Source organism: Achromobacter sp. 1012554356, from assembly GCF_059760815.1.
Window position 1 is genome coordinate 1 of the sequence record NZ_JCBANC010000054.1, and the last position, 44,087, is coordinate 44,087.

The following is a 44,087-nucleotide window of genomic DNA, read 5'->3' on the forward strand; positions in this document are numbered from 1 at the left end:
CGGCAGCTTCAAAATCCCCTTGCGCGCCAGATATCGTCAAACCGGCGCCAAGGTCACACCGGGTTCCGCCAACTCGGCAGTCACCTTCACGATGAACTATCTGTAACCGCCAAACCGTAGCCGCCAGAAAAAAACGCCAGTCGGCGCTGGGCTGACTGGCGTTTTGCCGGAAGGCGGCGCCTTCCGGATGGGGATTGCGAATTAACGCTTGTCCATCGGGGGCACGTCGCGCGTGACCGAGCCGGTGAACAGCTGACGCGGACGGCCGATCTTGTAGTCGGGATCCGACAGCATTTCGTTCCACTGGGCGATCCAGCCCACCGTGCGGGCCAGCGCGAAGATGGCCGTGAACAGCGAGGTCGGGATGCCGATGGCGCGCTGGACGATACCCGAGTAGAAGTCCACGTTCGGGTACAGCTTGCGCTGGACGAAGTACGGATCCGACAGCGCGATGCGTTCCAGTTCCATGGCCAGCTTGAACAGCGGGTCGTTTTCCAGGCCCAGGGCCGAGAGCACTTCCTTGCAGGTTTCCTGCATCAGCTTGGCGCGCGGATCGTAGTTCTTGTAGACGCGGTGGCCAAAGCCCATCAGGCGCACGCCAGAGTTCTTGTCCTTGACCTTCTCCATGAACTCGCCGACCTTGGCGATGCCGCCGTTGGCTTGCAGTTCTTCGAGCATCTGCAGGCAAGCTTCGTTGGCGCCGCCGTGAGCCGGGCCCCACAGGCAAGCCACGCCAGCCGAGATGGCGGCGAACGGGTTGGTGCCCGACGAACCGCACAAGCGCACGGTCGAGGTGGAGGCGTTTTGCTCGTGATCGGCGTGCAGGATGAAGATGCGGTCCAGCGCGCGCTCGACGACTTCATTGACCTTGTAGTCTTCGCACGGCGTGGCGAACATCATGCGCAGGAAGTTGCCCGTGTAGGACAGGTCGTTCTGCGGGTAGATGAACGGCTGGCCTTGCGAGTACTTGTACGCCATCGCAACCAGCGTCGGCATCTTGGCGATCAGGCGGATGGCCGAGATGTGGCGATGCTGCGGGTTCGTGATGTCGGTGGAGTCGTGATAGAACGCGGACAGCGCGCCGACCAGGCCCGTCAGGACGGCCATCGGGTGGGCGTCGCGGCGGAAACCACGCAGGAAGAAATGCAGCTGCTCATTGACCATCGTGTGATGGGTGACTTGCGAGTCGAAATCGGCCTTTTGTTCCTGGTTCGGCAGTTCGCCGTTCAGGATCAGGTAGCAGATGTCCATGAAGTCGCAGTTCACGGCCAGCTGTTCGATCGGGAAGCCGCGGTACAGCAGTTCGCCCTTGTCGCCGTCGATGTACGTGATGCCCGATTCGCAGGCAGCCGTCGACATGAAGCCGGGGTCAAACGTGAACATGCCCGTCTGGCCATACAGCTTGCGGATGTCGATCACATCCGGACCGACCGTGCCCTTGTAGACAGGGAACTCAATGGGTGCGCTGCCATCCGAGAAGGACAGAGTGGCTTTTTTGTCAGACAGGTTCATGTTTATTCCTCTCAATTAATCAGAGCGCGCGCATCTGGCCAATAATGCCTCGAAGCCTGGGTGTATCCAGTTCGCCTTCGAGTTCCTTACGAGCCAGCAGCAGATCGAGAAGATCGTTGTCTCCCATCTCGAAAAGCTGGGTCAATGCGGCCACGTCATCATCGGTAAGTTCAGCCTCGTGGGCATCCAGATACCGGGTGATGATCAAGTCGTTTTCGAGCAGGCCGCGGCGCGCCCGCCAACGCAGTCGCGCCCGCTCCAGTTCAGTTAGCCTGCTCATTCGTACACCTCAAATACACAAAAACTAGACCGTGCGGCGGACCATCAGTTCCTTGATCTTGCCGATCGCCTTGGTCGGGTTCAGCCCCTTCGGACAGACGTCGACGCAGTTCATGATCGTGTGGCAACGGAACAGACGGTACGGATCTTCCAGGTTGTCCAGACGCTCGCCAGTGGCTTCGTCGCGGCTGTCGGCGATGAAGCGGTAGGCTTGCAGCAGGCCGGCCGGGCCGACGAACTTATCCGGATTCCACCAGAACGACGGGCAGGAAGTGGAACAGCACGCGCACAGGATGCACTCGTACAGACCATCCAGCTCTTCGCGCGCCTCGGGCGACTGCAGACGCTCTTTCTCGGGCGGCGGCGTGTCGTTGATGAGGTACGGGCGGATCGAGTGGTACTGATTGAAGAAGTGCGTCATGTCCACGATCAGATCGCGGATGACCGGCAGGCCCGGCAGCGGACGCAGCACGATCGGTTCCTTCAGTTCGCGAAGGTTCGTGGTGCAGGCCAGGCCGTTCTTGCCGTTGATGTTCATGGCGTCCGAACCGCACACGCCTTCACGGCACGAGCGGCGCAGGGCCAGGCTGTCATCGACGTCGTTCTTGATGCGCACCAGCGCATCAAGCAGCATCTTGTCGGTGGGCTGGAGTTCGACGTCCAGCTTCTGCATGTAGGGACGCTCGTCCTTGTCCGGATCGTAGCGGTAGATTTCGAACTTGACGATTCTCTTGTTGCTCATAGTGGGCTCAATCCGGACTTAGAAGGTACGCGCCTTGGGCGGGAAGGACTCGACCGTCAGCGGCTTCATCTGAACAGGCTTGTAATCCAGGCGGCTGCCTTCGGAGTACCACAGCGTGTGCTTCAGCCAGTTCTCGTCGTCGCGCGTCGGGTGGTCGTCCAGCGCATGCGCGCCGCGGCTTTCGGTACGGGCGGCGGCCGACTTGATCGTGGCGCGGGCCACTTCGGTCATGTTCGCCAGTTCCAGCGCCTCGACACGGGCGGTGTTGAACACCTTGGACTTGTCCTTGAAGTAGATGCTGTCGGCTTGCTTGGCCAGGTCTTCGATCTGGGTCACGCCTTCGTTCAGCAGCTCCAGCGTGCGGAACACGCCGCAGTGGCGCTGCATCGAGAAGCGGATGGCATTGCCGATGTCTTGCGTCTTTTCGCCGGACGTACGCGATTCCAGCTTGTTGATGCGGTCCAGCGAGAACTCGACGGCCTGCTGCGGCAGGTCCTGGTGCGCGCGCTGGCGCTCCGGATGCGAGTTCACGATGTGGTTGCCGGTGGCGCGGCCGAACACGATCAGGTCGAGCAGCGAGTTCGTGCCCAGGCGGTTCGCGCCGTGGACCGACACCGCGGCGCATTCACCGATGGCGTACAGGCCGTTGACGATCTTGTTCTCGCCGTTTTCGCGCGAGAGCACCTGGCCATGGTAGTTGGCCGGAATGCCGCCCATCTGGTAGTGGATGGTCGGAACGACGGGGATCGGTTCCTTGATCGGATCGACGTTGCCGAACTTGATGGCGATTTCGCGGATCGAGGGCAGACGCTTGTTGATGACGTCGGCGCCCAGGTGGTCGAGCTTGAGCACGACGTAGCTGCCGTCCGGACCGCAACCGCGGCCTTCCTTGATTTCCTGGTCCATCGAGCGCGACACGAAGTCACGCGGCGCCAGATCCTTCAGCGTGGGGGCATAACGCTCCATGAAGCGCTCGCCATCCTTGTTCAGCAGGATGCCGCCTTCGCCGCGCACGCCTTCCGTGATCAGCACGCCCGCGCCGGCCACGCCGGTCGGGTGGAACTGCCAGAATTCCATGTCTTGCAGCGGGATGCCGGCACGGGCAGCCATGCCCAGGCCGTCGCCGGTATTGATGAACGCGTTGGTGGAAGCGGCCCAGATGCGGCCCGCGCCGCCGGTGGCCAGCACCGTGGTCTTGGCTTCCAGAATGTAGATTTCGCCCGTTTCCATTTCGAGGGCGGTCACGCCCACGACGTCGCCGGCTTCGTTGCGCAGCAGGTCCAGCGCCATCCATTCGACGAAGAACTGGGTGCGCGCGGCAACGTTGCGCTGGTAGAGGGTGTGCAGCAGGGCGTGGCCGGTACGGTCGGCAGCGGCACAGGCGCGCTGGACCGGCTTTTCGCCGAAGTTGGCGGTGTGGCCGCCGAACGGACGCTGATAGATCGTGCCGTCGGGGTTGCGGTCGAACGGCATGCCGAAGTGCTCGAGCTCGTACACGGCGTTCGGCGCTTCACGGCACATGAATTCGATGGCGTCCTGGTCGCCCAGCCAGTCCGAACCCTTGACGGTGTCGTACATGTGCCAGTACCAGTTGTCTTCGCTCATGTTGCCCAGCGAGGCGCTCACGCCGCCTTGCGCGGCAACGGTGTGCGAACGCGTGGGGAACACTTTGGAGAGCACCGCAACGGACAGGCCCGCTTGGGACAGTTGCAGCGAACAACGCATGCCGGCTCCGCCGGCGCCAACGACCACCACATCAAACTGGCGGCGCGGCAAGGATTTCATGACAGAGACCACGGCTTAAATGCTCCAGAGGATTTGCGCGAAGTAAACGACCGAACCGACCAGCCAGAGGATCGTCAGCACTTGCAGCAGCAGGCGCACGCCCACCGACTTGACGTAGTCCATCCAGATGTCGCGCACGCCGATCCAGGCATGCCAGGCCAGCGCAATGAATGCAAGGGTGGCCAGGATCTGGCCAACCGGAAGAACGCCCACGTAGAAATTGAACAGCGCGGTCCAGTGTTCGTACGTGAAGGCCGGCATCATCAGGATGCCGATGAGCAGCACCAGCGTGTACACGGCCATGATGACGGCGGTGATGCGCTGGATGATGAAATCCATGACGCCATAGTGGGCGCCGACGACCAGGCGCTTGGGTCCGTAGTTTTTAGCGGCGGCCATTTACAGCACTCCGAACAGTTTGAGAGCGAACACCAGGGTCAGCGCGAGGCTGACGCCGAACACCACGCCCGCGCTCTTCTTGGACGACTGCTTGTCGATACCGATGTGCAGATCCAGCAGCAGGTATCGGATGCCTGCACAGAAGTGGTGCAGGTAGCCCCACACGAGAACGAGGAAAACAAGCTTGACGATCGGATTGCCGGCGTACGCGGCCACGGCGGCGAACGTCTGCGGTGCGGCCACGCTGGCCGCGAACAACGGCAGGATGACCAAGGGAAGACAGAGGAACAACAACGCGCCGCTGACGCGGTGCAGAATGGACAGCTTGCCGGCCAGGGGCAGGCGGTAACTGGCAAGTTGCGCAATACCAATATTGCGAAACTGCGGACGTGGCTTGGCAGCGGTGTCGGACATGACGGCCTCGGTGTTTCGGAACTAGGGAATCGTTACGGCTAAATTGCCGCGGCCCTTGCGGGCAAACGCGGTATTTTCGCCCAGAGACGGGTTGGTATCAAATCGTAGGTAAAAAGCTCATCAATTCAGACTATTGCGGTAGTGGTATCGATCGGTCAAGTACAACCCCCGGCGAATTTCCATGGGGCGGTCACCGTACGTGTAGGACACTCGGTCTACCTGCAACAACGGCGTTCCGGCGGCAACATTAAGCAGCGTACAGACTTCGGCCGGCGCGGCGACCGCGCGCAGCTTCTCGTCCGCGCGCACCATGCTGACGCCGAATTCGGATTCAAACAGGCCATAGAGCGGCGCCTTGTTGGCGGTCAGCAGCTCAAGGGTGAGACCTCGGAAAATGGAGCCAGGGAGCCAGATGTCGTCCAGCACGGTCGGTGTCTGCCCCATGGACAGCAGGCGGCGGATCATGACGACGGTCTCGCCGGCGCGCAGGTCGAGCGCGCGGGCGATCTCGGCGGGCGCGCGGGTGCGGCGGCATTCCAGGATGCGGCTCTCCGCGCGGCCGGCCTCGCCCTCTTCGTCGGGGGCCAGGCGCAGAAAGCGGTAGCGCACGCGGGCTTCGTGGTGGGTGGCGACAAAAGTGCCCTTGCCTTGGCGGCGCAGCAGCATGTGCTCGGCCGCCAGCTCATCGACCGCCTTGCGCACCGTGCCCTGGCTCACCTGAAAACGGGCGGCCAGATCGATTTCGCTGGGGATGAGCTCGCCGGGCTTCCATTCGCCGCGCTCGAGGCTTTGGACAAGCAGATCCTTGATCTGGCGGTATAGCGGACTGAAAGCGGCTCCCTCGCCCGTTGGACGGGCGGCGCGATTGCGTAAGGAGGTTTCGGGCCGAGGCTCTGCCATGGATCTTCTTGAAAGTGTCATGTTTATCCGGATGAATGAGAAGGCAGCGCCAAGGGATGCGAACTCATCCGTATGCGCTGCTGCCGCCGGCCTTATGGCTTGATACAGGCGCGCGGCCCAGCAGGCCGCGGCGCATTCGAATAAACGCTCTATTGTGGCATATCGGGAGGCGAGCTGTCCAACGTCTTATGTCTTATATAAGATAGAAGATCAATTGACGCTTACGTTAATTCGATCTAGGATTCAAAGCTGTCCGCGCGACGCGCAGCGCCCTTTGCGGCCGCTTGTTACCGCGCCCAACGATTACACTGATTGGTGAGATTTTTTCTCGCCAAACCATTACGGAGAACGTCCATGTCCAAGCCTGCCTTGCGTGTCGCCGTCACCGGCGCCGCCGGCCAAATCGGTTACGCACTGCTATTCCGCATCGCCTCGGGCGAAATGCTGGGTAAAGATCAACCCGTCATCCTGCAACTGCTGGAAATCCCCGACGAGAAAGCGCAAAAGGCCCTGAAGGGCGTCATCATGGAACTGGATGACTGCGCCTTCCCGCTGCTGCAGGAAGTCACCGCGCACAGCGACCCGCGCACCGCCTTCAAGGACGCCGACGTGGCCCTGCTGGTTGGCGCCCGTCCCCGCGGCCCGGGCATGGAACGCAAGGACCTGCTGTCCGTCAACGCGCAGATCTTCACGGCTCAGGGCAAGGCCCTGAACGACGTCGCCAGCCGCAACGTCAAGGTCCTGGTCGTCGGCAACCCCGCCAACACCAACGCCTACATCGCCATGAAGTCGGCGCCGGACCTGCCCGCCAAGAACTTCACCGCCATGCTGCGCCTGGACCACAACCGCGCCCTGTCGCAACTGGCCGCCAAATCGGGCAAGGCCGTCGCCGACATCGAAAAGCTGGTCGTGTGGGGCAACCACTCGCCCACGATGTACCCCGACTTCCGCTTCGCCACCGTCGGCGGCGAATCGCTGTCCAAGCTGATCAACGACGACGCCTGGAACCGCGACACGTTCATCCCCACCGTGGGCAAGCGCGGCGCCGCCATCATCGAAGCCCGTGGTCTGTCCTCGGCCGCTTCGGCCGCCAACGCCGCCATCGACCACGTCCGTGACTGGGTTCTGGGCAGCAACGGCAAGTGGGTCACGATGGGCATCCCGTCGGACGGCTCCTACGGCATCCCCGAAGGCATCATCTACGGCGTGCCGGTCACGACCGAAAACGGCGAATACAAGCGCATCGAGGGCCTGGAAATCGACGCCTTCTCGCGTGAGCGCCTGGACTTCACGCTGAAAGAGCTCCTCGAAGAGCGCGACGGCGTCAAGGACCTGCTGAAGTAAGCAGCGCGCAGTAAAGGATTGGGCCCGTTCATGCGGGCCCAATCCTTAAGCGGGCCCGCAATGCGCGCGGCCCGGGACGTACGCAGTACCGGGAAATACACCTGTCTCTTTGCCCAGCCGCAAAAGCGTATGCCGCGGGGATTGTCGCGCAGGGGACAGATTTATTTTTCGGACCCGCGATATGGTCGTGGGCTACCAAGAACAGGAGACAACCATGTCCAGACCCGAATCGCCCGGCGCCCTCTTTCGCCGCGCGCTCGCCGAAGAGCATCCGCTGCAGATCATCGGCGCCATCAACGCGAACCACGCCCTCCTGGCCAAGCGCGCCGGCTACCGCGCGATCTACCTATCCGGCGGCGGCGTCGCGGCCGGCTCGCTGGGCCTGCCGGACCTGGGCATCAACACGATGGACGACGTCCTGACCGACGTGCGCCGCATCACCGACGTGTGCGACGTGCCGCTGGTGGTGGACATCGACACCGGCTTCGGACCGTCGGCATTCAACATCGCCCGCACCGTCAAGAGCCTGATCAAGTTCGGCGCCGCTGCCTGCCACATTGAGGACCAGGTCGGCGCCAAGCGCTGCGGCCATCGGCCCGGCAAGGAAATCGTCACCACCGAGGAAATGGCCGACCGCGTGAAGGCCGCCGCCGACGCGCGCACCGACAGCGACTTCTACCTGATCGCCCGCACCGACGCGATCGCCTCGCACGGCGTGGACGCCGCCATCGAGCGCGCGCTGGCCTGCGTCGAAGCCGGGGCCGACGCCATCTTCGCCGAAGCCGCCTACGACCTGCCCACTTACGACCGCTTCGTAAAGGCCGTCAAGGTGCCGGTGCTGGCCAACATCACCGAGTTCGGCAAGACGCCGCTCTTCTCGGTCGAAGAACTGAAGAGCGTCGGCGTGGGGATGGTGCTCTATCCGCTGTCGGCCTTCCGCGCCATGAACAAGGCCGCCGAGGCCGTCTACACCGCGATTCGCCGCGACGGCCACCAGAAGAACGTCGTCGATCTGATGCAGACGCGCGAAGAACTGTACGACCGCATCGGCTATCACGAATTCGAATCCAGGCTGGACGCGCTCTTCCAGAAGGGCAAGGCGTAGTCCGGCCCCCTCAGGCGCGCGCCGCGGCAGACCCGCGGCGCCGTCCGCCACCCATTGCATCTTCCATCGCGTAAGGAAAGGAGTAGAGACATGAGCACGGCTCCCAAGAAGCAAGAAGCCAAATCGGACGCCAAGCCGGAAGAAAAAGCCGGTTTCAAGCCCAAGAAGTCGGTTGCGCTGTCCGGCGTGGTCGCGGGCAATACCGCACTGTGCACCGTCGGCCGCAGCGGCAACGACCTGCACTATCGCGGCTATGACATCCTGGACATCGCCCATACCAGCGAGTTCGAGGAAATCGCCCACTTGCTCGTCCATGGCAAGCTGCCCAACAAGGCTGAGCTGAAGGCCTACAAGGAAAAGCTGCGCAGCCTGCGCGGCCTGCCCGCGCAGTTGCAGGTCGCCCTGGAAGCCCTGCCCGCCGCCAGCCACCCGATGGACGTGATGCGCACGGCCGTGTCGGTGCTGGGCTGCGTGCTGCCCGAAAAAGACGACCACAACACCCCGGGCGCGCGCGATATCGCCGACCGCCTGATGGCCAACCTGGGTTCGGCCCTGCTCTACTGGTACCACTTCAGCCACAACGGCCGCGTCATCGACGTGCAGACGGACGACGACAGCATCGGCGGCCACTTCCTGCACCTGCTGCATGGCGAGAAGCCCAGCGACGAATGGGTCAAGGCGATGCACATCTCGCTGAACCTGTACGCCGAGCACGAATTCAACGCCTCGACGTTCACGGCCCGCGTCATCGCCGGCACGGGTTCGGATGTGTTCTCGGCCATCTCGGGCGCCATCGGCGCCTTGCGCGGCCCCAAGCACGGCGGCGCCAACGAAGTCGCATTCGAAGTGCAGAAGCGCTACGAAACCCCGGAAGAAGCCGAGGCCGACATCCGCCGCCGCGTGGAAGCCAAGGAAGTCATCATCGGTTTTGGCCATCCGGTCTACACGGTCTCCGACCCGCGCAACAAGGTCATCAAGGACGTCGCCAAGAAGCTGTCCAAGAAGGCCGGCACGACCAAGATGTTCGACATCGCCGAACGCCTGGAAACCGTCATGTGGGACGTCAAGAAGATGTTCCCCAACCTGGACTGGTTCTCGGCCGTCAGCTATCACATGATGGGCGTGCCCACTGCCATGTTCACCCCGCTGTTCGTCATCGCGCGCACCGCGGGCTGGTCGGCCCACATCATCGAACAGCGCATTGACAACAAGATCATCCGCCCCACCGCCAATTACGTGGGCCCGGAAGACCAGAAGTTCGTGCCCATCGACAAGCGCAAGTAAAGACAAGCGCAGGTTAAACGCGATCGAGGGCGCGGCATGGCCACCTGTATTCACTTTTCCGAAGAGGTACTGCTATGTCTGCCCCGATCTCGAACGTACGTCCCGAGCCCGACCAGGTCCTGGCCGATATCGCGGACTACGTGCTCAACTATGAAGTCCGCAGCGATCTGGCATACGAGACCGCACGCAACTGCCTGATCGACACGCTGGGCTGCGGCCTGGAAGCGCTGGAATATCCGGCTTGCCGCAAACTGCTGGGTCCGGTCGTGCCGGGCACCGTGGTGCCCCAAGGCGCCAAGGTGCCCGGCACGCAATTCCAGCTTGACCCGGTCCAGGCCGCGTTCAACATCGGCGCCATGATCCGCTGGCTGGACTTCAACGACACCTGGCTAGCGGCCGAATGGGGCCACCCGTCCGACAACCTGGGCGGCATCCTTGCCACGGCCGACTGGCTGTCGCGCACGGCAGTCGCATCGGGCAAGCCGCCGCTATCCATGCGCGACGTGCTGACCGGCATGATCAAGGCGCACGAAATCCAGGGCTGCATCGCGCTGGAAAACTCCTTCAACAAGGTGGGCTTGGACCACGTGGTGCTGGTCAAGGTGGCGTCCACGGCCGTGGTCGCGCAGATGCTGGGCCTGACCCGCGACGAAGTCATCAACGCGGTGTCGCTCGCCTGGGTCGACGGCCAGAGCCTGCGCACCTATCGCCACGCCCCCAACACCGGCAGCCGCAAGAGCTGGGCCGCCGGCGACGCGACCAGCCGCGCGGTGCGCCTGGCGCTGATCGCACGCACCGGCGAAATGGGTTATCCGTCGGTGCTGAGCGCCAAGACCTGGGGCTTTTACGACGTGCTTTTCAAGGGCCAGCCGTTCAAGTTCCAGCGACCGTACGGCAGCTACGTGATGGAAAACGTGCTGTTCAAGATCTCGTTTCCGGCCGAATTCCATGCGCAGACCGCCGTGGAATGCGCCATGCAGATCCATGATCTGCTCAAGTCGCAGGGCAAAAGCGCGGACGACATCAAACAGATCCGGATCCGCACGCACGAAGCGTGCATCCGCATCATCGACAAGAAGGGACCGCTGAACAATCCCGCCGACCGCGACCACTGCATCCAATACATGGTGGCCGTGCCGGTGCTGTTCGGACGCCTGACCGCGGGCGACTACGAAGACGAGATCGCGCAGGATCCGCGCATTGACGCGCTGCGCGCCAAGATCGTCTGCGTCGAGGATCCCGCGTTCACCAGCGACTATCACAACCCCGCCAAGCGCTCGATCGCCAACGCGCTGACCGTGCAATTCAACGACGGCACGGCGCTGGATGAAATCGTCTGCGAATACCCCATCGGCCACAAGCGCCGCCGCGCCGACGGCATTCCGCTGCTAGAGATCAAGTTCCGCACCAACCTGGCGCGCGTGTTTCCGCCGCGTCAGCAGCAGCGCATTTTGGCGGCGTCGCTGGATCAGGAGACGCTGGAAGCGATGCCGGTCCACGAATACATGGATCTGTATGTGATCTGAGGAGTGTCTCATCAGGTGTCTGACACCCAAGGCACATCGGTCCGGTCTGACGTCCGTCTCCCACGGGTGTCAGACACCTGGTGGCACACCTCGCCGCCCAGTGGTGTCTGACACCCCCCGTGGCACCGCGCGTCGCCCAAGGCTGTCAGATACCGGCGCGCATACAATGCGGCTTTCCTCCATCGGATCGCGCCATGGCCATGCTCTGGGTCAAGACCTTTCATATCGTCTTCATCGCTTCCTGGTTTGCCGGATTGTTCTATCTGCCGCGCATTTTCGTGAATCTCGCGCAAACCTCGGACACCGCCGTCCAGGAAACGCTGCTCGGCATGGCGCGCCGCCTTTACCGCTTCACCACCATCCTGGCGGTCGTCGCCATCATTTTTGGCATGTGGCTGTACGTGGGTTACCGCATTGGCGTGGGTCCCGGCAACGGCTGGATGCACGCCAAGCTCTTTTTCGTGCTGCTCGTCATCGGCTACCATCACGCCTGTGGCCTCATGCTGCGCAAATTCGAACAGGGCAAGAACACCCGTTCGCACAAGTTCTATCGCTGGTTCAACGAAGTTCCCGTCTTGCTGCTCTTGGTGGTGGTGGCGCTGGTCGTCGTCAAACCCTTCTGATACCCCTACCTTTGCACATTCGCCAGGATTCGTATGTCCTCTGATGAACAGGACCGCCCGCGCAAGACGCTGACGATCAAAAAAACGGCCCGCGACGCTCAAGCCGAGGGCGCGGCCAAACGCACCCGCACCGGCGCCCGCGCGCGCCTGGTCGCGCAGATCGAGCGCGCCCGCGACAACACCGAACGCCAGAAGGACCCCGAGGGCTACCAGCGGCGCCAGGAAGAAGAGGCCCGCAGCGCCCGCAGGCCGTCCGGCGCAGGCCGCGATGCGCCCGCCCGCGGCACGTCGCCGCGTTCGGGACAATCGCGGCCTGGTCAGTCACGACCCGGGCAGGCCGAGCGCGGCCAGTACGATCGCGGCCAATCCGACCGTCCCTCGGCGCGCCGTGGCGCTTCCGACCGCACCCGCGCGGACGACAGCCGCCGCGACGACGCGCCCGGCCCGCGCGCCGGACGCACGCCGCAGCGCGCGCCGCGTTTGCGTGACGACCAGTACATTGCCCCGGCGACGCCGGCCGGCCGCTTCTACGATCCGTTCGAAGACGACGGCCCCGCCCCCGAATTCGCGCAAGAACCCGACCACACGGCAGAATCCGACGACGCGCAGAAATCCGATTTCGCGCACGAAGCCGATGTCGATCACGATTGGGATGCCCCGCGCGAGCGCGCCGCCCCCCGTGCCGACGTCCGCAGCCGCCGTCCCCGCGAGCCGCGTCAAGCTGAAATCTTCACCGTCTTCGCCCCCTGCCCCCAAGGCCTGGAAGAAGCGCTGACCGCCGAAATGCAGGCGCTCGGCTACGAAGACGCCAAGGCCGGCCGGGCAGGCTGCTCGTTCACGTCGGACTGGTCGGGCATCCAGCGCGCCAACCTGTACTCGCGGCTGGCGACCCGCATCCTCGTGCAAGTGGCCCATGCCGAGATCTCGCACGAAGACGACATCCTGGATTTGGCCCGCGATACCCCCTGGGAACGGTGGTTCGGCGCCGAACAGACGCTGCGCGTGGACACCTCCGCCATCAAGAGCCCGGTGCAGAGCCTGCAGTACTGCAACCTGCGCGCCAAGGACGGTATCTGCGACCGCCTGCGCGAGCTTGAAGGCGAGCGCCCCAGCATCGACACGGTGCGCCCCGATGCGCGCGTGCACCTTTTCCTGACGGGCCACACGGCCACGCTTTATCTGGACACGTCGGGCGAATCCCTGTTCAAGCGCGGCTGGCGCCTGGACAAGGGCGAAGCGCCGCTGCGCGAAAACCTGGCAGCCGGCATGCTGGCGCTGGCGGGCTGGGATCCGGCCGCGCCGCTCCTGGATCCCTTCTGCGGATCCGGCACCATCTTGATCGAGGCGGCCTGGATCGCGCTGGGTGTACCCCCGGGCATCTCGCGCCCGTTCGGGTTCGAACGCCTGCGCGACCACGATGCGTACCGCTGGCGCGACCTGAAGGACGACGCCCGGGCCCGCATCCTGCCGCAGCTCGACGCGCCGCTGGTCGGCTACGACCTCAATCCCCTGGCCATTGAATACGCCCGTAACAACGCCGAGCGCGCCTGGCTGACCGCCGACTCGATCCGCTTTGAAGTAGGCGATGCGCGGGAAGTGACGGCGCCCGCCGACCATGGCTGGATCGTCACCAACCCGCCCTACGGCGAGCGCATGGGCGCGGAACAGGACGCCGACCTGTGGCGCGACTGGGCGACCTGCCTGAAGCACAATTTCGCGGGATGGGAGCTGCACGTCATCACCAGCGACCTGACGCTGCCCAACCAGATGCGTTTGAAGCCCAAGCGGCGCGTCCCGCTGCACAACGGCGCGCTCGACTGCCGCCTGTTCGGCTTCGAGCTGGTGGCCGCCGGCTACCGCGACGCCTGAGCGCGTCCTGCCCTCCTGCGGCACGCGCCGCGGAGGGCTACCTGCCTGATTCGGGCAGCATCCCCACGTTGTAAAAGCGCCGCAACATGCGGCGCCTATCTTTGCTTATGGTGCCCCGCCGCGCGGTTTTGGGGCATCATCAGCACCACGGTGTTGCCAAGTTGCACCAGCTTGAATCGGCCTCTTGCATAGTTTCAGGGTAAACCCCTATAATCCGGGTTATCCCTAGTAGCAAACAACTGTGCAAGCCCGTGGAGGCTATTGTGATCAACCCGAACAACACCATTCGCCTGACCGACGAACTCGAGCGTCAACTGATGCTCCAGGCTATCGAAGAACAATTCCGCCCGCATCCGATGCGGGCGTTGGCTGCAGGCCTGCGCAAGCTGGCCCACGGCATCAAGGCCCTGGCCGGCAAGACGAGCGCCAAGAACGCGCACTCCGCTGCCTAAGCTGGGCCCAGGCTTCGGCCTAACGATTTTCCCCTTGGGGGCTGCATAGCCCCTTTTATAGACCCGCCCTTACCGGCGGGTTTTTTTTGCGCATCAGTCGCACCGAAGCTGCAGTGGCCAGAATGGCCGCTCGGCCGCCCGAAGGCGGGGCAGCCCCCGCGGGGGGGCAGCAAGCATGCACCGCGTCGTGTGCGGCGTGGGGGCAACGTTTTATGGATAATAGCGGTCCATGAATGACGCCCACCTCGACGAAACGCCCAATCGGCTGCGCCGGTTTGCCTGCATGATGTACGAAGCCGTGCTGCTGTTCGGCGTCGTTTTTCTGGCGGGTTACCTACTTGATACCCTCACCCAGAGCCGCAATGCGCTGGAATTGCGGGCCGCCCGGCAGGCGTGGCTGTTCGTGGCAATCGGCGCTTATTTCGTACTGTGCTGGCGCCGCCGCGGCCAGACGCTGCCCATGAAGACCTGGAACATCCGGCTGGTGGATCGCCACGGCAATACGCCGTCGACCGGCCTGCTGGTCCTGCGCTACATCCTGGCGTGGCCGCTGGTGCTTGCGGGCGCCGCCGTGGTCTGGGGCGCGGCGCTGGCCACCGGCTGGCCGTCCGTGGACATGTTCATCGTTGCGGCGCCCTTCACCATCTTCATCTGGTCCTGGCTGGATCCCGACGGGCAGTTCCTGCACGACCGCATTCTGGGCACCCGCCTGCGCAACGCGCCGCAAGCCAAAGGCAAGAAAGCGCGCTGAGCCGTATCGGCGTGCGCCGGCACGCCACCTGACATCGCCGGTTGATGCGGGCCAAGGCGCCCGGCATTTTGGGCGCGCGTTCAGAGAGATGACAGCCGCACGCCCAGACAATGAGGCCCCATTTAACTACCGGCTTCATCATCACCATGCGCGCATTCATTTCCCGCCTGTCGCTGGCCCTCGCCAGCGCGCTGTTGTTCCTGCACGCAGGCGCGTCGGCCCAGAACGCATCGGCCCAGCAGGAGATCGAAGCGGCCTCCAAGGCCGCGTTCGCCGCCGCCCGGCAAGGTCCGACCGACGTGACACTGGGCGACCAGGCAACCCTGAAGCTGCCGCAGAGTATGTTTTTCGTGCCGCGCCCGCAGGCCGAGCGGTTGATGCAGGCCTACGGCAACGGCAAGGATCCCTCGCTCCTGGGCGTCGTGATGCCCAAGAGCGACGACGAAGACTGGGTCGTCACCGTCAATTTCGACAAGGCCGGCTACATCAAGGACGACGACGCCCGCAACTGGAACGTCAGCGAGTTGCTGGACAGCCTGCGCGAAGGCACCGAGGCATCCAACGAGGAACGCAAGAAACGCGGCTTTCCCGAGCTGACGGTGGGCGGCTGGGTGGAGGCGCCCAAGTACGACAGCAACACGCAGCGCCTCGTCTGGTCGGTGGCCGCCAAGCACAAGGACGCCGCCGCCGAGGAAGACGCCACCGTCAACTACAACACCTACGCGCTAGGTCGCGACGGCTACATCACGCTGGATCTGATCACCGAGAAGAACAAGGTGCCCATGGACAAGGCCGCCGTGCTGGCGCTGCTGGACAACCTGCACTACGTCGAAGGCAAGCGCTATGCGGATTTCGACGCTTCGAGCGACAAGGTTGCCGAATATGGCCTGGCAGCCCTGGTGGCGGGCGTCGCCGCCAAGAAGCTCGGTCTGTTCGCGGTAATCGCGGCTTTCCTGGCCAAATTCGCCAAGGTCGGCATCCTGGCCGCTGCGGCGCTGGGCGGCGGGCTGTGGAAGCGCCTGAAGGGCAAGAAGGCCACCGGGCAGTCCTGATCCGCTGAACCGGCGGTGCGTGCGCCTCCCTGGCCGCGCGCCCCGTCACAACCGCGTCATGGATTCGTCACGCGCGCGTCATCGCTAGGTGGTCTCATTCTCAAGCATGACCACAGCCCACAGGGAAGCGACCGTGAACGAAATCCAACCGACGCACTGGCGCGCCCTGTGGATTTCCGATATTCACCTGGGCACTGCCGGGTGCAAAGCGGAATTCCTGCTCGATTTTCTGGATCACAACGATTCGGACACCCTGTACCTGGTCGGCGACATCGTCGATGGCTGGCAGCTGCGCAAGCACTGGCACTGGCCCCGGGCGCACAACGACGTGATCCAGCGCATCCTGCGCAAGGCCCGCAACGGCACCCGGGTGGTCTTCATCCCGGGCAACCACGACGAATTTGCCCGCGAGTTTGCCGGTTTCGCCTTTGGCGACATCGAGGTCCTGGACGAGGACGTGCATGTCACGGCCAAGGGGCTGCGCCTGCTGGTGCTGCACGGGGACCAGTTCGACGGTGTCATCCAGCACAGCCGCTGGCTGGCGCACCTGGGCGATGGGCTCTATCAGTTCGCGCTGTGGGTCAACCACCATTTCAATCGCCTGCGCCACCGGCTGGGCATGCATTACTGGTCGCTGTCGCAGTACCTGAAGCACAAGGTCAAGAACGCGGTGTCGTTCATCACCGACTTCGAGGAGGCGCTGGCCGGCGAAGCCCGGCGGCGCGGACTGGACGGCGTGGTCTGCGGCCACATCCACAAGCCCGAGCTGCGAGACGTGGGCGGCATCCTGTACTGCAACGACGGCGACTGGGTCGAAAGCCTCTCGGCGCTGGCGGAGACGCACGACGGCCAGCTCCAGCTTCTGGACTGGGCGGTGCTGCAGGCCGAACGCCAACGCGACCCGGCCAACCGCCCGCCGCGATCCCTGACGTTGCCCGCCCTGCCCTCCGCGCTGCGCCGACAGGGCAAGCACCCGTGATAACCCGTATGCGTCCCCGTTACGCAACGGGGATATTGCAGTTCACGCCCCTCTAGGTCATGCTTGCACCTGAGTAACGGGCGATATGACCCGTTCACGCCGCAACATGCTTACAACATAGGGCCATGAACGACCAATATCAGGCGCTCTACCAATCATTCCGCTGGCTGGTGCCCACCCAGTTCAACATCGCGGAAGCGTGCTGCCACCGCTGGGCATCCAGCAGTCCGGATGCGCGGCGCATTGCCATCTACTACGAAGATGAATCCGGCAACCGCGAGGTCTGGACCTTCGCCCGGCTGGCGGAAGCCGCCAATCAACTGGCCAACGGCCTGGTGAAAATGGGCGTGGGCAAGGGCGACCGGGTCGGTGTGGTTTTGGGGCAACGCCCGGAAACCGTGGTTGCCCACATGGCCATCTACAGTGTGGGCGCGGTGGTTCTGCCCCTGTCGGCGCTCTTCGGGCCCGAGGCGCTGCAAAGCCGTCTGTGCGACGCCGAAGCCCGCGTCGCCATCGTCGACCACGCCTCCAGCGCCAATCTGCTGGCTGTCACCGAACACTGTCCTGCCCTTCAGCAGGTCATCGGCATCGGCTTCGCGGACGAGCGCGTGCTGCCGTGGCGCAGCCTGCTGGCCCGCCAACCCAATGATTTCAAGGCCGTGCAGACCCGCTCGTCGGATCCGGCCATTCTGCTTTATACGTCCGGAACCACCGGCGCTCCCAAGGGCGCGCTGCTGCCCCATAGCGTGCTGATCGGCAACCTGCCGGGCTTCGTGGCTTCGCAGGACTGGTTTCCCAAGCCCGCCGACGTGTTCTGGTCGCCCGCCGACTGGGCCTGGACCGGCGGCATGATGGACGCCCTGCTGCCCACGCTGTACTTCGGCCACCCCATCGTCGGCACGCGCGGGCGCTTCTCCGTGGAACGCGCCTTCGAGCTGCTGGAACGCTATCAGGTCACCAATACGTTCCTGTTCCCCACCGCGCTGAAGATGATGATGAAGGCGGTGCCGGAACCCCGCCAGCGCTACCAGCTTGCCCTGCGTTCCATCATGAGCGCGGGCGAAAGCGTGGGCGAGACCGTGTTCGACTGGTGCCAGACGGCGCTGGGCGTCACGCCCAACGAAATGTTCGGCCAGACCGAAATGAATTATGTGGTGGGCAACAGCAACAAGCGCTGGCCCGCCAAGCCCGGCTCCATGGGCCGCCCGTATCCCGGCCACAACGTGGCGGTACTGGACGACGACGGCGCGCCTGTCGCGCCGGGCGCCACGGGCGAGATCGCGGTCAACCGGCTGGACATCCACGGCTTTCCCGACCCCGTGATGTTCCTGGGCTACTGGCGCAACGAGGCCGCCACGCTGGCCAAGTTCAAGGGCGACTGGTGCCTGACCGGCGACCTTGCCACGGTCGATGAGGACGGTTACCTCTGGTACGCCGGCCGCGCCGATGACGTGTTCAAGTCGGCCGGCTACCGGATCGGCCCCGGAGAAATTGAAAGCTGCCTTGTCGGCCACCCGGCCGTGGCCAATGCCGCGGTGGTGCCCAAGCCGGACGCCGAGCGCGGCGCGGTGGTCAAGGCCTTCGTGGTGCTGACGCCGGAATTTGCCCACCGGGACCGTAGCGACATCACCGAAAACCTGCAGGAACACGTGCGCGAGCGCCTGGCGCCGTACGAATACCCGAAGGAAATCGAATACGTGGACGAACTGCCCATGACCACCACGGGCAAGATCCAGCGGCGCATCCTGCGGTTGCGCGAAGAAGAACGCGCGCAGGCCAGCGCGCCCCAGACCGACGTTGGCGCGCCCGTTGCCGCCCCAGCGCCGACAACGGAGACTTAGCATGGCCATCTACCAACTGGGCGACCTGATTCCCCGCATCGACCCGCAGGCCTACGTGGCCGACAGCGCCGACATCATCGGCAACGTCACGCTGGAAGCCGGCGTCAGCATCTGGTCGCACGTGTCGATCCGCGGTGACAACGACCTCATCCTGATCCGCGAAGGCACCAATATCCAGGAATCCAGCGTCCTGCACGTGGACTCGGACTGTCCCATGACCATCGGCCCGAACGTCACCGTCGGCCACCAGGCCATGCTGCACGGCTGTACCATCCACGAAGGCGCCCTGGTGGGCATGCAGGCCATCGTCCTGAACAACGCCGTCATCGGCCGCAACTGCCTGATCGGCGCCGGAGCCATCATCCCCGAAGATCGGGTCATTCCTGACAATTCGCTGGTCATCGGCATCGGCAAGATCGTGCGGGAGCTCTCCGCCGAGGAAATTGCCAACATGCACAAGAACACCGCCCATTACGTGGCGCGCGGCCAACAGTACAAGACGGCCTTGAAGCGTCTGGGCTGACGGCGCGGGCAACGGCGGCCCGCAGCGCCCCGGCAGCCGCCGCAACCCCTCTGACAGCAGGGGGAATACCCCCTTGCGATCGGCTAACATTCCGCTATGACCGATCAGCTCAAAAAATACCTTACCGAAGACCGCAGCGTCCGCGTCCAAGCGGTGCGCCTGTCTGACACCTGGAAGGCCGTGCAGGCCAACCACGACTACCCGCCCGCCATCACCAACCTGCTCGGTGAACTGGTGGCGGCATCCACCCTGCTCGCCGCCAACATCAAGTTCGATGGCTCGCTGGTGCTCCAGATCCAGGGCGACGGCCCCATCGCCCTGCTGGTGGTGGACTGCCGCTCGGATCTCAGCCTGCGCGCCACCGTCAAGATGCGCGAAGGCCACGAGGTGCCCACCACCGGCGACATGCAAAGCCTGTTGAATCCCGGCGGCAATGGACGCTTCATTGTCGTGCTGGACCCGCAGCGCAAGCTGCCCGGCCAGCAGGCCTACCAAGGCATCGTGCCGCTTGAAGGCAATACCGTCGCCGAGGCCCTGCAACACTACATGAAGGCCTCCGAGCAACTCGATACGCGCCTGTGGCTGTCCGCCAACGCCGACCACGCTGCGGGCATGCTGGTCCAGCGCCTGCCGCACCACGGCGGCGGAGAAACGGACCGCGCCCTGACCGAGCAGGTCGCTGCCGAGACCTGGGACCGCATCAACGCCCTGGCCGGCACGCTCAAACGCGACGAAATCCTGGCCACCGACATCGACACGCTGATTCACCGCCTGTTCTGGGAAGAAACGCTTATCGCCTTCGACCCGCAGCCCGTGAGCTGGCACTGTCCGTGCACGCGCGAGCGCGTGGCCAACATGCTGCGCTCGCTGGGCGAAGCCGAAGTCGACAGCATCCTGGAAGAGCGCGGGCAGGTCGACGTGGCCTGCGATTTCTGCGGCAAGCCCTACAAGTTCGACACGGTCGACTGTGCGGCGCTGTTCTCGGCGAGCCAGACGTCGTCCGGAGAAGAACCTCCCACCGTGCATTGATGCGTCCCGGCGGCAAGCCCGCCGGAACGGTTTTGTCACACCGGATTGCCCTCATCGACAGGCGGTCATGGTCGCGCCACACTGCGCAGCCATGACCGCCTTTATTTTTCCTTGCGCCTTCCTGGCCGCCCGCAGGCAGCACGGGGCCGCCGCCCTCGAGTTCGCCGTGGCCGGCGCCATCGTGCTGCTGCTGGGTCTGCTGTGCGTCGACGCCGCGCGGTGGCACGGCGCGCGCCAGATGGCGCATCTGGCGTTGATGGAAGCGGCTCGCGCCGGCGCCACGGGCCACGGCGACCCGGCCCGCCTGCGCGCGGCCTTCCTGCAAGCGCTGCTGCCGCTACATGCGAACGCCAACGGCCCGGCCGGCGCCATTGAACGGCGGGATGGCGCGATGGCAGAACTGAAGAGGTTGACGGGGGCCGCACCCTGGCGCATTGAAGTGCTACGGCCGGATGCCCAGTCGTTCCGCGAGCACGCACGCCCAGGCCTGCTGGTGGCTGCCGCGCCTGGCCTGCGGGCCATCGACAACAGCTACCAGGATCTGCAACATGCCCGCCGCCCGTCACGCCCGGGCGGCCAGGACATATTCCTGGCCAATACGCTCAAGCTAAGGCTGACGTATCTGCACAAACCGCTGCTGCCGCCGTTGCGGGCGCTGCTGATCATGCTGAGTCAGCAGGATGGCACCTACACCGGCCACGCGCTGACCAAGGGCCTGCTGCCCATCGTGGTCGAACTGGAACACGAAATGCACACGCATCCGGTCGACTGGGCTCGCAAGCGGCCATATCCGGAAGGCGTGGTGTATGGGGAATGCCGGCAGTTGCGCTGCGGCCCCGGTTAGGCCAGGACGCTACCAGGTCAAAAAAAACCGCCAGGCATCACTGCCGGGCGGTGGAATTGGAATTGTTGGCGCCGGACGTGGCGGCAGGTCTGGCAGGCGTCGCCGCCGCAGGCCGTGGTGTGGCCGCTGTCGAAGCAGGCCGGGTCGTGGGCGCTGCCGACGCGGGCCGGGCAGCCGGCGCGTTCGCGCGCGCGGGGGTGCCGGCTACGGCTGGCTTGGGCGGCGCTTCGGCGGAAAGCGAGGCGCCGGCGGGAGGCTGGGTATTCTGGGGCAGGATGTGCACGAACACTTCGCCATCCCGCATCATGCCCAGCTCCCCGCGCGCCCGCTCCTCGATGGCGCCGGATCCGCCTTCCAGATCCCGCACTTCGGCCTCAAGGGCGGCATTGCGCGCGCGCAGGCCTTCATTGGTCTCGCGCTGCTCAGCCACCTGGCGTTGCAGATCCCAGACCTTGAACCAGCCGCCCTTACCCAGCCACAGCGGGTATTGGATCAGGCCTAGCAGCACGAACAGCACCAGGAACAACAGGCGCATACGCGGGAACCTCAACTGTCGTGGCGTGGATGCGACCCTGGCAAGACGCCGGGGCCGCGCTTCTTATCAACGCAGGTTGTAGAAAGCTTCCAGGCCGGGGTACGACGCCACTTCAGCCAGCTCTTCTTCGATGCGCAGGAGCTGGTTGTACTTGGCCATGCGATCCGAGCGCGACAGCGAGCCGGTCTTGATCTGCATCGCGTTGGTCGCCACGGCGATGTCGGCGATGGTCGAGTCTTCGGTTTCGCCCGAACGGTGCGACACGACGGCGGTGTAACCGGCGCGCTTGGCCATTTCGATGGCGGCAAACGTTTCGGTCAGCGTGCCGATCTGGTTGATCTTGATGAGGATCGAGTTGGCGACGCCCTTCTGGATGCCTTCACGCAGGATCTTGGTGTTGGTGACGAACAGGTCGTCGCCCACCAGCTGAACCTTCTTGCCGAGCTGGTCGGTCAGGAGCTTCCAGCCTTCCCAGTCGTTTTCGGCCATGCCGTCTTCGATGGAGATGATCGGGTACTTGTCGCACCACGTGGCCAGGAGGTTAGTGAACTCTTGCGAGGACAGCGAGATGCCTCCTTCGCCGGCCAGCGTGTACTTGCCGTCGCGGTAGAACTCGGAGCTGGCGCAGTCCAGGCCCAAGGCGATCTGCGTGCCCGGCTCGTAGCCGGCTTCGGTGATGGCCTTCAGGATGAGCTGGATGGCGGCTTCGTGGCTGGGAACGTTGGGCGCGAAACCGCCCTCGTCGCCCACGGCGGTGGACATGCCCTGGCCGTGGATCAGCTTCTTGAGCATATGGAAGACTTCGGCGCCCCAACGCAGGGCTTCGCGGAAGCTGCCTGCGCCCACCGGCAGGATCATCAGTTCCTGCAGGTCGAGGGTGTTGTTGGCGTGCGCGCCGCCGTTGATGACGTTCATCATCGGGACGGGCATGCTCATGGGGCCGCTGCCGCCGAAATAGCGGTACAGGGACAGGCCCGATTCGTCGGCGGCGGCGCGGGCCACGGCCATGCTGGCTGCCAGGATGGCGTTGGCGCCCAGGCGTTCCTTGGACTCGGTGCCGTCCAGTTCGATCAGGGTGCGATCGACGAACGTCTGTTCCTGGGCGTCCAGGCCCATCAGGGCTTCGGAGATTTCGGTATTGAGGTTTTCAACGGCGCGCAGCACGCCCTTGCCCAGATAACGGCCCTTGTCGCCGTCGCGAAGCTCGATGGCTTCGCGGGCGCCGGTGGATGCGCCCGACGGCACGGCCGCACGGCCCATGGCGCCGGATTCCAGCAGCACATCGCATTCCACGGTGGGGTTGCCGCGCGAATCCAGAATCTCGCGGCCGATGATGTCGACGATTGCACTCATGACTTTACATTCCCTGAACGATAAACATATTCATGACGGCCGCGCCTTCGCGGGCATTGCGGGCACGGCGGTACTGCCAGGAGTCGTAGAACGCCTGCGCCGCAGCCATGGACGGAAATTCCATGACCACGGTGCGGCCGGGTTCACGCCCCTCAAGGTGCTTGGATTCGCCGCCGCGCACCAGGATCTTGGCATCGTACGCGCGCATGGCGAGCGTGGACAGACGCTTGTAGTCCTCGTACTGCGCGGGCTTGGTCACTTTGACGTCGGCGATGAGATAAGCACTCATGGGGTTCCTTCAGAGCAGTTGCGTTGATGGGGGGCTGACGCCGGATACGGCGCCGCCGCCAGTGTCGCGCAAGGCGCACGGGCGACGCATATCCGATGCTAATCGGTTGTATCCGAAAGAAGCGCCGCCGTATAGGGCGGCGCTGGGGAATCGGCCCGCGGCCCCGAGGATCCGCTTACGGAACTCAGGACCGCGGACACGCATCAGGCCTCCTGGCCGCGGCGAGCCTTCTGCTCGATGGCGGCGCGGATGTAGCTGGAGAACAGCGGATGGCCGTCGCGCGGGGTGGACGTGAACTCCGGGTGGAACTGAACGCCGACGAACCACGGGTGGTTGGGCAGTTCCATCATTTCGGGCAGGTTCTCGGTCGGCGTGCGGGCGCTGATCACCATGCCGGATTCTTCCAGGCGCGGCACGTAAACGTTGTTGACCTCGTAGCGATGGCGGTGACGTTCGTTCACTTCGTCGCCGTAGATGGTCTGCGCGCGGGTGCCGGCCTTGATCGGCACGCGTTGCGCGCCCTTGCGCATGGTGCCGCCCAGGTCGGACGAGTTGTCGCGCTTTTCGACCTTGCCTTCGCGGTCCATCCATTCGGTGATGAGTGCAACCACCGGGTGCGGTGCGGACGGGTCGAATTCCGTGCTGTTGGCGCCGCCCAGACCGGCGACGTGACGGGCGAATTCGATGACCGCCAGCTGCATGCCCAGGCAGATGCCCAGGTACGGCACGCCGTTTTCACGGGCGTAGCGGATGGCGGCGATCTTGCCCTCGGTGCCGCGCTTGCCGAAGCCGCCCGGAACCAGGATGGCGTCCAGGTGCTTCAACTGGTCGGTGCCGCGGGTTTCGATGTCTTCCGAGTCGATGTACTCGATGTTGATCTTCGAGCGCGTGTGGATGCCGGCGTGAACCAGGGCTTCCGTCAGCGACTTGTACGACTCGGTCAGGTCGACGTACTTGCCGACCATGCCGATGGTGAGCTGGTGCTCGGGATGTTCCAGCGCCTCGACCAGGTTGTCCCACATGGACAGATCGGCCGGCGGCGGGGTCAGGCCCAGGGCTTCGCAGACGATGTTGTCCACGCCTTGCTTGTGCAGCATGGCGGGAATCTTGTAGATGGAGTCGGCGTCCCAGACGGAAATGACCGCGTCCAGGGGCACGTTCGAGAACATCGAGATCTTGGCGCGCTCGTCGTCCGGAATGCGGCGGTCGGCGCGGCACAGCAGTGCGTTCGGGTAGATGCCGATTTCGCGCAGCTTCTGCACCGAGTGCTGCGTGGGCTTGGTCTTCAGTTCGCCGGCGGAGGCGATGAAGGGCACGAGCGTCAGGTGCACGAAGGCCGCGTTGTTGCGGCCCATGCGCAGGCTCATCTGGCGGGCGGCCTCGAGGAACGGCAGCGACTCGATGTCGCCGACCGTGCCGCCGATTTCGACGATGGCAACGTCGGTGTTGCCATTCCAGCCGGCTTCGGCGCCACGGGCGATGAAGTCCTGGATTTCATTCGTGATGTGGGGAATCACCTGGACAGTCTTGCCCAGATAGTCGCCACGGCGCTCCTTGCGCAGCACGGATTCGTAAATCTGTCCGGTGGTGAAGTTGTTCACCTTGTGCATGCGAGCTGAAATGAAGCGCTCGTAGTGGCCCAGGTCCAGGTCGGTTTCGGCGCCGTCTTCAGTGACGAACACTTCACCGTGCTGGAAGGGGCTCATCGTGCCCGGATCGACGTTGATGTAGGGGTCGAGCTTCAGCATGGTGACCTGCAAACCACGCGACTCGAGGATGGCAGCAAGCGACGCAGCGGCGATGCCCTTGCCCAGGGAAGACACCACACCGCCGGTGACAAATACGTATTTGGTCATCGTAATGAGCACCCGGGACGAGCGGGCGCGTGCGGGAAATTTGGATTATAGCCGGGCGGCGCGACTTGTTTGGGTTTTCCCCTAGCACCGTGCGGGTAACAATTGGCTGCACTCGGCAAGGACCTTGCATGAGCCCTGCGGGGCGGCCGTGCTATGGTCGCTCCCTATTTTTGAACCGCTGCCCTCACGGCTGCGCCCTCCGTCCTTTGCCCTCGCGCCGATGACCGACTCTTCCCGTCCCGCCTATTCCCTCGCCTGGCGCATCGCTGTCGCCGCCGTTCTGCTGCGGCTGGCCTATACCGTGCTGGTGCAGGCCTACACGTTGATGACGCCGTTGCCTTACGGCGATCAGATCCGCGCAAGCTACATGCAGCCGCCGGTGCTGGCCCCGCTGCTGGCCACCCTGGCGTCGACCCTGCTGGTCGTGGGCCTGACCGCCTGGTGCACGACGCGCCACTGGCTCGCCCGGCACGATGCCGCGACCGTGAATCAGCCCGGCAGGATGCTGGCTACGTTCCTGGCCCTGCAGGCGCTCTACACGCTGTGCCTGTCCAGCGGCGTAGGCATTGCGCAGAACGTGCTCATGATTGGCACGCTCAAGGGCGGCTCCTGGCTTGAGGAAGCGTTCGGCCTGGGCATCGTGGGCCGGTCAATCGCCATCAACGTGATGATCCGCGCCGTCACGATCGTGCTGGAGGTCATCGGCATCTGGCTGGCGCTGCGCATTGCCGCATGGACGGCAGGGCCCGCCGGCCCCGGCGCCGGCGCCGGCGTCACGCTGACGCGGCGGCATGTGGCATGGATCTGCGGCCTGACCGTCCTGATCTGGCAGACCAGCGTCTCCATCATGCTCGGCGGCTTTTTGCAGATGCAGACGCTGGAAGCGGGATGGGCCGAGTACGCGCTGGGCTATTGGGTGTTGCCCATCGTGCTGCTGGCGCTGGTCACGCTCGTGTGCCTGAAGGTGCTGCCCCGCCCGTTTGAACGTCCCGGCATCGGCCGCGCCGTCGCGCTGGGCAGCCTTGCGTTCTGGTTCGCCCAGGTGTTGGGCCTCTGCTTGGGGTTCGTCGTCCTCAAGTCCATGACCTGGGACCAGTTGGCATGGGCCGCCCAATCGCCGGCGGCCGCCGCCTTGGTGCTGCTGGCCTACGGCGCGTTGCTGTCGCTGGGTTGCCTCGTGGCCGCGCGCATGCTCCACCGCAATCAAGGCGAGTCCGCACAATAGCCCCCAGCGGCGCGCCATGAAAAAAAGGCCACGGCGTCATGCGCCGTGGCCTTTTGCATTGCGCCGGCGCCGCCGGCAATGCCGCTATGTCAGATCGCCGCGCAACGCAGCGTCAGCCACGCCAGCGCCTCGCCCTCAACCAGCGGCGACAGTCGCTCGAACACCGTCTTGTGATAGTCGTTCAACCAGTCGATCTCGTCCTCGCGCATCAGCGAGGGCTCGATGCAGCGCGTGTCGATCGGGCACATCGTCAGCGTCTCGAAGCAGAGGAATTCACCCAGTTCCGAGGTCAGCCAGCTGCGGTTGGCGACCAGGTTCTCAATACGCACACCCCAGCGGCCCGGGCGGTAGATGCCCGGCTCGTTCGACGTGATCATGCCCGGTTCCATGGCCGTGTGCGGGCCCGGCATCGCGCGGTACGAGATGACCTGCGGGCCTTCGTGCACGTTCAGGAAATAGCCCACGCCGTGACCCGTACCGTGGCCGTATTCCGCGCCGCCTTCCCAGATGGGTGCGCGCGCGATGGCGTCCAGCATGGGCGACGGCGTGCCGCGCGGGAACGACGCGCGCGACAGCGCGATCATGCCCTTGAGCACCAGCGTGAAATCGACCTTCTGGTCCGCGCTGGGCGTGCCCACCGCAACCACGCGCGTGATGTCGGTGGTGCCGCCCCGGTACTGGCCGCCCGAGTCGATGAGCAGCAGGCCGTCGCCTTCGATCGTGGCGTGCGATTCGGGCGTGGCGCGGTAATGCGGCATGGCGCCATTGGCATTGAAGCCGGCAATGGTGGCGAAGCTGGGGCAGACGTAGGCGGGACGGCGCGCGCGGGCGGCCGTGATCTGCTCGTCGATGGTCAGCTCGGTGATGGTTTCCTTGCCCAGCGCGCCTTCGAACCAGGCGAAGAATTCGCACAGCGCGGCGCCGTCCTGCGCCATCGCCTGGCGTACGTTGGCAAGCTCCGCGTCGGTCTTGCGCGACTTGAGCAGCGTGGACGGGTTGATGGCTTCCACGCGCGGCACGGCGGGGTCCATGACATGGAACACGCCGCAGGTGACGCGGGCCGGATCGATCAGCAGCTTCTGGTCCTGTTCCAGCGAGGCCAGCGCGTCCGCCGCCTGGGCATAGTCCGCCACTTCGACGCCGTCGGCGGCCAGGATGGCGCGCAGGGCGTCATCGATCTTTCCGCCGGCAACGAAGAGCGTGGCGTGGTCCAGACCCAGCAGCGCGTGCGCGACGAAGACCGGGTTGTAATCCACGTCCGCGCCACGCAGGTTGAACAGCCAGGCGATGTCGTCGAGCGTCGAAATGAAATGCACATCGGCGCCGTGCTTGCGCATGGCGTCGCGCACCTGGGCCAGTTTGTCGGCACGGGTCACGCAGGCTTCGGGCGCCACGTGTTCGTAGATTCTGGCGTCCGGCAGGCCCGCGCGATCGGTCCAGACCGCGTCCAGCAGGTCTTCGCGGATTTCCAGCACGGCGCCGGACGTGGCCGCGGCGGCGGACAAGGCGCGGAAGGCGCCCAGGCCCAGCACCTGTCCATCGACCCCGATGACGTCGCCCGCGCCGGTATTGGCGGCCAGCCAGTCGACGTGCCCCGGCGTCGTGGCCAGCGCGATCTTCATCAACTGCACGCCGGTGCCGGCAAGCTGCGCTTCGGCCTGCACCCAGTAACGGCTATCCACCCACAGGCCGGCGAAGTCCGCCGTCACCACCAGCGTGCCCACCGAGCCCGTAAAGCCCGACAGCCAGCGCCGCCCCTGCCAGCGGGACGGCAGGTATTCGGACAGGTGCGGGTCCGAGGAAGGAACGACATAGGCGGTCAGACCGCGGCGGCTCATGGCCTGCCGCAATTGGGCAATACGGGCGTCGGTGCTAGACATGAGAGATGGGATCCTTAGCGCAACATGAAAGACATGGCGCCCAGGCTGTTCAGCGTACGGATGGCGGACTGCATGCTATCCGTGGTGAATCGCAAGGTGACGCCGTCCACGCGTTCGAGCGTGGGCCACATGCAGAACAGGTCGGCCAGCGCCGCGCTCTGCGTCTGCAACCGGCATTCTATAGGCGCGGGAATGACGAAAGGAACGGCTTTCTTGTCGCCGCCCCGTTTGTAATTGCGCACGGCGGTTTCGGCGGCCGCGGCAATCGCGCGGCGCGACGCGGCGGGCGACAGGGTGACGCCACTGCCCTGCCCGTGCGCGACCTTGGTCTGCACCCACTCGGCGCCGGGGAAGGTGTCGCGGGTTTCCTCGATGAACACGTCGTCGCCGGTGCCCAGGATAACGGGCACGCCCAATTCACCGGCCAGCGCGCCGTACAGGCCCGCTTCGCCCAGTTCCATGCCGTTGATGACGACGCGCGCGAACGCGAAGCTGTTGATCGTGTGGGCCAGAATGCCGCGCCCTTGCGAGCGCGAGTGGTAGCCGATCATGAAGACGGCGTCGCACGCCTCTTCCAGCCCGCCCATCATGCCCAGGTAACGCGGCTTGCCCAGCACCAGGCGGGCGCGCTCGTCCAGGCCGTCGGGCAGCAGGTTGCGAAAGCCCCCGTGCGAATCGTTGACCAGAATTTCTTCAGCGCCGCCCGCGATGGCGCCCTGCACGGCCGCGTTGGCCTCGGCCGTCATCCAGGCGCGGGCGCGCTCGTATTCGCCGTTGCCGGCGCGGACCTGCTCGGGGTGAAAGACGCCGGCGACGCCTTCGATATCGGTGGAAATCAGGATCTTCATGAGTGGGCCTTCAGGATATTCAGAATTCGGTATCGGACAGCCACTGGCGCCAGTCGGGCGCGGCGTGGCGGATGGAATCGCGGTGATGGCCGTCGCGTCCGGTCACGCCCTCGGCGTGCCACAGCGCGGCGATGATGGCCTGTTCGCAGGCTTCGGCGGCGGCCTCGAACAGCGGATCGATGCGGGCCTCGTGCAGCATCGCGATCGCGGGCATGGCCGATTCGGCCAGTTGCGGAATCGTGTATGCCGTGGAAAACGCCAGCGCAATGTCGCCGCTGCCGTGGCCAAACACCGAGCCGGTGCGCGCCAGCCCCGCGCCGGCGCGCAGCGACAGACGGCGCAACTGGCGCGAATCCAGCGGCGCATCGGTGGCCACCAGCAGGATGATCGAGCCCTTCTCGGGCGCGATCACGGCGTTCTCGCCTTGCTGCGCCAGCCCTTGGTCGAGCTGGCTCGCCAGGCGGCGGCCGAACGGCCTGCCCGCCACCGTCAGGTTGGGCAGGCGGCCGAAATTCGACAGCACCAGCGCCCCCACGGTGTACTGCGGTCCGTCCTTGATCTGCACGACGCGCGAGGCCGAGCCGATGCCGCCCTTGAACGAGAAACTGGACATGCCCCGGCCGGCGCCCACGGCGCCCTGCGCGAACTGCTTGCCCGCGGCGGCCAGCGCCTCGCCGTAATGCGATTCCTGAACCGCCATCGCCTGGATGTCGTTCAGGTAGCCGTCGTTGCACTCGAAGACCAGCGGGTTCACGGTGGCCATGCCGCGGCCGATGCCGGGGTTGGCCGCGACCGCCGCGCGTATCTGCGCATTGGCCACGGTGCCCACCCCGAACGTGTTGGTCAGTCCGATCGGCGTCTCCAGCACGCCCAGTTCCTGCACCTGAACCAGGCCCGTGCTCTTGCCGAAGCCGTTCAGCACGGTGGCAGCGGCCGGCGTCTTGTCCAGAAAGAGATCGCCGCCGTGCGGGCGCACGACCGTCACGCCGGTCTGCAGCGGACCCTCGGCCAGCGTGCAATGGCCGACGGTGACGTCGCCCACGTCGCAGATCGAGTCCAGCGGCCCCGGCGGCAGCACGCCGATACGGGGAATGTCCAGCGCTTGTTTGTCCATGTTCGTCTACGTGTCGCCACGCTCCAGAATGCAAAACGCCGCCACCCTGGGTCCGGGACACGCGCTGGCAAGCGCGTGGCGGACGGAGGCGGCGGCGGAAAAATCGCCCTCCACGCCGGCCCTCCCAAGAAGGCCCGGCGGCAGGTTTACTTGCGGTCGATCTTGGGATCGAGCGCGTCGCGCAGGCCGTCGCCCAGCAGGTTGAACGCCAGCACCGTCAGGAAGATCGCCAGCGCCGGGAAGATCGCGACGTGCGGTGCGATAACCATGTCGGCGCGCGCTTCGTTCAGCATCGCGCCCCACTCCGGCGTGGGAGGCGATGCGCCCATGCCCAGGAACGACAGGCTGGCCGCGGTGATGATCGAGGTGCCGATCCGCATCGTGCCGTACACCACGATCGGCGAGATCGTGCCGGGCAGGATGTGGCGCATGATGATCGTCCAGTCGGACGCCCCCACGCTCTTGACGGCTTCGACGTAGGTCATCTGCTTGATCGACAGCGTGTTGCCGCGCACCAGGCGGGCAAACGCGGGCACGCTGAACACGGCGACGGCCACGATCACGTTGACCATGCTGGATCCCAGGATGGCAACCACGCCGATGGCCAGCAGCATGCCGGGGAAGGCCAGCAGCACGTCGGAGATGCGCATCGTGATGCGTTCCCACCAGCCTTCGTAGTAGCCGGCCATCAGGCCCATGAACGTGCCGACGATGGCGCCCATGGCGACCGACAGGAAGCCGGCGGCCAGCGAGATGCGCGCGCCCATGATGATGCGGCTGAAGATGTCGCGGCCCAGCGAATCCACGCCCAGCCAGTGCGTCAGCGACGGGCTGGCATTCAGCGCGTCGTAGTCGAAGAAGTTCTCCGGGTCGTACGGCACGATCCACGGCGCGAAGACCGCAACGATGACCAGCAGCAGGACGAAGAGGCCCGCGCCGACGGCAAGCTTCTGCTTCTTGAACTTGCGCCAGAACTCGGTGGCGGGCGTGCGCACGTCGTTCTTGGGGACGGCGGCGATGGTCGCGGCGGGTGTCGTATTGCTCATGGCCGCCTCACTTGTAACGGATGCTGGGATTGATGACGCCATACAGCACGTCGACAATCAGGTTGATCAGGATGAATTCCAGCGAGAACAGCAGCACGAGACCCTGGATCACCGGATAGTCGCGCTGGGTCACGGCGTCCACCAGCAGGCGGCCGAGGCCGGGCCAGTTGAACACGGTCTCGACCACGATCGAGCCGCCCAGGAGGAACCCGAACTGCAGGCCCATCATGGTCACGACGGGAATCAGCGCGTTGCGAAGCGCGTGCTTGATGATCACGCGGCGCTCGGACAAGCCCTTGGCGCGGGCGGTGCGCACGAAGTCTTCCTGCACGACTTCCACAAACGAGGCCCGCGTGAAACGCGCCATCACGGCGGCCACGGCGGCGCCCAGCGTGATGGAAGGAAGAATGTAGTGTTGCCAGGTCGACGCGCCCACGGTGGGGAGCCAGCCCAGGTTCACCGAGAAAATCTGCATCAGCATCATGCCCAGCGCAAACGCGGGGAACGAGATGCCGGACACCGCCAGCGTCATGCCAAGACGGTCGGGCCAGCGATTGCGCCATACGGCCGACACGATGCCGATGATCATGCCGAAGCCGACTGACCACACCATGCTCGCAAGGGTGAGCCACAGGGTGGGCATGAAGCGCTCGGCGATTTCGGTCGAGACGGGGCGCTTGGTGCGCAGCGAGGTCCCGAGGTCGCCCTGCAGCATGTGGCTGAAGTAGCGCACGAACTGCTGCGGCAGGGGCAGATCCAGCCCAAGTTCCTTGCGCACGAGCTCGACGGTTTGCTGGTCGGCCTCGGGGCCAGCGGCCAGCCGCGCCGGGTCGCCCGGAAGCATGTGCACAAACAGGAACACGACCACCGCTACCAGCAGCAGCGTGGGGATCATGCCCAAAAGACGTTTGACGATGTAGGTCAGCATTGAAATTCCTGCAACATCGGCGGGGACACCGCGTCCCCGCCGTATGTGGCCTTACAAGGGCCCGAAGGCCCCGAGAGTTACTGCTTGGTTTACTGCTTCAGGTCGATGTCGCCGAACCAGAACGAGGTGTCCGGTTCCACGTACACGCCCGACAGGTTCTTCGACTTGACGTACAGGTTGTTCTGGGTCACCAAGAAGGCCCACGGGGCGTCCTTCCAGATGGTTTCCTGAACGTTCTTGTAGATCTCGGTCTTCTTCTCGCGGTCCGTCGTGGCCAGCGCTTGCTGGACGCCTTCGTCAACCGTCTTGTTCGAGTAGTACGACACGTTGTTCAGCACCGGCGGGAACGCGGCGGTGGTCAGCAGCGGACGCAGGCCCCAGTCGGCTTCACCGGTCGAGGACGACCAGCCGGCGTAGTACATGCGGACCTTGGCGTCTTCAGGCTTTTGCACCTGTTGGACGCGCTGCACGCGCTGGCCGGATTCCAGAACTTCGACGGAAACCTTGATGCCGACCTGGGCGAGCTGCTGCTGCAGGAACTGAACGACCTTCACCGAGGTGCCGTCGTTATAGGCGGACCACAGCGTGCTTTCGAAGCCGTTGGGGTAGCCGGCTTCGGCCAGCAGGGCCTTGGCCTTCTTGATGTCGTAGGGCCATGCGCCGATCTTGTGCGCATAGTCCACGCCTTGCGGCACGACGCCGTCGATGACGGTGGCGTAGCCCGAGAACGCGACCTTGGCCAGGGCGTCCTTGTTGATGGCGTAGTTGATGGCTTCACGCACCTTGACGTTGTCGAACGGCTTTTGCTGCGTGTTCATCGACAGGTAGCGGGCCATGATCGAGTTCTTGTGATCGACCACGTCCAGCTTTTCGTTCTTCTTCAGCACGGCGGCCTGCTCGAACGGCACCGGGAAGGCGAAGTGCGCTTCACCCGTCTGCACCACGGCGGCGCGGGTGTTGTTGTCGGTGACGGTGCGGAAGGTCAGCGTGTCGACCTTCGGGTAGCCCTTCTTCCAGTAACCGTCGAACTTCTTGACCTTCAGGTATTCAGCCGGCTTCCATTCGACGAATTCGAACGGGCCCGTGCCGACCGGGTGAAAGCCGATTTCCTTGCCGTACTTGGCCAGGGCAGCGGGCGAGATCATCATGGCGGCCGGGTGGGCCAGCGCGTTGATGAAGGCCGAGAACGGCTTCTTCAGCGTGATCTTGACGGTCATCGGATCGACCACTTCGGTCTTCTCGATGACGCTGAACTGGATGTAGCGCGACAGGCGGTTGTCCGGGTTGGCCGGACGATCGAAGTTGATCTTGACCGCTTCGGCGTTGAAGTCGGTGCCGTCGTGGAACTTCACGCCGGGACGCAGCTTGAACGTGTAGACCAGGCCGTCTTCGCTGACCGTGTAGTCGGTCGCCAGGACCTTCTGCACCTTCAGGTCCTTGTCGAACTCGAACAGGCCTTCGTAGTAGGCCTTGCCAGCCGCCTGGTTCAGCGTGCTGTTGGTGTTGTAGGGATCAAGCGTTTCCAGCGCGATGGAAACGGCGAACGTCACGTCCTTGGCGGCATGGGCCATCGGCGCGGCGAGCACGCCGAAGGCCAGCGCGGCAGCGGCCATCAGCTTGGTGGGGCGCAGAACTTTCATCATTGCAACTCCTGGTTCCAAAAAAAGGTCAACTACTGAGTCAATACGCGCCGCCGACGGGATGGCGGGCTACAAAATGATCCGTACCGACCTGCACCAGCGGCTGCACCACCGGTTCGTCGTTCAGTTTGCGGATCGGGCTGGGGATTTCATCGGACAGCAAGGTGCGCTTCAGGTGACGGCGCGCCGGATCGGCGATCGGCACGGCCGACATCAGCTTCTTGGTGTAGGGATGCTGGGGATTCTCGAAGATCGCGCGGCGCGGACCGATCTCGACGATCTGGCCCAGGTACATCACCGCCACGCGGTGGCTGACGCGTTCGACCACGGCCATGTCGTGCGAGATGAACAGGAACGAAATGCCCATGTCGCGCTGCAGGTCGATCAGCAGGTTCACGATCTGCGCCTGGATCGACACGTCCAGGGCCGACACGGATTCGTCCGCGATCACGACCTTCGGGTTCAGGGCCAGGGCGCGCGCAATGCAGATGCGCTGGCGCTGGCCGCCCGAGAATTCGTGCGGGTAGCGCTGCGCCATTTCCGGCGGCAGGCCCACGCGCTCGAGCAGTTCGGCAACGCGGCGCTCGGCATCCTTGCCCTTGGCCACGCCGTGCACGAGCAGCGGCTCCATGATCGAGAAGCCCACGGTCACGCGCGGATCCAGCGATGCAAACGGGTCCTGGAACACGAACTGAATGTCGCGGCGCAGGGATTGCAGTTCGGTGTTCTTCAGACGCACGATGTCGCGGCCGCCAAAGCGGATCTCGCCGCCCTGGCTTTCGACCAGGCGCAGCAGCGAGCGGCCGGTCGTGGACTTGCCGCAGCCGGATTCGCCGACCAGCGACAGGGTCTCGCCGGGGAACAGGTCGAAGCTGACCTTTTCCACGGCGTGCACACGGCGCTGCACGCGGCTCAGGATGCCGCCGCGCAGGTCAAAACGCGTCACCAGGTTGCGCACGCTCAGGATGGGTTCGCGCTTGGCGTTGGGCACTTCCTGCGTGCTGACGGCGCCGGGTTCGGCCACGGGCTGGGCCTGGCCTTCGACCTGCAGCAGCGGGAAGCGCGCGGGCAGGTCCGTGCCCTGCATGGCGCCCAGCTTCGGCACCGCCGACAGCAGCGCCTTCGTGTAGCTGTGCCGGGGCGCGGCGAACACCTGGTCCGACGGGCCTTCCTCGACCTTGTCGCCGCGGAACATGACCAGCACGCGGTCGGCCACTTCGGCCACCACGCCCATGTCGTGGGTGATGAACACCACGCCCATGTGCATCTCTTCCTGAAGCTGGCGGATGAGTTGCAGGATCTGCGCCTGGATGGTCACGTCCAGTGCGGTGGTCGGCTCGTCGGCGATCAGCAGCGCCGGCTTGCAGGCCAGCGCCATGGCGATCATGACGCGCTGGCGCATGCCGCCCGACAGTTGATGCGGGTAGCGGTCCAGCACCGATTTGGCTTCGGGAATGCGGACCTGTTCCAGCATGCGCAGCGCTTCGGCGCGCGCCGAGGCGCTGTCCATGCCCTGGTGCTCGCGGATCGATTCGGCGATCTGATCGCCGGCCGTGAACACCGGGTTCAAGGAGGTCATCGGCTCCTGGAAAATCATTGCCATGTCGGCGCCGCGCACGTCGCGCATGACGCGCTGGCTGGAATTGGCCAGGTCGATCACGGAACCGTTGCGGCGGCGCAGGGCCATGCGACCCTGGGCGATGCGCCCGCCGCCATGTTCCACCAGACGCATCAGCGCCAGCGACGTCACCGATTTGCCCGAACCCGATTCACCCACGATGGCCAGGGTCTCGCCCCGGTCCACATGGAACGACAGGTTGCGCACGGCTTCGACCGTCCGCTCGGAACCCACGAAGCGCACCGTCAGGTCGTCGACCTGGACCACGCGGTTATCCGGCAGCGCCAGGCTGTTTGCGCGATCAACCATCTCTTCTCATTCCCAAAATAAATACTGATCCAAACCGCCGCCGCTCATCGGTAGATGGCGGTTACCGGCTTCTCGCCAACGCGGGCGTAACCCCGGTACATGCCTTCCGTGTTGAACGGCAAGGCCACATTGCCCTGGGCGTCGACGGCCACCAGGCCGCCCTTGCCGCCGATGGTGGGCAGTTTTTCCATCACGACGCGGTCCGCCGCTGCTTCCAGCGAGGCGCCGCAGTATTCCATCTGGGCCGCCACGTCGTACGCGGCAACCATGCGGATGAACATTTCGCCCGTGCCCGTGGTGGACACGGCGCAGGTCTTGTTGCTGGCATAGGTGCCGGCGCCGATCAGGGGCGCATCGCCCACGCGGCCGACCTGCTTGTTGGTGATGCCGCCAGTGGAGGTGGCGGCGGCCAGATTGCCCTGCGCATCGACAGCCACGGCGCCCACAGTGCCGAACTTCGTGTCGGCGTCCAGCGGGTCGGCGGGCGCGGGCTGGCCGCGCGCGACCATGGCCTGGCCGTCGTGATCCAGCACGGCGGCGTCCGGCGTCTCGCGCTGCACGCGCAGCAGTTGCTCGCGGCGGGCTTCGGTCGAAAAGTACGACGGGTCGACAAGCTCCAGCCCTTCCTGGGTGGCGAACGCTTCCGCGCCCTCGCCCACGAAGAACACGTGCTTGCTGTTTTCCATGACCTTGCGCGCGGCAAAGATCGGGTTGCGCACGCGGTTCACGTTGGCGATGGCGCCCGAACGCAGCGTGGCGCCGTCCATGATGGCGGCGTCCAGCTCATGGGTGCCGGCGCTGGTGAACACGGCGCCGTGGCCGGCGTTGAACAGCGGGCAATCCTCGAGCAGGCGCACGGCCTCGGTGACGGCGTCCAGGGCGCTGCCGCCCTTGGCCAGCACGGCTTGGCCGGCGGTCAGGATGGACTCCAGGGCCGCCAGGTATTCCTGTTCTTTCTCGGGAGACATGGCCGCGCGGGACATCGCGCCGGCGCCGCCGTGAATGGCAATCACGGGCTGAATCATCGTTTACCTACTCCATGTATGAGCCACGGCATGACGGACTGGGTCACCCCAGCGGCGGCCGCGACGGAATTTTTGGCGCGATAGGCCACCGCCGCGGACAGGGCTTCGATGAGCCCGAGCGCGGCGGTTTCAGAATTGGGAATGAGCTGGCGCGCCGAGAACGCATACAGCACGACGGATGCCGTGGGCGCCAGCGGCGACGTGGGCTTGTCCGTCAGCACCAGCACCGGCACGCCGGCCTGCTTGGCCGCGCCGGCCAGCGTCACGGTGTCGGCGAGATAACGCGGAAAGCCGATGGCGATCACCAGGTCTTTGCTGGTCATGCGCGACATCTGCCGCGCCGCGTGCGATACGCCCCCGGGACCGGCCAGCGATTCGACCGAATGCAGATGCATGCACAGGCCGCGCTGCAGGAGGCCCGCGAGGAACCCGCTGGCGCCGAAACCGATGATGAAGACGCGTTCGGCGGCCAGGATCGTGTCGACCGCCTTTTCACAGGCGTCCGAATCCAGGGCCTGCAGGTTGCGCTGCGCGTTGCGGATGTCTTCTTCGAGCGTCGCGGCGAAGATCTGGACGGCGCTGGCGGAATGCGCCAGTTCAGTGCGCAGCTTTTCGACGGGTTCCAGCGCGGCTTCGAAACCCCGGGCCAGTTCGGCGCGGAACTGCGGGTAGCCCGGCAGATCCAGGGCGCGCGCAAAGCGGTTGGCCGTGGCGACCGACACGCCCACCGCCGCGGCGAACTCGTCGATGGTCATGGTGGCGGCGCGGAACTGGTGCGCCAGCACGTACTCGGCCATCTTGTGCTGGGTCCGGCTCAGCGCGGGCTGGGCCCGGGCGATCCGATCAGCGATCGTAATGGCGGACTTGGTCATCGAACAGCGTGGTGGAATTCAGACGGCGGGTTTATGTAAATCTGTTTACACACAAATTTTAGTTAAGAAAATAGATTTTCATACTAAGGGTATACCCGTGAATAGATGTAACAGTCCGGATCTAAAATCGGGGCCGGGTTGCGTTACCCTTGGTGCCCTTACAGAATTGCCCACCTTGTCCCGCTATCTGGAATGACCCGCATGACGCCCGCCTGGACCTGCAAGCCCCACGCCGACCTGACCCCTGCCGAGCTTTACGCCATCCTGCGGCTGCGCTCCGAGGTATTCGTGGTGGAACAGCACTGCGTGTTTCTGGACATGGACGGCAAGGACCTGCAGGGGCAGACGCATCACCTGATGGCGAGGCACGAGGGCGAGCTGGTGGCCTATTGCCGCCTGCTGGAGCCGGCCCTGAACGACGGCCGCGCCATCATCGGCCGGGTGATCACCGCCCCCGCCGCCCGCGGCACCGGGCTGGGCCATGAACTGATGCGTCGCGCCAAGGAAGAAGTGCAGCGGTTGTGGCCGGATCAGCCGGTCTATCTGGGCGCGCAGGCGCGGCTCAAGGGCTATTACGGCGGCCACGGCTTTGTGCCGGTCACTGAGGAATACGTGGAGGATGGCATCCCGCATGTGGGGATGCTGCTGAGTGAATCGGCCTGAACCGCCGAAACACATTCGGCGGTCACCGCGTCAGCCGCCGGGCTCAAGAAACCGCGCAAAGAAGCCTTGGCGGATCTCCGTACGATCGATTTTTCCGCCCGCGGCGACGTAAACATCGATTCGGCTAAACGGCTTCGAGATCTCCAGGGCGTCGCCCTTTTCGCGAGGGAACGAGATCAACATCCACATATCCGATGCCGGAAACATCGCGGTCGGTGACGAAACAGACTGCCCCGGCGTAAGAAGAAATCGGGTCGTGTCGTGATTGTCGTTGAAGAAGACAAGAAGCTCAGCCTGTGCATCCTGCGCATAGTGCAATGCGACCACCGGCCGGCAGAAGTACAGGAACAGCACCCAGATTATTGGCGCCGCACATAGAAGGATTGCGGCCCATCTGACCGCACGGCGCGACGTCAATTTCTCGGTTCTCTTCTGCATGTGTGCGGTTCTTTCGCGACGTCCTTTCCATACCCCCAGGGCAAAGGCACCGCGCTGACGCGTTGGAGAAGGATGCGTGCGGTCAGTTCGTGAGGCTTGGTCGCCCGGTATAGATCGATTCCCAGCTTGATGGAAATGTGATCCGTCACGTCGTCCGCGCTCGCCGGCCATGGGCCGTTCTGCGGATGATTTTGTTGGGGTTTCCGCTTCCAGACATCAAGCGCGGCCTACCTGCCCTCGATCGTGTACTGGGGGAATCCCTGCGTCACGGTCCCCCCGTGCGATGTCTTGTCACCGATTCGAACAACGGCGCGTCCTGCCATGCTGCGGCTCCTGACATTTTTCGGGTGCGCTTGAGTCTACGTATCGCAGACCGCCACTCAATAAGAAAAGTCGGAAACCACAGTCGTGAACTGGCCAGCCTTTGACAGCGCGAGGCGATTGGCGGACAGTCCCCTCGCCACGCAAAAAGACCCCCGAAGGCCGGATCTCGTCCAACCTTCGGGGGTCAGTTCATGCGGGGTGAAGCGGAGTGCGGCCTACTGCACCGCAGACACGTCCAGCTTCGCCGCCGTCTTGGACTTGATTTCGTCCACCGTCACGCCAGGCGCCGTTTCCAGCAGCTTCAGGCCGTTTTCGGTGACTTCCATCACGCCCAGGTCGGTGATGATGAGGTCCACCACGCCCACGCCGGTCAGCGGCAGGTTGCATTCGGGCAGCAGCTTGATGTCTTCCGAGCCGTCCTTCTTCTTGGCCACGTGTTCCATCAGCACGACCACGCGGCCAACGCCGGCCACCAGGTCCATTGCGCCGCCCATGCCCTTGACCATCTTGCCCGGGATCATCCAGTTGGCCAGGTCGCCCTTTTCGGAGACCTGCATCGCGCCCAGGATCGCCAGGTTGATCTTGCCGCCGCGGATCATCGCAAACGAGTCGGCCGACGAGAAGATCGACGAGCCCGGCAGCGTCGTGACCGTCTGCTTGCCGGCGTTGATGAGGTCGGCGTCGACCTGATCGTCGGTGGGGAACGGGCCGATGCCCAGCAGGCCGTTTTCGGATTGCAGCCACACTTCCACGCCCGCGGGGACGTGGTTGGCGACCAGCGTGGGCAGGCCGATGCCCAGGTTCACATAAAAGCCGTCTTGCAGCTCGCGCGCGGCGCGTGCCGCCATTTCATCGCGGGACCATGCCATGTCGTCTTCTCCTTAGGCCGGGCGAGTGGTGCGTTGTTCGATGCGCTTTTCGGGCGTGGCGTTCACCACGATCCGTTGCACATAGATGCCGGGCAGGTGGATCTGATCCGGGTCCAGGCTGCCGGTGTCGACGATCTGTTCGACTTCGACGACCGTGAACTTGCCCGCCATGGCGACGTTCGGATTGAAGTTGCGCGCGGTCTTGCGGAACACCAGGTTGCCGCTGCGGTCGGCGATGTGCGCCTTGACCAGCGACACGTCCGGCACCAGCGAACGTTCCATCACGTACTGATGCCCGTCGAACTCACGGATTTCCTTGCCATCGGCCACGATGGTGCCGACGCCGGTGCGGGTGAAGAATGCCGGAATGCCGGCGCCGCCGGCGCGCAGCTTTTCGGCCAGCGTGCCTTGCGGCGTGAATTCAAGCTCGAGCTCGCCAGACAGGTACTGGCGTTCGAATTCCTTGTTCTCGCCGACGTAGGACGCGATCATCTTGCGCACCTGACGCGTGTTGAGCAGTTGGCCCAGGCCAAATCCGTCGACGCCCGCGTTGTTGCTGATGCAGGTGAGATCCTTGACGCCCGAATCGCGCAGCGCGGCGATCAGCGCCTCGGGGATACCGCACAGGCCGAAACCGCCCACGGCGATCATCTGACCGTCCTTGACGATGCCTGCCAGCGCCTCCTGGGCGCTTGCATAAACCTTGTCCATCGCTCCAACTCCTAGTTAAGGTCTAAACAAAGTGAGCCCGTCCCGCCGCTACCCCGTTTGCCGTCAGGCTTACGCGGGTCCCGGAAAAAACGGGAATGCGGGACAGGCCCTGTCTTTCCTTGGGGCGCGGCTGTTGGCGGCAGCTACGCGGGCATCGCGGCGAGGCCCGATTTCCGTGAAGCGGCGGCGCCGAGGGTGGCGCGCCCTCATTGCTTTTCTGATTTTGCGCTAGATTTTACCGGCATGACTGGCCAAAGCACGCGCTATTTTGGCCGGAGCGCGACCCGCGGCCGCGCGCGCTCACTGGGCCGGCCTGAACTGCGTGGCCATCTGCGCCAGGACTTCGGGCGGCCACGGCGCGGACGTATTGGCCACGTAATCCATCCATACCAGCACGTTTCGGCCGCGCGCGTAGGGGCCGGCGTCGTCGCCAACCTTATCGAGCAACAGCTCAAATTCGGCGCTGGAGCGGCCGATGCGCGTCACCTTGTGGGTCACGCGGACAGTGGCCGGATACGTCAGCGGACGCAGGAAATCGCACGACGCGTGCGCCAGGATCGCGCCATCGTCGGCCGGCAGCTTGAAGCCCGCGTTATACAGAATCTGCATGCGGGCCTCTTCCATGAGGCGGAAATACAGCGTGTTGTTCAGATGGTTCAAGGCGTCTGAATCGCCCCAGCGCAAAGGCAATTCGAGCTGATGGGTGTCGCCCACCGAAAGCAGCCGCGCAGACAGGTTGTCCGGGTTCACCAATAACTCCTGAAGGCTAAAAGAAATGCGAAGGGGTACAGGACCCTCGCCTGCAATACAATCGCCGATAATACTTCCAGCCATATATGGAATACATACGGGGAGCTTTGCAATGTCTGAACGCGAGTCGATGGAATATGACGTGGTCGTGGTTGGCGGTGGTCCCGCCGGCCTGGCCACAGCAATCCGTCTGAAGCAGCTGGCCGCTGAGAAGAATCAGGAGATCGGCGTCTGCGTCCTTGAGAAAGGCGCGGAACTTGGCGCGCACATCCTGTCCGGCGCCGTCATGGATCCGCTGGCGCTGACCGAACTCATCCCCGACTGGAAAGAGAAAGGCGCGCCGCTGAACGTGCCCGTCACGCAGGACAAGTTCCTGTTCCTGTCCGAGACCGGCGCGCGCGCCACGCCAAACTGGCTGCTGCCGCCGTGCTTCCACAACGAAGGCAACTACATCGTCCGTCTGGGCGACGTCGTCAAATGGATGGGCGAGCAGGCCGAAGCGCTGGGCGTGGACATCTTCCCCGGTTTTGCGGCCGTTGAAGTGCTGTACGACGAAAACGGCGCCGTCCGCGGTGTGGCCACCGGCGACATGGGCGTGGCCCGCGACGGCAGCCACACCGACCACTACCAGCCCGGCATGGAACTGCATGCCCGCTACACGGTCTTCAGCGAAGGCTCGCGCGGCCAGCTTGGCCGCCAGCTCATCGAACGCTTCAAGCTGGATGACGGCCGCAATCCGCAGTCCTACGGCATCGGCATCAAGGAAATGTGGGAAGTCGATCCGGCCCAATCCAAGCCCGGCCTTGTGGTCCACACCGCCGGCTGGCCGCTGGACGCCGACACCTACGGCGGCTCCTTCCTCTATCACCTGGACAACAACCTGGTGGCCGTGGGCATGATCGTCGGCCTGGACTACGCCAATCCGTGGCTGTCCCCCTTCGACGAATTCCAGCGCTACAAGACGCACCCGGCCATCCGCGGTACGTTCGAGGGCGGCAAGCGCATCGCCTACGGCGCCCGCGCCATCACGGCCGGCGGCCTGCTGGCCCTGCCCAAGCTCACGTTCCCGGGCGGCGTGCTGGCTGGCTGCGAAGCCGGCTTCCTGAACGCTTCGCGCATCAAGGGCAGCCATGCCGCCATCAAGTCGGGCAAGCTGGCCGCCGAAGCGGCATTCGACGCCATCGTTGCCGACCGCCGCCAGGACGAGCTGACCGCCTACCCCAAGGCCTTCGAAGCGTCCTGGCTGCACGAGGAACTGAACAAGGCGCGCAATTTCAAGCAGTGGTTCAAGAAAGGCCGCACGGTCGCCACGCTGATGACCGGCATCGAGCAACTGTTGCTCAAGGGCAAGATGCCCTGGACGCTGCGCCACAACAAGCCCGACCACGCCTGTCTGCAACCCGCGTCGCAATGCGCGCGTATCGACTACCCCAAGCCCGACGGCAAGCTCACGTTCGACAAGCTCAGTTCGGTGTTCATCTCCAACACCAACCACGACGAGAACGAGCCGGTCCACCTGACACTCAAGGATCCGTCCGTGCCGGTAAAGGTGAACCTGGCCAAGTACGGCGGCCCTGAATCGCGCTACTGCCCGGCCGGCGTGTACGAGTTCGTCAAGGACGACCACGGCGACGACCGCTTGCAGATCAATGCGCAGAACTGTGTGCACTGCAAGACCTGCGACATCAAGGACCCCACGCAGAACATCGTCTGGGTGGCGCCGCAAGGCGGCGAAGGGCCGGTCTACAGCGGCATGTGACACGACGGGCGCGCCGCGCCTGCCTACCAGGCGCCCCACGGGGCGCCTTTTTTCCGACTGCCTGGAGCGACACCATGAGCGAACGCGTACTTCTGATCGGCTGCGGCGACTTGGGCCTGCGCGCGGCGCAGCGCTTTCTGGCGCGCGGCGACGAGGTCCATGCGCTGCGCCGCCACCCGCCTGCCGGCGATGCCAGCGGCATCCAATGGCTGCAAGGCGACATCACGCGCCCGGACACGCTGGGCGGCCTGCCGCAAGGCGTGACGCGGCTCATCCACCTGCCCTCGCCCGGTGCACGTGATCCGCAGGCGTACCGCGGCGTGTTTGTCGATGGTCTGGCCAACGTGTTGAAGGCGCTGGACACGTCCAGCCTGAAGCGCATCGTGTTCGTGTCCTCCAGCGCCGTGTATGGCGAGCATCACGGCGGCTGGGTGGACGAAGATACGCCGCCCGCGCCGCAGGGCTTTAACGGGCAGGTGCTGCTCGAGGCCGAGGCCGCGCTGGCCGCCCAGCCGGTTTCCGCGACGGCGCTGCGGCTGGCGGGCCTGTACGGTCCGGGCCGCATGCAGCTCATCGAACGGTTGCGCAGCGGCGCGGCCGGCGCCCCCGCCCAGCCCGAGCATTGGGCCAACCGCATCCATATCGACGACGCGGCCTCTGCGGTGGTGCATCTGGCGCTGCTTCCCCAGGTCGCGCCGGTGTATATCGGCTGCGACGACACGCCGCTCCCGCTGCATGTCTTGTATGGCGAATTGGCCGCGATGATCGGCGCGCCGGCGCCG

The 44,087-nt window shown here is 64.8% G+C and carries 42 protein-coding genes; 18 read left to right on the forward strand and 24 right to left on the reverse strand.

Annotated features, from left to right (window positions below):
- Nucleotides 1–201: 201 nt before the first annotated feature.
- From AC6LJW_RS22910 to AC6LJW_RS22940, 7 genes are all read right to left on the reverse strand, one after another.
- The gene (locus AC6LJW_RS22910; protein ID WP_025141293.1) at nt 202–1,512 is read right to left on the reverse strand and encodes a citrate synthase; all 1,311 of its coding nucleotides are present in this window, start codon (nt 1,510–1,512) and stop codon (nt 202–204) included.
- 19 nt (nt 1,513–1,531) lie between these two features.
- The gene (locus AC6LJW_RS22915) at nt 1,532–1,792 is read right to left on the reverse strand and encodes a succinate dehydrogenase assembly factor 2 (protein ID WP_056567847.1); all 261 of its coding nucleotides are present in this window, start codon (nt 1,790–1,792) and stop codon (nt 1,532–1,534) included.
- 24 nt (nt 1,793–1,816) lie between these two features.
- The gene (locus tag AC6LJW_RS22920; protein ID WP_056567852.1) at nt 1,817–2,533 is read right to left on the reverse strand and encodes a succinate dehydrogenase iron-sulfur subunit; all 717 of its coding nucleotides are present in this window, start codon (nt 2,531–2,533) and stop codon (nt 1,817–1,819) included.
- Between the two features lie 18 nt (nt 2,534–2,551).
- Entirely contained in the window at nt 2,552–4,330 is a 1,779-nt protein-coding gene (sdhA, locus tag AC6LJW_RS22925; RefSeq protein WP_056567855.1) for a succinate dehydrogenase flavoprotein subunit, read from the reverse strand.
- Between the two features lie 3 nt (nt 4,331–4,333).
- The gene (gene sdhD, locus AC6LJW_RS22930) at nt 4,334–4,717 is read right to left on the reverse strand and encodes a succinate dehydrogenase, hydrophobic membrane anchor protein (protein WP_056567857.1); all 384 of its coding nucleotides are present in this window, start codon (nt 4,715–4,717) and stop codon (nt 4,334–4,336) included.
- Nucleotides 4,718–5,131, reverse strand: coding sequence for a succinate dehydrogenase, cytochrome b556 subunit (gene sdhC, locus AC6LJW_RS22935; protein WP_056567860.1), 414 nt, complete (start codon nt 5,129–5,131; stop codon nt 4,718–4,720). It lies immediately after the preceding gene.
- A 120-nt stretch (nt 5,132–5,251) separates the two neighbouring features.
- Nucleotides 5,252–6,031, reverse strand: a complete 780-nt coding sequence (locus tag AC6LJW_RS22940) for a GntR family transcriptional regulator (protein WP_056322083.1) — start codon at nt 6,029–6,031, stop codon at nt 5,252–5,254.
- Nucleotides 6,032–6,385: 354 nt separating this feature from the next.
- Here AC6LJW_RS22940 and AC6LJW_RS22945 point away from each other — a divergent pair, with 354 nt between their 5' ends.
- The 14 genes from AC6LJW_RS22945 (at nt 6,386) to AC6LJW_RS23010 (ending at nt 21,253) form a co-directional block, all read left to right on the forward strand.
- Nucleotides 6,386–7,375: a malate dehydrogenase gene (locus tag AC6LJW_RS22945; RefSeq protein WP_008161849.1), complete on the forward strand. Its 990-nt coding sequence runs from the start codon at nt 6,386–6,388 to the stop codon at nt 7,373–7,375.
- 214 nt (nt 7,376–7,589) lie between these two features.
- A complete protein-coding gene (prpB, locus tag AC6LJW_RS22950; protein ID WP_056567866.1) occupies nt 7,590–8,480 on the forward strand; it encodes a methylisocitrate lyase in 891 nt (296 codons plus the stop codon).
- 90 nt (nt 8,481–8,570) lie between these two features.
- Nucleotides 8,571–9,764 (forward strand): bifunctional 2-methylcitrate synthase/citrate synthase, encoded by a 1,194-nt coding sequence (gene prpC / locus AC6LJW_RS22955; protein WP_056567870.1) that lies wholly within the window; start codon nt 8,571–8,573, stop codon nt 9,762–9,764.
- Between the two features lie 74 nt (nt 9,765–9,838).
- Nucleotides 9,839–11,290, forward strand: coding sequence for a bifunctional 2-methylcitrate dehydratase/aconitate hydratase (locus AC6LJW_RS22960; protein ID WP_498088338.1), 1,452 nt, complete (start codon nt 9,839–9,841; stop codon nt 11,288–11,290).
- A gap of 194 nt (nt 11,291–11,484) precedes the next feature.
- A complete protein-coding gene (locus tag AC6LJW_RS22965) occupies nt 11,485–11,913 on the forward strand; it encodes a CopD family protein (RefSeq protein WP_175122899.1) in 429 nt (142 codons plus the stop codon).
- Nucleotides 11,914–12,393: 480 nt separating this feature from the next.
- Nucleotides 12,394–13,782 (forward strand): THUMP domain-containing class I SAM-dependent RNA methyltransferase, encoded by a 1,389-nt coding sequence (locus AC6LJW_RS22970; RefSeq protein WP_498088345.1) that lies wholly within the window; start codon nt 12,394–12,396, stop codon nt 13,780–13,782.
- A gap of 263 nt (nt 13,783–14,045) precedes the next feature.
- A complete protein-coding gene (locus AC6LJW_RS22975; RefSeq protein ID WP_008161862.1) occupies nt 14,046–14,234 on the forward strand; it encodes a hypothetical protein in 189 nt (62 codons plus the stop codon).
- Between the two features lie 229 nt (nt 14,235–14,463).
- Nucleotides 14,464–14,985: an RDD family protein gene (locus AC6LJW_RS22980; RefSeq protein ID WP_056567879.1), complete on the forward strand. Its 522-nt coding sequence runs from the start codon at nt 14,464–14,466 to the stop codon at nt 14,983–14,985.
- Nucleotides 14,986–15,131: 146 nt separating this feature from the next.
- Complete coding sequence (locus AC6LJW_RS22985) at nt 15,132–16,037, forward strand: DUF2167 domain-containing protein (protein ID WP_056567882.1); 906 nt, start codon at nt 15,132–15,134, stop codon at nt 16,035–16,037.
- A 106-nt stretch (nt 16,038–16,143) separates the two neighbouring features.
- Nucleotides 16,144–17,016, forward strand: a complete 873-nt coding sequence (locus AC6LJW_RS22990; protein ID WP_156395228.1) for a UDP-2,3-diacylglucosamine diphosphatase — start codon at nt 16,144–16,146, stop codon at nt 17,014–17,016.
- Nucleotides 17,017–17,141: 125 nt separating this feature from the next.
- A complete protein-coding gene (locus tag AC6LJW_RS22995; RefSeq protein WP_056567889.1) occupies nt 17,142–18,857 on the forward strand; it encodes an acetate--CoA ligase in 1,716 nt (571 codons plus the stop codon).
- Between the two features lies 1 nt (nt 18,858).
- A complete protein-coding gene (locus AC6LJW_RS23000; protein WP_056567892.1) occupies nt 18,859–19,380 on the forward strand; it encodes a gamma carbonic anhydrase family protein in 522 nt (173 codons plus the stop codon).
- Between the two features lie 96 nt (nt 19,381–19,476).
- Nucleotides 19,477–20,409 (forward strand): Hsp33 family molecular chaperone HslO, encoded by a 933-nt coding sequence (gene hslO / locus AC6LJW_RS23005; RefSeq protein ID WP_056567895.1) that lies wholly within the window; start codon nt 19,477–19,479, stop codon nt 20,407–20,409.
- Nucleotides 20,410–20,500: 91 nt separating this feature from the next.
- Nucleotides 20,501–21,253, forward strand: a complete 753-nt coding sequence (locus tag AC6LJW_RS23010) for a TadE/TadG family type IV pilus assembly protein (protein WP_427985829.1) — start codon at nt 20,501–20,503, stop codon at nt 21,251–21,253.
- Between the two features lie 37 nt (nt 21,254–21,290).
- On the opposite strand, the gene ftsB is transcribed toward AC6LJW_RS23010, so the two are convergent.
- From ftsB to pyrG, 4 genes are all read right to left on the reverse strand, one after another.
- Nucleotides 21,291–21,788, reverse strand: a complete 498-nt coding sequence (ftsB, locus tag AC6LJW_RS23015) for a cell division protein FtsB (protein WP_427985826.1) — start codon at nt 21,786–21,788, stop codon at nt 21,291–21,293.
- Nucleotides 21,789–21,854: 66 nt separating this feature from the next.
- Nucleotides 21,855–23,141, reverse strand: coding sequence for a phosphopyruvate hydratase (gene eno, locus AC6LJW_RS23020; protein ID WP_054429546.1), 1,287 nt, complete (start codon nt 23,139–23,141; stop codon nt 21,855–21,857).
- 4 nt (nt 23,142–23,145) lie between these two features.
- Nucleotides 23,146–23,430 (reverse strand): DUF1330 domain-containing protein, encoded by a 285-nt coding sequence (locus tag AC6LJW_RS23025; protein ID WP_056322046.1) that lies wholly within the window; start codon nt 23,428–23,430, stop codon nt 23,146–23,148.
- Nucleotides 23,431–23,633: 203 nt separating this feature from the next.
- Nucleotides 23,634–25,286, reverse strand: a complete 1,653-nt coding sequence (pyrG, locus tag AC6LJW_RS23030) for a CTP synthase (protein ID WP_056567903.1) — start codon at nt 25,284–25,286, stop codon at nt 23,634–23,636.
- A gap of 220 nt (nt 25,287–25,506) precedes the next feature.
- Here pyrG and AC6LJW_RS23035 point away from each other — a divergent pair, with 220 nt between their 5' ends.
- Entirely contained in the window at nt 25,507–26,511 is a 1,005-nt protein-coding gene (locus tag AC6LJW_RS23035) for a hypothetical protein (protein WP_498088339.1), read from the forward strand.
- 89 nt (nt 26,512–26,600) lie between these two features.
- Here the strand turns inward: AC6LJW_RS23035 and AC6LJW_RS23040 are convergent, their stop codons facing one another.
- The 9 genes from AC6LJW_RS23040 to AC6LJW_RS23080 form a co-directional block, all read right to left on the reverse strand.
- Entirely contained in the window at nt 26,601–28,391 is a 1,791-nt protein-coding gene (locus AC6LJW_RS23040; protein ID WP_498088340.1) for an aminopeptidase P family protein, read from the reverse strand.
- A gap of 14 nt (nt 28,392–28,405) precedes the next feature.
- A complete protein-coding gene (locus AC6LJW_RS23045; RefSeq protein WP_427985819.1) occupies nt 28,406–29,239 on the reverse strand; it encodes a M55 family metallopeptidase in 834 nt (277 codons plus the stop codon).
- A gap of 19 nt (nt 29,240–29,258) precedes the next feature.
- Entirely contained in the window at nt 29,259–30,353 is a 1,095-nt protein-coding gene (locus AC6LJW_RS23050; RefSeq protein WP_056567913.1) for a DmpA family aminopeptidase, read from the reverse strand.
- Nucleotides 30,354–30,499: 146 nt separating this feature from the next.
- Nucleotides 30,500–31,399, reverse strand: a complete 900-nt coding sequence (gsiD, locus tag AC6LJW_RS23055) for a glutathione ABC transporter permease GsiD (RefSeq protein ID WP_056567915.1) — start codon at nt 31,397–31,399, stop codon at nt 30,500–30,502.
- A 7-nt stretch (nt 31,400–31,406) separates the two neighbouring features.
- Complete coding sequence (gene gsiC, locus AC6LJW_RS23060) at nt 31,407–32,327, reverse strand: glutathione ABC transporter permease GsiC (protein WP_056567918.1); 921 nt, start codon at nt 32,325–32,327, stop codon at nt 31,407–31,409.
- Nucleotides 32,328–32,416: 89 nt separating this feature from the next.
- On the reverse strand, nt 32,417–33,970 hold the full coding sequence (gene gsiB, locus AC6LJW_RS23065) for a glutathione ABC transporter substrate-binding protein GsiB (protein ID WP_056567921.1): 1,554 nt from the start codon (nt 33,968–33,970) through the stop codon (nt 32,417–32,419).
- 37 nt (nt 33,971–34,007) lie between these two features.
- Nucleotides 34,008–35,894 (reverse strand): dipeptide ABC transporter ATP-binding protein, encoded by a 1,887-nt coding sequence (locus tag AC6LJW_RS23070; protein WP_056567924.1) that lies wholly within the window; start codon nt 35,892–35,894, stop codon nt 34,008–34,010.
- 44 nt (nt 35,895–35,938) lie between these two features.
- Nucleotides 35,939–36,919, reverse strand: coding sequence for an isoaspartyl peptidase/L-asparaginase family protein (locus tag AC6LJW_RS23075; protein ID WP_498088341.1), 981 nt, complete (start codon nt 36,917–36,919; stop codon nt 35,939–35,941).
- Nucleotides 36,916–37,791, reverse strand: a complete 876-nt coding sequence (locus AC6LJW_RS23080; RefSeq protein ID WP_056567930.1) for a MurR/RpiR family transcriptional regulator — start codon at nt 37,789–37,791, stop codon at nt 36,916–36,918. The genes AC6LJW_RS23075 and AC6LJW_RS23080 overlap by 4 nt, the downstream gene beginning before the upstream one ends.
- 201 nt (nt 37,792–37,992) lie before the next feature.
- On the opposite strand from AC6LJW_RS23080, the gene AC6LJW_RS23085 reads away from it, so the two are divergent.
- The gene (locus AC6LJW_RS23085; protein WP_498088342.1) at nt 37,993–38,454 is read left to right on the forward strand and encodes a GNAT family N-acetyltransferase; all 462 of its coding nucleotides are present in this window, start codon (nt 37,993–37,995) and stop codon (nt 38,452–38,454) included.
- A gap of 30 nt (nt 38,455–38,484) precedes the next feature.
- On the opposite strand, the gene AC6LJW_RS23090 is transcribed toward AC6LJW_RS23085, so the two are convergent.
- The 4 genes from AC6LJW_RS23090 to AC6LJW_RS23105 form a co-directional block, all read right to left on the reverse strand.
- The gene (locus AC6LJW_RS23090) at nt 38,485–38,892 is read right to left on the reverse strand and encodes a hypothetical protein (protein ID WP_056567936.1); all 408 of its coding nucleotides are present in this window, start codon (nt 38,890–38,892) and stop codon (nt 38,485–38,487) included.
- 539 nt (nt 38,893–39,431) lie between these two features.
- Complete coding sequence (locus AC6LJW_RS23095; protein WP_056567942.1) at nt 39,432–40,085, reverse strand: CoA transferase subunit B; 654 nt, start codon at nt 40,083–40,085, stop codon at nt 39,432–39,434.
- A gap of 12 nt (nt 40,086–40,097) precedes the next feature.
- Nucleotides 40,098–40,796, reverse strand: a complete 699-nt coding sequence (locus AC6LJW_RS23100; protein WP_056567945.1) for a CoA transferase subunit A — start codon at nt 40,794–40,796, stop codon at nt 40,098–40,100.
- Between the two features lie 300 nt (nt 40,797–41,096).
- A complete protein-coding gene (locus AC6LJW_RS23105; RefSeq protein ID WP_498088343.1) occupies nt 41,097–41,546 on the reverse strand; it encodes an acyl-CoA thioesterase in 450 nt (149 codons plus the stop codon).
- A 112-nt stretch (nt 41,547–41,658) separates the two neighbouring features.
- On the opposite strand from AC6LJW_RS23105, the gene AC6LJW_RS23110 reads away from it, so the two are divergent.
- Both AC6LJW_RS23110 and AC6LJW_RS23115 read left to right on the forward strand, forming a co-directional pair.
- Entirely contained in the window at nt 41,659–43,305 is a 1,647-nt protein-coding gene (locus tag AC6LJW_RS23110) for an electron transfer flavoprotein-ubiquinone oxidoreductase (protein ID WP_056567951.1), read from the forward strand.
- A 74-nt stretch (nt 43,306–43,379) separates the two neighbouring features.
- Nucleotides 43,380–44,087, forward strand: a 708-nt coding sequence (locus tag AC6LJW_RS23115; protein ID WP_498088344.1) for an NAD-dependent epimerase/dehydratase family protein, incomplete at its 3' end; no start/stop codon positions are given.

Bases quoted from the DNA above. Each gene is read 5' to 3' on its own strand.
- AC6LJW_RS22910 (WP_025141293.1), bottom strand. From the start codon at position 1,512: ATGAACCTGTCTGACAAAAAAGCCACTCTGTCCTTCTCGGATGGCAGC.
- AC6LJW_RS22915 (WP_056567847.1), bottom strand. From the start codon at position 1,792: ATGAGCAGGCTAACTGAACTGGAGCGGGCGCGACTGCGTTGGCGGGCG.
- AC6LJW_RS22920 (WP_056567852.1), bottom strand. From the start codon at position 2,533: ATGAGCAACAAGAGAATCGTCAAGTTCGAAATCTACCGCTACGATCCG.
- sdhD (WP_056567857.1), bottom strand. From the start codon at position 4,717: ATGGCCGCCGCTAAAAACTACGGACCCAAGCGCCTGGTCGTCGGCGCC.
- sdhC (WP_056567860.1), bottom strand. From the start codon at position 5,131: ATGTCCGACACCGCTGCCAAGCCACGTCCGCAGTTTCGCAATATTGGT.
- AC6LJW_RS22940 (WP_056322083.1), bottom strand. From the start codon at position 6,031: ATGGCAGAGCCTCGGCCCGAAACCTCCTTACGCAATCGCGCCGCCCGT.
- AC6LJW_RS22945 (WP_008161849.1), top strand. From the start codon at position 6,386: ATGTCCAAGCCTGCCTTGCGTGTCGCCGTCACCGGCGCCGCCGGCCAA.
- prpB (WP_056567866.1), top strand. From the start codon at position 7,590: ATGTCCAGACCCGAATCGCCCGGCGCCCTCTTTCGCCGCGCGCTCGCC.
- prpC (WP_056567870.1), top strand. From the start codon at position 8,571: ATGAGCACGGCTCCCAAGAAGCAAGAAGCCAAATCGGACGCCAAGCCG.
- AC6LJW_RS22960 (WP_498088338.1), top strand. From the start codon at position 9,839: ATGTCTGCCCCGATCTCGAACGTACGTCCCGAGCCCGACCAGGTCCTG.
- AC6LJW_RS22965 (WP_175122899.1), top strand. From the start codon at position 11,485: ATGGCCATGCTCTGGGTCAAGACCTTTCATATCGTCTTCATCGCTTCC.
- AC6LJW_RS22980 (WP_056567879.1), top strand. From the start codon at position 14,464: ATGAATGACGCCCACCTCGACGAAACGCCCAATCGGCTGCGCCGGTTT.
- AC6LJW_RS22985 (WP_056567882.1), top strand. From the start codon at position 15,132: ATGCGCGCATTCATTTCCCGCCTGTCGCTGGCCCTCGCCAGCGCGCTG.
- AC6LJW_RS22990 (WP_156395228.1), top strand. From the start codon at position 16,144: ATGACCACAGCCCACAGGGAAGCGACCGTGAACGAAATCCAACCGACG.
- AC6LJW_RS22995 (WP_056567889.1), top strand. From the start codon at position 17,142: ATGAACGACCAATATCAGGCGCTCTACCAATCATTCCGCTGGCTGGTG.
- AC6LJW_RS23000 (WP_056567892.1), top strand. From the start codon at position 18,859: ATGGCCATCTACCAACTGGGCGACCTGATTCCCCGCATCGACCCGCAG.
- hslO (WP_056567895.1), top strand. From the start codon at position 19,477: ATGACCGATCAGCTCAAAAAATACCTTACCGAAGACCGCAGCGTCCGC.
- AC6LJW_RS23010 (WP_427985829.1), top strand. From the start codon at position 20,501: ATGACCGCCTTTATTTTTCCTTGCGCCTTCCTGGCCGCCCGCAGGCAG.
- ftsB (WP_427985826.1), bottom strand. From the start codon at position 21,788: ATGCGCCTGTTGTTCCTGGTGCTGTTCGTGCTGCTAGGCCTGATCCAA.
- eno (WP_054429546.1), bottom strand. From the start codon at position 23,141: ATGAGTGCAATCGTCGACATCATCGGCCGCGAGATTCTGGATTCGCGC.
- AC6LJW_RS23025 (WP_056322046.1), bottom strand. From the start codon at position 23,430: ATGAGTGCTTATCTCATCGCCGACGTCAAAGTGACCAAGCCCGCGCAG.
- pyrG (WP_056567903.1), bottom strand. From the start codon at position 25,286: ATGACCAAATACGTATTTGTCACCGGCGGTGTGGTGTCTTCCCTGGGC.
- AC6LJW_RS23035 (WP_498088339.1), top strand. From the start codon at position 25,507: ATGACCGACTCTTCCCGTCCCGCCTATTCCCTCGCCTGGCGCATCGCT.
- AC6LJW_RS23040 (WP_498088340.1), bottom strand. From the start codon at position 28,391: ATGTCTAGCACCGACGCCCGTATTGCCCAATTGCGGCAGGCCATGAGC.
- AC6LJW_RS23045 (WP_427985819.1), bottom strand. From the start codon at position 29,239: ATGAAGATCCTGATTTCCACCGATATCGAAGGCGTCGCCGGCGTCTTT.
- AC6LJW_RS23050 (WP_056567913.1), bottom strand. From the start codon at position 30,353: ATGGACAAACAAGCGCTGGACATTCCCCGTATCGGCGTGCTGCCGCCG.
- gsiD (WP_056567915.1), bottom strand. From the start codon at position 31,399: ATGAGCAATACGACACCCGCCGCGACCATCGCCGCCGTCCCCAAGAAC.
- gsiC (WP_056567918.1), bottom strand. From the start codon at position 32,327: ATGCTGACCTACATCGTCAAACGTCTTTTGGGCATGATCCCCACGCTG.
- gsiB (WP_056567921.1), bottom strand. From the start codon at position 33,970: ATGATGAAAGTTCTGCGCCCCACCAAGCTGATGGCCGCTGCCGCGCTG.
- AC6LJW_RS23070 (WP_056567924.1), bottom strand. From the start codon at position 35,894: ATGGTTGATCGCGCAAACAGCCTGGCGCTGCCGGATAACCGCGTGGTC.
- AC6LJW_RS23075 (WP_498088341.1), bottom strand. From the start codon at position 36,919: ATGATTCAGCCCGTGATTGCCATTCACGGCGGCGCCGGCGCGATGTCC.
- AC6LJW_RS23080 (WP_056567930.1), bottom strand. From the start codon at position 37,791: ATGACCAAGTCCGCCATTACGATCGCTGATCGGATCGCCCGGGCCCAG.
- AC6LJW_RS23085 (WP_498088342.1), top strand. From the start codon at position 37,993: ATGACGCCCGCCTGGACCTGCAAGCCCCACGCCGACCTGACCCCTGCC.
- AC6LJW_RS23090 (WP_056567936.1), bottom strand. From the start codon at position 38,892: ATGCAGAAGAGAACCGAGAAATTGACGTCGCGCCGTGCGGTCAGATGG.
- AC6LJW_RS23095 (WP_056567942.1), bottom strand. From the start codon at position 40,085: ATGGCATGGTCCCGCGATGAAATGGCGGCACGCGCCGCGCGCGAGCTG.
- AC6LJW_RS23100 (WP_056567945.1), bottom strand. From the start codon at position 40,796: ATGGACAAGGTTTATGCAAGCGCCCAGGAGGCGCTGGCAGGCATCGTC.
- AC6LJW_RS23110 (WP_056567951.1), top strand. From the start codon at position 41,659: ATGTCTGAACGCGAGTCGATGGAATATGACGTGGTCGTGGTTGGCGGT.